Raw genomic sequence first — 57671 nt, 5'->3', positions numbered from 1 at the left:
TGAAACTTTAGAAGAAACCTTACAAATCCAACAAGAAGGTCGTCGTCAACGAAGCTTAGCTGAACAAGAGTTAGCTGAGATGGAAAATCAACTCCGCGACAAATTATTGGAAATTTCGGATGAACAGCGCTATCTCAAACAAGAACACTAATCATAAATAAACCGCCTGCCCCCTTGGCAAACGAGTCAAAGGGACAGGCGGTTTTCTTTTGTAAAAATTTATATCTCTTTCTTACTCAGCGTCTTGTTCGAAATACTGTGAGTAATGTTCTTTCATAATTGAGTAGCACCGACTGCATAGTTCAGGCGCATCAGCATGACTACCTACATCCGCTTTAACGGCACGACAACGTTGACATACTTGGCCTTGTGCGCGACTTACCCGAACTTTAAAGCCCTCAAAATCCATCGCATCTTCAGGAGCTTGAGCTACATCAGCTAATTCAACTTGAGAAACAATCATTAATTGATCCAAGTCCGACGTCAATTCCATTAAGTTCGCTTTAGCTTGGTCATCTAGATAAAGGTCTACATGGGCTTCGAACGATTTCTTAATTGGATCTTGACTGTCGTTTTTCGCTTCTTCTAAGGCTTTTTGAACCCCTTGACGGAGGTCAAAGAATTCTTGCCATTGATCAACAATAGCCTGATTGCTTGCTAGATCATAAGCTGTTGGCATCTCAGCCAATTGAATGAAGCCGTCCACTCCAGGCAATTCTTTCCATGCCTCTTCCATGGTATGAACCAAGATAGGCGTCAACAATGGTAAGAGATCACGTAAAATCCGATAAATAACGGTTTGCATGGCGCGACGTGGATAAGCCGAAGGTGCTTCGATATAGAGAACATCTTTAGCAAAATCTAGATAGAAGGCTGATAGGTCAACCGTGATGAAATTAACCACTTTCTTATAGATGTTAAGGAAGTCATAATTTTCATAGCCGTTCAAGCATTCGGTCACAAAGATGCGTGCCTTAGCTAACATATATTGGTCAACAGGCCGTAAATCTTGGTCAGCAATTAAATCCGTTTCTGGATTTAAGTCAGACACATGAGATAACATGAAACGGATGGTGTTACGGATTTTACGATAGGATTCAGAAATTTGTTTAAGAATTTCTGGTGAAACCCGCACGTCAGATTCATAATCGACAGAAGCTACCCAAAGGCGAATAATATCGGCACCTAATTCTTTCATGACATCATCAGGTAAAATAGTATTGCCTAATGATTTAGACATTTTTTCACCTTTACCGTCCATAACGAAGCCTTGTGACAAGACAGCTTTATAAGGAGCACAACCAAAGGCTGCCACTGAAGTGGTTAAACTTGAGTTGAACCAACCCCGATACTGGTCAGATCCTTCAAGGTATAAATCAGCTGGATACGATAGATTTTCGCGTTCTTGTAAGACACCAGCATAGGAAGTACCTGAATCAAACCATACATCCATGATATCCATTTCTTTAGTAAAATGACCATTTGGACTTCCTGGATGGGTGAATCCTGCTGGTAATAAATCCTTCGCTTCTTTTTCAAACCAAATATTTGAACCATGTTGTTCGAATAATTGAGCTACATGTTCAATCGTTTCTGGTAAAAGAATTTCTTGACCATCTTCCGCATAGAAGATTGGCAGTGGAACGCCCCAAATCCGTTGACGTGAGATAACCCAGTCGCCACGATCACGAATCATGTTATAAATTCGCGTTTGACCAGAAGGATGGTACCATTTCACTTCGTTATCAATAACATTTAGAATATCTTGACGGAATTTATCGATCGAAGCAAACCATTGCGGCGTCGCCCGATAAATAACCGGTTTTTTCGTCCGCCAATCGTGAGGATAACTATGAACGAATTCAGAATAATGCAGTAAAGCACCACTTTCCGTTAACATATCCACAACAAGTTTATTACCTTTTAGATAGAAGATACCTTCCAAACCTGGAGCTTCTTGAGTATAGTGACCTCGATTATCTAATGGAGACAAAATATCTAGACCATACTTCATACCAATATGATAGTCATCTTCCCCATGACCAGGCGCCGTATGGACTAAGCCGGTACCGGCATCCATAGTAACGTGATCGCCCACCATTAATAAAGACTCACGATCGTAGAAAGGATGTTGTGCCGTTAAACGGTCAAAATCTTGGCCAAGGTACTCTTTTTCAACTTGATAATCGGTCCAACCGATGGTTTGAGCGACTGACTCTAACAATTCTTTCGCCACAATAAAGTGACGTTGATCCACTTTAACTTGTACATAAGGAGCAGAAGGATCAACTGAAATACCTAGGTTAGCTGGTAAGGTCCAAGGTGTTGTGGTCCAGATAACAAATTCTGCATTAGCTGGAACAATATCTTTGCCATCGCGAACTTTAAAAGCGACAAAAATAGAAGGTGATGTTACATCGTGGTACTCTACTTCTGCTTCGGCTAAAGAGGATTCACTTGATGGCGACCAATAAATGGGTTTTAACCCTTTATAGATATAGCCTTTTTCAGCCATTTTACCGAAGATACGAATTTGAGCTGCTTCATATTCAGGCTTTAAGGTTAAATAAGGATTATCCCAATCACCATTTACCCCTAATCGACGGAATGAAGCTTTTTGACCTTCTACTTGTTGGTAAGCATATTGTTCACATAAACGACGAAATTCGGCTGGTGCCAACGTTTTGCGGTCTACCCCTTCTTGCTTAATCAAAGCTGTTTCAATCGGTAGACCATGAGTGTCCCAACCAGGAACGAAAGGAGCCCGAAAACCATTCATTGACTTATAGCGGACAATAAAATCTTTCGAAATCTTGTTTAAAGCATGGCCCATATGTAATTTTCCATTGGCATATGGAGGACCATCATGGAGCATAAAGGTTGGTTTAGCTGCATTCTTCTCTTGAATTAAGCGATAAACATCGGCCTCCTCCCACTCCTTTTGCAATTCAACTTCTTTCACTGGTAAGTTTGCACGCATAGCAAAATCAGTTTGACCTAAATTCAAGCTCTCTTTTAATTTCATAATATTGACTCCTTTCTTAAATTTGACAAGTTAAACAATAAAAAAATACGCCCCTTCAAATGAAGGGACGTCTAATTAACGCGGTACCACCCAGTTTAATAGGACAAATTCGTCACTATTCACTCTTTCATGTTATCGCTATTTAAGCGGAAAAACTTACTCGTATTCAGTTCTTCATAGGATGGATGATAATAAATTAATCAGGGAATATCAAGCTCACACCACATCTTGACTCGCTCTAATATAATTAATTTATCGTGTTCCAAACTTAATCTTTAGGTAATTCAATCCGAATCGTTTGACCAAGCACGCTTTCCATTTCTGGTTGGCGTTCTGGTTGATCAACTGGGATAAACGGATCTTCTTCAATAGCTTGAGGTTGATCAATTGACACAGCCGCCAAAGATTCAACTGGCAAGTCTTGATTATCTTCTTCGTATTCAACAACCTGTGTTTGAGGATATTCTACACTAGAATCTGAGCTTTGTACAAGATTATTTTCAGCTTCTTCTACTGCTTCTTGTTCTAATTGATCAATTCGTTGTGATCTTAACTTTTCACTTTCTTCTAAAACTGATTCACTTTGAGCATGGACTGCTTCGTGTTCAGCAAAGATACGATCGAATTCATGGCTTGAAATCATCGCTAATTGTTCTTGGAACATTTGTTGAATCTTATCTCGGAACGATTTAGTCGATTGTCTTAAAGCTTGTGTTTCAGTCACTAGTTGGCTTGAACGATCAGCTGCTTGACTAATAATACGGTTAGCTTCTTGTTCAGCTTCGTAAATAATTAACTCAGCTTCTTTACGCGCATTTTGTTTTAAACGTTCAGCAGCATCTTGAGCAACGACGATTGAGTTATTTAAAGAATCTTGTAATTGTTCAAAGTAACGAACCTTATCTTGGGCATCTTGGAGACGTTGTTCAAGAGCTTGTCTTTCTTGCTCTGCACTTTCCATATCCGCCACAATTACGTCTAAATAATCATTAACCTGATCACTATCATAGCCACGGAATTTAGTATCAAATTCTTTATTTAAAATTTCGATTGGTGTTAATGCCATCCTACTCTTCCTCTCCTATTTGTTAAGAACATTGACTGTTAGGCGATAATTATCTTTTTTAGTTAATCCTTCAACAGCATGAATCCAAAAACGGCCGTGATGACGAACGGAAACAATATCGTTAACGCCGACTTCTACATCAGACCGCACCATGGGAGTAAAATTAACCTTTACTAAGCCCGAATTGACGGAATCTTTAGCACGTTGTCTGGAAAAATTATAGACTTTCGCTATTAAGGTGTCAAGTCTCAGCGAACTTGCAACTAGACTAATTGTCTCCCATGTTTCGCTTGAAGTCAATACTTGATCTAATGGGATATCCTGCAAACGAACCCCTACATTGGCCACTTTGGTCACCTGTTGTTTAAGAAATTCCGTCATATTTTTATCGACCAAAATATGCCAATTCTCACCATCAGTAATAATATCGCCAATGCGCTCCCGATCAATCCCTGTCGAAATAAGGGTTCCTAAAATTCGACCATGAGTCATTTCACCGAACTTAGAAGGAAACTTGAGTTCTAAAGCAGAAACTTGATAATCATCTGTTTCAACTTGATAGTATGAGGGATAAATTAAAGCCCTTTTTCTTTCGCAAGAGGGATATCCTCCTTCAAAAGCTACTTCAACATCCTCATGGCCATTGACAAGTTGTTGGACAATCATAGCTTGACGTGGGGTTAAAAACCCAGACAAATAAGGAGTGAAGCGATTATCCACTTGCTGCAGCCAACCATACACTTGGTCGATAAAAGCTTGTTCCTCTTTACGATAATGTTGGTAGACATTTAGCTCCATGGTTTACTCCTTTAAACTTTATTTAAGTAGTAATGATCCGATTCCGATTTGGGCAAGATATAAGACAAAATAGGCGATCATCACGTTAAATGAAATTCCACCAATTGATGGAATATAACGGTCAAAAATATTTAAGAATGGCTGAACTAATTTGATTAAAAACTGCCCGATTGGGGTCGCATAAGCATCAGGAAACCACGACATGATAGCATAAGCAATCAATAACCATTGATAATAGCCAATCGCTTTTATTAAGATTAGGGCAAAAACGTGCATATAATCATCTCACTTTATTTTCATATTTTTCATTATATCATTGACTAGCAAAAAGAGGAAACCGCTAGGTTCCCTCTTACTAACGAATCAATCGTTTAGTTACGATGTCTTTTGCGGAAGAATGGCGGTGTATCAAGTGTATCATCTTCCGAATTTTCTACTTGGCGCTTAGGCGCTTCACTAGAACGTTGGAATGTTCTTTGTGGGACATCTGTTTCATTCATTGAAACATCACGCGTAATTTGTTCACGTTTAATGTCCCAATTGCTGAATAAATCACGTTCTGGTTCCCGTTGACGAACAGGTGCTTCCATCTCTACATCATTAGGATGTTCTTGATTAGCAAAATTGTTGTTGCTTGGAGCAAAGGCTGAACGTTGTTGACGAGGAGCTACTTTAGTCCGGTCTGCTTTATCGGTATCAATCCCTGTCGCAATAACGGTAACAACCACTTCATCGCCTAAAGACTCGTTGATTGAAGTACCAAAGATGATGTTAACTTCACCAGATGAAGCATTAGCCACAATTTCACTAGCATCTTGCGCTTCGAATAAGGTTAAATCAGATCCACCTGTGATGTTCAATAAGATTTGTTCAGCGCCATCAATTGAAACTTCTAATAATGGTGAAGAAATAGCTTTCTTCGTTGCTTCAGCTGTCCGATTTTCACCAGATGCAACCCCAATACCCATTAAAGCAGTACCTTGGTCTTTCATCACAGTCTTCACATCAGCAAAGTCTAAATTGACATAGCCAGGTGCTGTAATTAAATCAGAGATACCTTGAACCCCTTGACGAAGAACATTATCAGCTTCAGAGAAAGCTTCTAACATTGGCGTCTTACGGTCTACGATTTCTAATAAACGATTGTTAGAAATTACAACTAAGGTATCCACATTTTCTTTAAGGTTTTTCAAGCCTTCCGCTGCGAAACGGCTACGTTTTGGTCCTTCGAAAGTAAATGGACGAGTGACAACCCCAACCGTTAAAGCGCCTAAGTCTTTAGCAATACGAGCCACAACAGGTGCTGCACCTGTACCTGTTCCGCCACCCATACCAGCGGTAACAAAGACCAAATCAGCCCCTTCAAGGACATTACGAATTTGTTCTTCACTTTCTTCTGCTGCTTTCAAACCAATTTCTGGTAATGAACCCGCACCAAGACCTTTGGTTACTTTAGGGCCTAATTGAATTTTAGTTTCAGCTGCTGAGCTCTTTAAGGCTTGAGTATCTGTATTGGCAACAATAAATTCTACGCCTTGAACTTCCTCTGCGATCATGCGGTTGACAGCGTTACCGCCGGCTCCCCCAACACCGATGACTTTAATAACTGCGCCATCACGACTAATGTTTGAATCGAATGCTAATTCCATTAAAATTTCCTCCTGTATGACTTTCTAGTTTAATCAAAGAATGTTGAAAAGAATGATCGCACTTTAGATGTTACATCATTTCCGACTGGTTCACTTGACTGATTATGTGCAACTTCATCCGTGTCTTCATAATACATCGAATCTTCGTATTGGTCTTCATTAAAAGAACGATCCATATAGGACGCTTCAGCACTGTGGTCTCCTCGACTATCGAATCGATCGGCCGTTGATTTAGCCTTTTCTTTGAAGCGGTCAAACATAGATCCTACGCGACTAGCTGGCTTGGCAACTTCCACTTGACTGTCATAACTTTCTTCAGCCACATACTCCGTACGCATGGTACTTGGTCGTTGTTGACTAACACTTGGACGACTTGGCATTGGGCGACTTAATGGTTCTTGTGGAAGAACTGTTCTAAAGGTACCTTGGGCGATGCGATGAACATCGTCAAGTCCAGCCACATACTCTATCATGCCCATACTTGTGGTGAAAACAGGATTACGCATACCCATTTGATCAGGGATATATAAGCGCACTTTAGGGCCAAATAATTGTTGAGCTAATTCAAGCACTCCCGGTAAAGAAGCCGCCCCTCCTGTCAGCACAAAACCACCAGGTAAATCAAGAGCATCAACTTGTTCTAAATCTTCATGAATCGTCTCGAAAATTTGAACCAAACGTGCTTCGATAATTTCGGATAAGTAGCGTTCATCAACTCGAACTGGTTCCTTCTTACCGACTGTTTCTACTGGGAAGTATTCTTCATCAGAAGTTTGACTTGGAACGGCATAACCAAATTCCCGTTTTATTCTTTCAGCACTATCTAGCGACGTGTTCAGAATGATGGAAATGTCTTTGGTAACAAAATCGCCACCTTCTTGATCAACGAATGAATATTTCAATTGATTATCGTAAATAATGGAAGCACTCGTTTGTCCGCCACCCATATCAATAATAACTGTGCCAAATTCCCGTTCATCTGGAGTTAAAGCAACTTGGGCAATGGCTTGTGGTTGAATGACCATTTCGCTAATGGCTAAACCAGCTTTTTCTACACAGCGCTTAATGTTATGAATAATTGTTTTTGGTCCAGATATAAGTGTTGCGAATAATTCTAAACGCACACCAATCATTCCGCGTGGATCGCGAATACCATTAAAACCATCGACAATAAATTCTTCTGGCAAGATGGCAATGATTTCACGTTCAGGCGGAACAGATCGTACCTTGGCAGCTGAAATCACGTTATCGACATCACGTTCAGATATCTCTCGAGTTTCGCTAGCGACTGCGATCATGCCGTGACACGATTCAATGGTTAACTTATTACTTGGTAAGCCAACAACAACTTCGTTGATTTTTACATTGGCTTTCCGTTCGGCTTGAGCAATGGCTTGCTGAATCGAATAGACCGTTTCGTCGATATCAACAATCACACCACGACTAAGTCCACGTGATTTTTCATTTCCCACTCCAATAATGTTGACTTGACCGTTTATATATTCAGCCACGACCACTTTGATTGATGTCGTCCCGATATCTAAACTGACAAATATTTCTTGGTTTCTCATCTTGGGTAGAAACCCCCTTCTAGCTAGTTTGACTTTATCTTGAGTTTATAAACTTCTCTCTACAATATTAGCATAAAGCCTTTATTAAAAGAAGAAAAAACCGTGCTTGTAATCATTTATTAATCATTAGTTATCTAAATTACTATCAAGTTTGACACTATTAGCAGCATTTGCCTTAGGAGTAAAGTACGCCCCCACTTCAAAATTAATTAATCCCTTCTGCTGCCCAATTATTGCTAAAATTTTAGGATAGTATTTAACCTTTTTATCAAAAGTAGGAATGATGGCTTTAATCTGATTTCCATCCTTCATCTGAACCAAAATTGAGCTTGGTTTGTTGGGATCACGTGATAATTCAATCGATTCCATTTGATTTATCAAGGATGGTTCGATTTCTCTTAAAGATTGACAGATGTCCTTGAGCTTATCTTTTTGAGAGAAGTTTTTTAATAAAGGCAATTGTTCCATCGTAGGTTGCTTCATTAATGAATTACTATCTTGTAGAATGACCGCATTTTCTAATAAAGGAAGTTGCTGATGATTTTGTTCAATTCGAGCCACAACTTGATTCTCCTGAACACTTATTTCAGTTGAGTGCCAATCATTTCGTTTAAATACTAAACTATGAACTAATGGATTTTCTTTGATAATCAAACGTTCAATCTCAGGCTTTTCATGCATCACTTGGTTTAAGGAATCCCACGGACGAATTCTTGAGGAATTTAAAATGGCTTGACTACTTACATATTGATTTCCAGACACCCAAAGATAGTTAATCTTGTTAAAGGGCATTAGCTGCCATCCATTGATTAACATAGTCAGATAAATAAGGACAAAAACCAGAAGGATTTTGCTACGTCCGCTAGGTAAAAGGGGTTTACTTACCTTACTATTTGCCGGATTAACTAATTCATGAAAACGATAGTATGCTCGCTGTAGACTAGAATCCTGACTTGAAACTCTTGCTTTTGGACGTCTAGCTTGGTTAGGTAAGTGACGTAAACTACGTGAATTATATTCATCCGTTACCTTATAGTTGCCCTGACGAACAGGAGTAACTTTACTTTCAGGTCTTGGTCGATAGGCCGTTTGACTAAATTGGTTGGGCTGCTCTTTTTTTGTTAGTTCATGTTGGTTTAGTAGTCTAACATTCTTAGAATGGGTTTGGTTCTTAGTTGTTTTACCAGGTCCAATAACAGGAATCGGTCGAATAATTGACTCTTGAGGCTGCCCAAGACTTTGATTTGAATTCACGCGGTAATTACCCACACGCGAAATGGTGGAGTCTGAACTTGTCCGCTGTCTTTCTGAAGTTTTAGGGGTTAGGATAGGCTGCTCTTGATCATCGAGTCGATAATTACCCGTTCGAGTCTTTTGAGGCTGACGCCGCGAATCGATAATCCGCCGACTACGTTCATATTGGCTGTCTGCTAATCCTTTTTGTGGATCTGATAATCGATAGTTGGCCATCCTAACACCCCCTTATTTACAAAAATTGATTTTCGAAACTTATTTAATAATCGATTCGATTGCTGAAATAATCAAATCAGAGGAATTTGTGATTCCTAAGGCTTTGGCATTCTCAGCCATTTGTTGTAACTGATTTGGATTCGTTAAGACCTGATCGATGGCATTAAATAAGTTCTTTCCATCTAATTGATCTTCTTTAATCATTTTAGCTGCGTGATGGTTGACTAACGCTAAAGCATTATGCTCTTGGTGATTATTCGTTACATATGGACTTGGAATTAATATACTTGGCAAACCTAATGCCGTTAATTCCGTTAAAGTTGTTGCACCGGAGCGACATACAACAAGTTGAATCTGGCGGAAAATGGCTGGCATATTTTCGATATAAGCTACCACCCTACAATTAGACGGAAGCTCTCCAAGGTCTTGTTTCAACTGATCCATCACTGTTTGGTAGTGACCTTGGCCTGTCGCCAAAATTAATTGGTACGGCTTGTCTTTCATAAAATCAATAGCTTGAATAGTTGCCTGATTAATACCTGGCGCCCCCCTACTCCCACCAAAGACGAGAACGGTTGGCAAGGTTGGATTCAACTCAAATTGCTTTTGAATAATCAGATCATCTTTTGGTGTAAGAATCACTTCTTGTCCCCGAGGATTACCTGTATAACGAATTTTGGTTTCATTGTTTTTAAAATCTGTGGCCACTTCTTGAAAACAGGTCGCGATAATATCCACATGACGAGCTAAAAATTTATTGGTAATGCCAGCCACACTATTTTGTTCATGAATTAAGGTTGGAATACCTAAGCGTGAGGCTGCCAATAAGACAGGCGCACAAACATAGCCACCGGTCCCGACTACAATATCAGGCTTAAATTCACGTAAAATAGCTTTTGCTTTCTGAGTAGAACTTAACATTAACCAGGCTGCCTTAATATTTTCCAAAGAAAGTGACCGTTTTAGCCCCTGTATTTCCACACTTTTAAAGGGAATTCCCCGTTTAGGAACTAGTTGAGATTCTAAACCCTTTTGCGTACCCACATAGAGATATTCGACATCTGGGTAGCGTTCTTTAATACGATCCAAAAGAGCCAAAGCTGGATAAATATGGCCCCCCGTCCCACCACCGGCTAATACTATTCGTTTAATCGTTCCCATGATGAGCCTCCTTAATTTTGGTATGGATCTTCTTGAATGAAGGTTTGAATGGTTCGAGTAAATTCATCGCCCCGTTCTTCAAAATCTTTAAATTGATCCCAACTTGCACATGCTGGTGAGAATAGAACAACATCACCGGCTTGAGCATAATGATAAGCTAATTGGCAAGCTTGAGGTAACTGATCGACTAATTCAATTCGTTGAACCCCAGCCGCAAGCATCGCTTTTTTCATTTTTTCTTTCGTTTGTCCATAGAGAAAGGCTGCTTTAACTTGACCTAAAAAAGGAACCAATTCATCAAATTCATTGCCTCGATCTAAACCACCACCAATATAGACGACTGGTTGATTTTTGAAACTACTTAAAGCCGTTTGACTCGCAATAATATTAGTTGCTTTCGAATCATTGAAAAAAGTTCGGCCACAAGATTCGGCAATATTTTGATTACGATGAGGCATTCCGTTGTAAGCTCTTAACGTAGCTACGATGTCCTGATTAGACACATCATTTAACTTAGCAATTGCAACTGCGGCTAGTACATTCTCGATATTATGGGTACCTGGCAATTGGATATCGCTAACATTCGCAATCTTCTCAGCCTTAAAACAAATAGCATCGCCGTCGACATAGGCGCCTTGACCTTGCAATTCTGGAGCTAAATCAATCGCAAACGGTATTTTAATGGCGGGATGTTGATCGACTAAGGAAACTAATTCGGGTAACGCGTGATTATAAACTAAAAAGTCTTCCGCAGTTTGGTTCTGAATTAAGCGAAGTTTCGCTTTCACATATTCATCGCGACTTCCATGATAATCTAAATGAGCGGAGTAAATATTACAGATAACGGCCATATGAGGTTTAAAATTTTGGGTTCCCATTAATTGAAAACTTGACATTTCCATGACCAATTTATCGGTAGCTTGCACCTCATCTACAACATTCAAGACTGGGATGCCAATATTTCCTGCCAAATAAGCATGTCCTTTTGGTTGAGCTTGCAATAAACGGTGAATCAATGAAGTTGTTGTTGTTTTACCATTGCTTCCCGTTATCCCAATAATAGTTGCTTGGCAATACCAGTAAGCCAACTCGACATCTGTATAGATAGGAATTCCCTTTTCAATAGCTGCCTGCAAGAAAGGAATATGATAAGGAATCCCTGGATTCTTAACAATGAAATCAAACTTTTGATCCAGTAAGGACAAAGGATGGCCTCCATCAACGACTTGAACGCCCCGATTTAAAAAAGAAGTAACCGACGGGTCTGAAGAAAGATCCCCTCGGTCATTAATTGTCACTTTTGCTCCCTTGGCTAGCAAAAATTCTAAGGCGCTTTTGCCAGTCATAGCATAGCCAAGTACTAATACGTTTTTGCCTGATAAGTCTAGCTTATTATCCATCTGTTCTCTCGCTCCTAATTAAAATATAGTCAATGCTATACATGCTGCAAGTAACCCCGTTGCCCAAAAAACAATGACAACTTTAGTTTCAGACCAACCGCTCATTTCAAAATGATGATGAATAGGACTCATTTTAAAGATACGTTTGCCTCGAGTTTTGAACGACCAGACCTGCAACATAACACTAGCTGTTTCGATAACGAAAACCAAACCGATAATTAACAATGACCACGGATTATTTAGAATAATTGAAATCACCGCTAAACCAGCCCCTAAGGCCAAAGAGCCAACGTCACCCATAAATATTTTAGCCGGCTTTTTATTGTAAATAATAAAACCAATTAAGGCACCCACCACAATTAAACACGCTAGAGCAAGTGAGGTTTTATGGGCTTGCATAGCTAATGTAAAGTAAGCACCGTAAGCAATAATGTTTAACCCTGTTGCTAAGCCATCTAAGCCATCTGTCAAGTTGACTGCATTTGAAAACCCTGTAATCCAAATGAAAGCAAACACAGCTAACAAGACTACATTTTCAATTTGGAAGAAAACTAAAGGTAAGGCGATTGTTAATTTAGATAAATACCCGACCAAAATAATCAAACCAGAAAATACGAGCTGACTCACAAATTTTTGTTTAACTGTAAGGCCTTCGTTACGCTTTTTAAAAATACTAATAAAGTCATCAACGAAACCAATGCCCCCAAATAGTAAAAAGGTCAAAAGTAACATCCAAATCGTTCCATCTAATAAGCCCATGAAACTAGCAGATAAACCTAGAGTAATCAGGATGGCTGCGACAAAAACCGTCCCCCCCATTGTCGGTGTTCCCGTTTTCACTTCGTGCCATTTTGGACCATCTTCCCGCGTTGTTTGTCCAATCTTCTTATAATTAAAATAGCCAATAAAAAATGGCATAATACTGACCGTTATAGCGAAACTAATCGCAAAAGGTAGAATCAATTCCATACCTACACTCCTAATCAAATTGAGGTCTTTATTTTTTGTGACCTAAGATTTTATCTAACACTTCATTTACTGTTTTCACTTCATCATAAGGAAATTTTTGACTACCAATAATTTGATAAGATTCCCCGGCTTTACCAGCCAAAAGAATAATGTCATCCTTTTCTGCCAGATTCAAGGTATAGTCAATAGCTTCCTCACGGTTCGGAATGATCACACATGGTTTTTCGGTGTGATTCCCTTGAATTTCACGACAGATTTTTTCGATTGGCTCATGGCGAGGATTGTCTGAAGTAAGCACAATTGAATCGCCATAGTTAAAGATGATATCGCCAATTTGGGGACGTACAGCCGAATCGCGGTTACCACCTGAGTGAGCAGTCATAATAATTAACCGATTTTTCTTACGTTTAGCCAAATCACTCGCTACCATTTCGACCGCATCTGGTGTATGGGCATAGTCCAAGATCACTTCAAAATTTTGCCCCTTATCAATCGTCTGCATACGGCCTGTTACCCCTTTAAATGCTTGGGTTGCATCAACAACTTGCTCTGGACTAAAACCATAATAAGCGGTTAAACATAAGAAAGCTGCTAAATAATTAGAAACATTATAGCGTCCAACAATTGCAAGTTGAACTCGATAAGCTTTTTCTTGGTAATGAAGATCAAAAGTCAAACCCGATTTATCCGTTTCAATATGATTGGCATAGGCAGTAGCTGATTCATCCTCTAAACTATAGGTTACGACATCAGCTGAACTGGCTTGTACCATCTGTAAACCATAAGGACAATCTAAATTGGTAATGGCCAACCGTGGTCTACCTTGTTTAAAGGCTTGACCTAACTGAGCAAACAACAAGCTTTTAGCATATGCATAATTTTCCATTGTTTGGTGGAAATTTAAGTGTTCACGAGCCAAGTTCGTAAAAATCGCACAATCGACATCGGTATACCATAAGCGGCCTAACGCCAAGGCGTGGGAACTCGCCTCAATAATTGCATCTTGGCAACCAACTTCTACCATTTCGTTGAATAATTCTTGTAAGCGTAAAGCATCCGGAGTGGTATTAACCGGTAAATACGAATGATCATCCACCTTATAACGCAAGGTACCAATTAGGCCTGTTTTATGGCCCAATTTTTCGAGTATATCACTGATCATATTGGAAATGGTTGTTTTACCATTAGTACCTGTAACAGCAACCACGGCTAATTTTTCAGAAGGTTGTTGATAATATTGATTGGCTAAAATTGCCTGTGCCCTAAAAGTTGAACGAACTTTAACGATAGTGATTGGCAACTCTAACCATGCTGGTTGAACTTCTTCAACAATAACTAATTTAGCTCCTTGTTTAGCTACTTGTTCTACAGCTGAATGTCCATCAAACTGCTCGCCTCGAATAGCGATAAAACATGTATTTTCTTTAATTTGTCGTGAATCATTGGTTAAATGTTCGATTTCTTGATTAGTTAAAGGCACTCCTAGCACTTGTGCATCATAAAGAACACGTATCAACGCTTGTGCTTCCACTTTATTTCCTTCTTTCTATTGCTTAATCATCACAAAATCTACTAGTGGATTAAAAATCTCGGCTAAAATTTGCGAACCAGTCTTACCCTGTGTCTGCTTCACCTGCTTAATGGATAAGTAAAGCATATACTTGGGATTTTCGGCAGGAAAGAATCCCACCACCGAATTGTAATAATCATTAGGCCCGCTTAAATATCCCCCGCCATTAGGGTTGGCAATCTCCGCCGTCCCTGTCTTAGCCGCTATATTGACCTGCGAATTTTTAAAAGCTTGGGCAGTTCCATAGGGTTGATCAACGGCCTGTCTCATTAGTTGAAGAACTTGTTGAGCTGCATCAGCCGATACAACTTGCCCTAGTTCTTTGGGTTGGTAGACTTGACTGGATTCGATATGGTCGACATATTGTATCTTCATCATTTTACCATTATTTCCGATAGAGGTAAAAGCCTGGAGTAGTTGGATAGGCGTCGTGGCAATACCTTGACCAAAACTAGTTGTAATTTGACTAAATTTATTTTCTTGCTCGATCCGACCAGCTACTTCATTAGGTAAGCCTGATTGAGTCGAATGGCCAAAGCCAAATTGATCTAATTTTTTTAACCATTTTTCTAGACCAATGCGCTGAGCTAAAAGCACCATACCCACATTACTAGAACGAGGAAGAGCCTGTTCAAAGGGGATTTTTCCCCAGCCATATTGGTTATAATCGCGAATCGTTTGGTCATATATTTTTATTTGCCCGGACTGAAAGCTTTCTTTTGCAGTATAGACATGTTGGTCGTAAGCTTCAGCCATTAACAAAATTTTCAATGTTGAACCTGGTTCATACGCTTCTTCAACCAATAAATTCTTCCATTGTTTATCAATCCCTTGGCGAGTATTGAGATTAAATGTCGGTCTTTGTGTGGCCGCTACCAATTTACCTGTCTTTACCTCAACCAAATAGGCATTGATGGCTTGCGGTTGATAAGTTTTATCAACCTGATTGGTTAAATCTTCTAAGATATTTTGCACCCGACTATTGAGCGTTAAATATAGGTCCTGACCTGAAATATAGTCTTGTTTTATCCCTTGTTCACTTAATTCACGATATTTTTTACGACCGCTTAGACGGTCATCATACGTTTTTTCAATACCGCTTTGTCCTTGCAAAATATTGGCTGTTAGATCACTTTTTTCTTGAGTTGGTCGACTGTAACCAATCAAATGCGAAGCGAAATAGTCATTGATATAAATACGGCTTGTTTGACTTACAAAGACGATTCCTGGAAGCTTTTCTTTCTCTATCGCTTCTTTGGTGGCCGCTGAAAGATTCGTTCCTGCCGGTCCAAATTCAATTTGTTCAGCTTTACTGGTCACAATTTGATTTAATAAGCTATCTTGGCTAACTTTTAAATATTTCGCTAAAACTTTTGCTGTTCGATCCGGATCCTGAATGACATTATCTGATCCAGGCGCAGCTAAAATACCATAGACAGAATAAGAAGTAGTATCCATCGCAATGGGTTGTCCATTTTGATCAAAAATGGTTCCCCTTCTTGCTTCAGTAATACTACTTCTCATTTCTTGTGTTTGACCATAGTTTACTAAGTCAACATTATTTACCTGTTTCACTAAAATAATTTGCGCTAACCGTGTTAGAAGGACCAAACAAGAAGCAAAAGCTACCAAAGCCAGCATTAAAATATTTAGCCGTTTATTTGTTTTAGCTTTCCTTGCACTCATTCTGCAACTTCCTTTACTTGGTCTTTATTGATCGTCATATTTTGCTTTTGGGCCGCGTCTTTAATCACCTGATAATCAAACTGTTGCGCCAGTTGATTCATCATAATGTCTGTTTCCTTTTTTAATTGAGCCGTCTGACCCTCATAATTCTGAATGGTCGCCTGCGTCGTAGCTACTTGATATTGTATCACCAAATTTGCTGCTACAAAACCTAAACACACTAAAACAAAGAAAATGACTAAAGCCTGATTGAGAGGGTTAAGTGGTAACTTTTTAGGTGCTGTAGGAAGTTGGACGTCAGGCTGATCAGGATATTCAGGAGCCACTTGTTCAGCTGAAATAGTATCAAATGAGTCTACAGCAGATAAACTTGTACGTTGAAAATAACTCGTTTCATATTGTTTAGCTAATTCAGACACTGACGTCCCTCCTCTCTAAAATTTGGTTTCTTATTCTTTGATAGTTGTACGTTCAATAATGCGTAATTTAGCCGACCGCGATCGATTATTCATATCCAGTTCTTCCTGGCTAGCTAAAATTGGTTTCCGATTAACTAATGAATATTCTGCCATCATTTGCTCAGGCAATAATGGTAAGTGTCGTGGTGTTTCTTCTGGTGTAGAAACTTGTTTAAATAATTGCTTAACCAACCGATCTTCTAAAGAGTGGAAGGAAATAACCGACATGCGTCCTCCTACTTTCAAGAGTTTCAAGCCTTGTTCCAAAGATTCTTCCACTGCACCAAGTTCATCATTCACAGCAATTCGAATAGCTTGGAAGGATTTCTTAGCGGGATGACCGCCCGTGCGCCGTGTGGCAGCCGGTATGGCTTGTTTAATAATTTCTGCTAACTCAGTCGTTGTTTCGATGGGAGATTTAGCTCGTATTTGTTCAATAGAACGGGCAATTCTTTTGGCGAATTTTTCTTCTCCGTAACGATAAAGGAGGCGAACTAATTCCTCATATGGCCATTCATTAACTACTTGATAGGCAGTTAATGGTTTAGTTTGATCCATCCGCATATCCAAGGGAGCTTCAAGATGATATGAGAAACCTCGCTCAGCCACATCTAATTGTGGTGACGAAACCCCTAAATCATAATAAATACCATCAACATAGCGAACACCCCGCTGAGCTAATTCTTCTTGTATATGGCGGAAATTAGCATGAATAAAGGTGACTTTCCCCTTAGCAATCTGATCTTTTAGCGCTTCTTGCGCATGATCAATGGCAATCTGATCTTGATCAAATGCATAGAGATGCCCACGATCAGAAAGTTGTTCTAATAGATAACGAGCGTGTCCACCGCCACCTAAGGTGCAGTCAACATATACACCATTCGGATTAATTTCTAGACCGTCAATGGTTTCTCTTAGTAGAACGGTAATATGTTCAAATTCCAAATCTTCACCCCTCTACAAACCAAAATCAATCATCGTTTCAGCAATATCTTCAAAATTCTCTTCGGCCTGCTCAGCAAACTGATCCCATTTTTCGCTGCTCCAAATCTCGATACGGTCTGCTACGCCGATCACACGACATTCCTTATCGATCTTAGCGAATTCAATGAGATTCTGTGGTAAATTTATCCGCCCTTGCTTATCAACTTCAACTTCAGTGGCAGCTGAATAGAAGAAGCGTGAAAAAGCACGAGCATCTTTTTTTGCTAACGGTAGTTGTTTCAATTTCTCTTGAATGCCATCCCAACTTTCCATTGGGAATCCAAATAGACAGCCGTCAAGACCCCGAGTAACAATAAAATGATGCCCAAGATCATTACGAAACTTAGCCGGCATAATCAATCGGCCTTTTGTATCGATATTATGTTGAAATTCACCAATAAGCACGATTGAATACACCTCCCCATCTAAGTTACTTATAGTCTACCACATCTCTCCACTTTCTACCACATAATAACACAAAATAGGCAAAAAAATTCCCTCTAGTATAACTAGAGGGTTTTAAAGCTTGATATGGTAGGGTTTTATAGTATAGAAAAAAGTGGGGACATTTCCCAAAAATTATTTAAAAAACATAAGTAATCAGACGTAGAAGCATCATTGAAAACAAGAAACAAGATAAAATTGTAAAAAATAACTCACTAGCTGGTTTATAGTAATGACGAAAACTAAAATGATCAATCCTTCGGATATAGTCATACAATTGCAAACCTAACAAAAAAGCTGTATAGAAAAAAACAAAAGGCAAAACATTCAGATCGTACAACAACCAACCCAACTCATAAATTAAAACTAGCCAAAAAGGAATCAATACCTGAGCAAGTGAAAGCGGCCAGTCCGGGAAAAATTTTAAATAGTCACGAAAATAACGTTGAATCAGCCAAACAAGCAAAATTGGCAAAAAATAAATCATCAATTCAAACCAAACAAAGGGATGCATTCACTCGCCCTCCTTACTTTAATAATTCGCTTATGGGAAAAAAGCGCGCTGAATAGTTCAGCCCGCTTCAAATTATTTTATAAAATCTATAATATGCTTCCATGTATCAATATTAAGCACTTCCCAAAAAGGGCCTTTACCAATCAAGACATAACCGATAAAAAGTCCGACAATGAAGCACAAAAACAGAATCAAGATAAAGATAATCGTCCTAAGCAAAAAATTATTTATCTTTTGCGTAAACGATTCACGATAAACTGAATCTGACATTTGTCCACCTCCATCACTAACCAATCAAACGGCGTTTTAATATTCTAAAATAACGATTGATTTTTTCACCAGTAGACAGATTGCTTCGTTGCAACTTGCCACTTTGAATCATGTCAAGAAGTAATCCCGTCCCCATAGCAACACAAGACATAGGATGATCTGCTTTAAGGACAGAAACGTTAAGAAATTCTGTCAAAAAGCTATCCATATTTGGAATAAGGGCTCCTCCACCAGTCAAAATAATGCCTTTTTCCATTATATCTGCCGCCACTTCTGGTTCAACATCTTCTAATAGTTTCTTAGCTGAGCGACCGATTATGGTCAATTGATCTTCTAATGCCTCATAAATATGGTTTGAATTTACATTGATTGACTTTGGTAACCCAGTCACTAAGTCACGTCCTTTAAGATAATGGGTCACCATTTCTTCTTTTGGTAAGGGCTTAGCCGTCGCTAACTGCATCTTAATCAATTCCGCTGACCGTTCACCAATTAAAAGTTGATACTTATCTTTAAAGTATTGAATAATTGCTGCATCAAATTCGTCGCCAGCAATTCGAATAGATTCGCTTACAATCACTTGACCAGAGGATAAAATAGCAATGTCCGATGTTCCGCCACCGATATCAATCACCATATTAGCCGATGGATCCATTGCATCAATTCCCGATCCTATCCCTGCCACTTTGGGCTCTTCTTCAATAAATATTTGGCCGCCACCCGCTCGTTCTGCTGCTTCCACTAAGGATATTCGCTCAATCTCACTCACATTCGAGGGGCAACATATCAAGATATTGGGTTTCAAAAACCAATTTTTAGAATTGATTTTTTGCAGAAAAAGGGTAAGCATGGCCTCAGTGATATCAAAATCATCAATCACTCCCCCTTTTAGGGGACGAACAACTTCAATAGATGACGGTGCGCGGCCAATCATCTCATAAGCTTCCTGTCCAATTGCAATGACCTCTTGGCTCTGTTTATCCACTGCAACCACGGATGGTTCATTCAAGACAATCCCTCTACCTTTTAAATGAATCAGCACATTGGCCGTTCCTAAGTCAATTCCAATATCTCTGCTCATTGTTCAATCCCGCCTTTCGCTGCTTAAGCTAAGACAGTAGAAACCATGGCCGTTGGCACTTCACTGGTCATGTGGAAAACTTGTCCTTTAGATGTATCGATTCGTTGGACATTTGCACCTAAGTTGGCTAATTTTTCATGGAATTTGTAATAGCCACGGTCTAAATATTTCAATTCAGATACACGGGTAATGCCTTTCGCTGTTAAACCAGCAATAATTAAAGCAGCTGCTGCCCGTAAATCAGTCGCTTTGACACTAGCGCCAGTAAATTGGTTTGGACCATACATAATCACCGTTTGACGATCCACAGTAAATTTACCGCTCATCCGTCTTAATTCTTCAAAATGCATAAAGCGATTCTCAAAGACTGTTTCAGTAAGAGCACAAGAACCCGCTGCTAACATTTGCGCAATACTCATTTGAGCTTGCATATCAGTTGGAAAACCAGGATATGGTAATGTCTTCACATCTGTTGCCTGTAATGTTTGAGGGCCTTTAACGCGAATACCGTTGGCAAATTCTTCGAACTCAACGCCCATTTCTCTAAGTTTACTAATTAAAGGTTTATTATGGTCGGCAATCGCACCTTCCACTAACACATCCCCTTGAGTCACAGCCGCAGCAACCATAAAGGTTCCAGCTTCAATGCGGTCAGGAATAATAGAGTGACGTGTACCATGTAAGTTTTCCACGCCTGTAATCCGAATTGTTTCAGTCCCTGCACCGACAATTTGAGCACCCATTTTATTTAAAAAGTTTGCTAAATCAACGATTTCGGGTTCACGAGCAACGTTTTCTAAGATGGTTACACCCTTAGCATGCACGGCTGCCATCATAATATTTTCAGTGGCACCCACGCTTGGAAAGTCTAGATAAATACGCGCTCCCACTAATTGATCAGCTGACGCTTCAACATAGCCAGCCGCACGTTTAATCTTCGCTCCTAAAGCTTCAAAGCCTTTCAAATGCAAATCAATTGGTCGAGTACCGATGGCACAACCACCTGGCATAGCTACTTTAGCATGACCATAACGGGCCAATAGAGGTCCCATTACTACCACTGACGCCCGCATTTTACTTACAAAATCATAATCAGCCGTGGTCACAACTTGTCCACTGGCATCTAAAATCATTTCATTATTTTCTTCATCAAATGTATTCAACACATTAATATTGTTTAATAACTCATTTAGCGTATGAACATCTGAAAGAACTGGAACATTCTCTAGATGGACTTTGCCCGTCTCTGCCAAGATTGAAGCGGCTAAAATCGGAAGCACAGCATTTTTGGCTCCTTCTACTTTGACCACGCCTTCTAGACGGTTGCCACCTTGTACAATGATTTCTTCCATATTCAATTATTCCCCTTTTATCACACGCTATCGTTTTGGAGCGAACGATAGGTCCTATCTTTTAATAAAGAACTTGGGCCAAAATCGATTGGCAAAGTTCAATGATCGTAATCGCAAACGAACCTACGAGATGCCCGACTGCCAAACTCATAAAGACACACAAATAAGGTGCTACATAAGTGTTGGATGAAGAAAAAAATCGTTTCCAGTCAATTTTTAGCATAATTTGAAAGCTTAAAATAATAAAAACCATGCGTACAAATAGTACTGCCATACTATTAAAAAATGTAGACATCGTTTTTCACCTCTCAGTTCCTCGTTTATCATAGCACAAAAACCAAATAAGATAAAACATAAAATAGTTAAGTTTGTGTACTTTGGATTAATTGATGAGACAATGTTGAGTCAAAAGTTGCGTATTTTTTACAAAACATGTTTATAAGTCAATGATTGTTGCTGATAAAACAAAAAAGTTAGAATCGAAAATATTCGATTCTAACTTCACAAATTTTTATCTAAATTAATTTCGACGATGACTACTTACACTAATCATATTTACCGCACGTGCCAAAGCAATTTTAGCTCGTTTGAATGCTTGTGTATCATTATTAGATAAGGCCGTCGCTAAATCAGCTTCTGCTTGAGCTTTATCGACTCTTGCTTGAGCTTCATCAATATCACGCGCTCGAAAAGCCGAATTTGAGGTGATTTCGCAAATATTATTACGCATTTCCAAGACACCACCGTTTACCGCAATATAATCTTCACGATCATCATCAGTTGCCCTTCTTACTTTCACGGCACTAATATCTAGAGCAACAAGAATAGGGGCATGATTAGGAAGGATGGTTAAACCACCATCAACTGAATGAACACTGCAGGCATAGGCATGATGGGAATAAACTTGTCCTCGTGGCGAATAGATATTGACTTGCATCTTGTTTTTTTCTTGTTCAGCCATTGGAGCCCTTCTTTCTCTTAATCAAGCCCAGCGGGAACTTCAGTACCTAATTTTTTAGCTTTTTCAATCGCTTGGCCAATATTACCTACGTTACGGAAAGCTTCTTCAGGTAACATGTCATATTTACCTTCAATAATTCCTTCAAACCCGTGTAAGGTTTCTTCAATAGTAACGAATGAACCTGGAATACCCGTAAAGGCCTCAGCTACGTGGAAGTTTTGTGACAAGAAGAATTGTATACGTCGTGCACGACTTACAATGGTTTTCTCTTCATCACTAAGTTCTTCAATCCCTAAAATAGCAATAATATCTTGCAATTCACGGTAACGTTGAAGAATGGTTTGTACACGACGGGCTACGTTATAATGGCGAATACCCACAATTTCTTCAGATAACGCACTTGAAGACGAAGCTAAAGGATCCACCGCTGGATAAATCCCTTGCTCAGTCAAACGACGCTCTAAGTTGGTCGTTGCATCTAAGTGAGCAAAAGTTGTAGCCGGCGCGGGGTCTGTGTAATCGTCGGCTGGTACATACACAGCTTGGATTGACGTAATTGAACCATTCTTAGTGGACGTAATCCGCTCTTGCATGGCACCCATTTCACTGGCTAGCGTTGGTTGATATCCCACTGCCGAAGGCATCCGACCTAAGAGAGCAGAAACTTCAGAACCTGCTTGCGTAAACCGGAAAATATTGTCAATGAAAAGCAATACATCTTGATTTAATTCATCACGGAAATATTCTGCCATCGTTAAACCTGTCAAAACAACCCGCATTCTGGCACCAGGCGGTTCATTCATCTGCCCAAAGACCATGGCTGTTTTCTTATTTACACCAGATTCACGCATTTCAAAGACCAGATCATTCCCTTCACGAGTCCGTTCTCCGACACCAGTGAAGACAGAAATTCCGCCTAATTGTTCAGCAATATTATGAATCAACTCTTGAATTAAAACGGTTTTACCAACCCCTGCACCACCAAAGAGACCAATCTTACCCCCTTTGATATACGGAGCCAATAAATCAATAACCTTTATACCCGTTTCTAAAATTTCGTAATTAGCACTTAATTCATCATATTTAGGTGCTTCACGGTGAATACTTTTCTTTTCCATTTCAGCGCTAACAGGACCTAAGCCATCAATAGGGGTTCCCAAAACGTTAAATACTCGTCCCAGGGTTTCTTCACCTACAGGTACACGAATAGGTAATTCGGTATCAATAACAGTCATTCCACGTTGCAAACCATCGGTTGATTCCATAGCGATGGTCCGAACACTCCCCTCACCTAATTCTAAGGCAACCTCAAGAGTAATAACTGCTTCAATTTCAATATCTTCTAATTCGGCTTTTGGATCAATGACTTGTTTGGTAACAATTAAGGCATGATGGATATCAGGAACGCCCTTTTCGATTGGGAAGGTAACGTCTACCACGGGTCCAATGACTTGTTCTACTTGACCTATTCTCATCTAATAATCACCCTCCTCTTACTTTAGCGCGTTAGCGCCACTAATAATTTCAATAATCTCATTTGTAACTTTTAATTGACGCTGTTGATTATACGTTTGTTTTAATTGAGCAATCATTTCGTTCGCATTTTCAGTCGCACTGCTCATCGCATTCATCCGACTTCCATGTTCGGCCGTTTTAGCATCGATAATAGCACCATAAATTTGACTTTCAGCATATTGAGGTAGCAAAACATCAAGTAGTTCTTCTTCAGAGGGCTCCACTAAATAATCATAAGTTAAATGCCGTGAATCTGTTTCTTCATCTTCTTCGATATCAAGTTCCGTTAACGGCAAGACTTGATCTGCCCGGAACTGTAAGGTTGCTGCGTTCACATGGTGATTGTAGCAAACATATAAGGCATCAAATACTTGGCGTTTGAACAAATCCACTGCCTTTTTAACAATCGATTGGACTTCCATAAATTCTGGACGATCAGATACACCGTGTAATTCATAGGCTACTTCATAGCCTTCATCACGACAATATTTGGCAATCGGCTCACCAATTGCTAAGACAACTACTTCATCTTTTGATTTATGATCCTGGGTTAACATTTGGTGCGTTGATTTAATTACCGATGAGTTATATGAACCCGCCAATCCTTTATCCGATGAAATAATTAAGTAACCCGTCTTCTTAATTGGTCTGGTCACTAACATATCGTGAAAGTCTACATAGTTGGTTTCACTTTCTTGAATCGGCTCACCTTCACTTAAAAGGTCCAATTGCGACTTCGCAACATGGGCTACCATTTTACGGACTCGTTCGGCATATAAAAAATATGTCTTGGCATCTTGAGCCATGCGATTGTATTTAGCGGCAGAGACCATGCGCATCGCATTGGTAATTTGGGCCGTCTTGGATGTAGAATCGATCCGTTTTTTTAATTCATTTAATGACATAACGTGCCCTCATTTCTCTCCTTAAAATTCCATTTTGGCGGCCGCATTAGACGCCGGACGGAATTGACTGGTGTATTCTTCTAAAATGTTATCCATCAATTCTTCTTCAGGAAGTGCTTGATGACGAACAATATCATGTAATACAACATCATAATGTGTTTCTAAAAATTCATATAAGCCGTCCTCATAGTCAGAAACAGACTCTATAGGAATCGAATCTAAGAAACCATGAGTTAAAGCATATAAAACGACAATTTGTTTTTCAACATCTAAGGTCTTATGCAAACGTTGTTTTAATACTTCGATGGTGCGTCGACCACGGTTTAATTTCTGTTGAGTAGCCGCATCTAAATCTGAACCAAATTGAGTAAAGGCTTCGAGTTCCCGGAAACTTGCTAAATCAATCCGCAAGGTACCAGATACTTGTTTCATTGGTTTTAATTGAGCTGAACCACCTACCCGTGATACAGATAGACCCGCATTAATTGCCGGGCGAACGCCTGAGAAGAATAAATCACTCTCTAGGAAGATTTGTCCGTCAGTAATCGAAATAACATTGGTTGGAATATAAGCTGAAATATCACCAGCTTGTGTTTCAACAATCGGTAAGGACGTCAATGATCCGCCACCCAATTCTTCCGATAATTTTGCTGAACGTTCTAGCAAACGTGAATGGAGATAGAAAACATCCCCTGGATAAGCTTCCCGACCCGGCGGACGACGAAGTAGCAAACTCATTTCCCGGTAAGCTGCTGCTTGTTTTGATAAATCATCATAAACAACCAAAACATGTTTACCCTCATACATAAACTCTTCTCCAATAGCAGTTGCTGCATAAGGAGCTAAGTAAAGTAATGGAGCTGGGTGGGAAGCTGATGCTGTCACCACTACAGAATATTCTAAGGCCCCATATCGTTCTAACGTTGATACAATATTTTTAACAGTTGATTCTTTTTGCCCGATAGCAACATAAATACAGATGACATCTTTGCCTTTTTGATTCAGGATTGTATCAATAGCTAAAGTTGTCTTACCTGTCTTACGGTCACCAATAATTAATTCCCGTTGGCCACGACCAATTGGAACTAAAGCATCGATGGCTTTAATACCCGTTTGTAAAGGTTGCTTTACACTTTGACGATCCATAATTCCAGGTGCTTCAGCCTCTACTGGGCGAGTTTTACGCGCGCCTAATTCACCTAACCCGTCTAATGGGCGACCAAGTGGATCGACGACTCGTCCTAATAATTCTTTACCTACCGGAACTTCCATAATACGCCCTAATCGGCGTACTAAATCACCTTCATGGATATTAACATATTCCCCAAAGACAATAATACCAACATCATTGGACTCAAGGTTTTGCACCATTCCAATCGAACCATTGGCAAATTCCACCATTTCAGAAACCATGACATTTTCTAACCCTACGGCTCGGGCAATACCATCCCCGATATAAGTCACCGTTCCAATTTCTTCAATATGTTCTTTTGATTGAAAGTAGCGAATTTGATGGCGCAATCTTTCTTCTAACATTTCGGAACTCACTATTTCTCATCTCCCTGCATCCAACTTTTACTCATAAACTGATGCAATTCTCGTAAGGTTTTTTGACCCGTTAATTCATAATAAAATGAATCACTCTGTAAACGCACCCCTGTTAACAATGAGGGATCGGTTACAGTAGTAATACGCCGAATTGGGCGTTGACATTTCTCCATAAATTTACGCACGATTCGTTCCTTTTGCTCATCAGTTAAAGGAACAGCGCTAGTAATCATCAAACTTTCAGTTTTGTCTTCGTCAATAATAGAACTATGACCTTTTTGACGGTCAGTAATATCCTCCATCAATTTAGCCACTAAATCATTCTCATAATTTGTTCGATTAATATCACGAACAACTTCTTTATTAACTGAATTTTGAAGATGTTGACTCATCTTTTTAACCGCTTTTGATAAGCGTTCAGTCTGAATTTTTTGAAGTAATTCATCTTCAACTTGTTTTGGTCGAGTTACGGCATCTTGCATATTTTGCATTTCTTCCGGCATCATAATTCATCCATCCCTTTAATGAAATCTTCAACAAGACGGGCATAGTCATCATTGTTGATCTCTCTTTGGACAATTTTTTCTGCAATCTCGATAGAAATATCGGTTAATTCGTTCTTCATATCATTCAACATGCGTCGACGTTCCATTTCGATATCTTTTTGGGCGGCCTCTTGCATGCGAACGACTTCATCCTTAGCTTCTTTCAGCATATTATCTTGAATTTGTAAGGCTTGTTTTTTTGCTTGCAAGATAATTTGAGTCGCTTCAGCCCGAGCATCTTTTAACTTAATTTGAGCTTCTTTATTCATTTCAAAGCTATCTTTCTTAGCTTTGGCCGCTGACTCCAAATCATTTTTAACGATTGTTTCGCGCTTAATGAGAATTTCCATTAAAGGACCCCATGCATACTTTTTAACGATTAATAACAATAAAATAAACGCTATTAGGGTCACTAAAGTATGGCCCAATGAAGTATTCTCGCTAGCCAATATTAGATAGTTCATATTAAACTTCCTCCGTCCCTAAGCTACTTGGGTTGCTTATCTGAAAACTAACAAGAAGGCAATAACGACTGCCATAATTGGGATTGCTTCAATCAATCCAACACCAAGAAACATTGTCATTCTTAATTTTCCATCTAATTCTGGTTGGCGAGCAATTGATTCAATTGTTTTTGAAATAACCATACCATTCCCAATAGAGGCACCTAAAGCGGCGATAGATACTGCGATAGCAGCTGCGATTCCATTCATAATTAATAAACTCCTTTAAATATTTATTGAGCCTTATTCATGCTCTGCTTCAACTTTATGCGATAAGTAAACCATGGTTAGTGTTACAAAGATATAGGCTTGAATGCCGCCAATAAATACCGAAAATCCTTGCCAGATAATCTGCATCGGTAGACCGACCAGCCAAGTAACTACCCCGACTTGATTAGCCATCGTAGCAATGAGCTTTAATAAGACTTCCCCAGCGAAAATATTTCCGTAAAGGCGTAAAGCCAACGTTAGTGTATTCGTAAACTCTTCCACTAACTTTATCGGAAGCAACATCTTAGAAGGCATTAAATAACTATTAACAATATAGTTTTTAAAGCCCATTTTTTCTACTCCAAGATAATGTGATAAAAGAATCATTAACAGAGCTAATGATAAACACACTACCGGATCGGCTGTCGGGCTTCGCCAGTAAGAGAAATCACTGATATCTAATAGTAAAGGTAAACCCAACATATTAGATACAAAAACAAACAACAATAGTGTCAGTCCTAATAACTGATACATTTGTGAATGTTTATCGGTTATGGCCCCACCAACAACACCACGGATAAAATCAACCAACCACTCCAAAAACAACTGTGGTTTAGAAGGATTTTCCACGGAAAGATGGCGAGTACAATACACACATACAGCCCAAATTACTAGGACTGTCACAATCAAAGCAAACAAAGTGTTCAGACTAATAGGCAAGCCCAACACATTGATTATGCGTGATTTTTCCACTTTTCTTAACCTTCCTTCTTCGTTTAGTTCAGTTTATCTAATTGAATCGAGCACCAATTAATCCCATGGATACACTATAACGTATCCGTAGCCTTAAAAAGTGCTCAAAATTCCATTATTAAACTATCAGAGACATTCTAGCACTTTCAAAATAATAAAACAAACCAATAAACCGTTTTCAAACAAACCTCGATTTCTAATTAAAAATATAGTATAAAATTGAAACGTAATATAATAATACGTAACAACAAACTCTTGGTTTTTCTAACATTGACCGAATTAAAATATTATTATTTTTTGAAAGTTATATTTCTATTAAAATAATATTTAATCAAATATTTGGTTTCAAAACAAAAATAGTCCGGATCAGATTCCGGACTAAATTTATTATTAATGACGGTCGACGAATTGATATTGGCGACGATGATGATCAACATGAGTTAAATAAAAACCGGATCTTTTAGGGAAATCACTAATTTCAAAAACATCATCTGTTTGAGGTACTTTTTCCATAAAGATGCGTTCATAATCTTCAATCGACAAGGCTTGCCGCGTTTCTAACTGATTCAAAATAGTTTCTTGATCGATGACTTCTTTAGCGCCAGGAACCCACTCACCAAAGACAAGTTCGCCTACAGCACCTGAACCATACGAAAACAATGCAACTTTACCCGTTAACTCTGCTTCTTGTGCATAAACAAGATAGGATATTAAACTTAAAAACATTGAACCCGTGTATATATTACCCACTTGTTTATTCAGGGTAATACTTGCTGGATAAGCTTGTCGCCATTTTTCTAGTAACTGACTTTTCTCCTGAACGGTTAGGACCGATGATTCATCAATTTCAAAAGCATCTAAAGCTTTTTTACCCATTTTGGTAAAAGGTAAATGAAAAATAATAGCCTTTAATTCTTTTACGGATTCTGGCATTTTCACTTCAGCTTGGTGCATAATTGCATTGAATACAGACTGATAGATTCCAATCGAGTATTTTCCATCAACCAATGCCACATCCGAATAATGAGGCCGCCAAAAATCAAATTGATTAGTTGTATAGCTAATCGATGACATATCAAGGGCTAAAATACGTGGATTTGCAGAAATCAAGAGGGCCACAGCCCCAGCTCCTTGAGTAGCTTCGCCTGAAGTTGACAAGCCATAACGAGCTATATCCGCCGCAATGACTAAAACCTTACGGTCTGGACGCAAACGAACATAATCGCAAGCCATCTGTAAAGCTGCCGTAGCACCATAACATGCCTGTTTTATTTCAAAAGACTTCGCAAACGGTTGAATCCCTAGTAATTCATGTAGATAGGTTGAACTAGATTTAGAAAAATCCAACCCAGATTCGGTACCAAAAATAATTTGATCAATTTGTTCGCGATCTTCTTTGGTTAGAATATGGTTCGCGGCATTAGCAGCCATCGAAACAACATCTTCACAGACCATGGGCACTGCCATCTTTTCTTGACCAATACCAATAATTAGTTTGTTAGGGTCGATTCCACGAGCTTGAGCCAAGTCTTTCATATCTAAATAATTATATGGAACATGTAACCCTATTTTATCAATACCAACTGTCTTATTCACGATACCCTCCATTTTGCTACTAATTTCTCGTCAAAATTAAATCTTTATTAGAATGATTATTGAGACTTTAATTTATCACGTTGCCTGCAGTAGCGCAAGATTAATCCAGTTTTTTCAAAGAAAAGACTCAATTATTTCGCTCTAATTTTGATTAATAATTCTTTAGCTAAACTACTGTTTATCGCTTTATGTTGACTTAGTTCTTGAACTAAAAGAGGAACTTCATCAATTTCAGCACCAACTTGTAGAGCAAGACTACGCGCTTGCATGGTCATATGACCTTTTTGAATTCCTTCAGTAACTAAGGCTCGAATGGCTGCAAAATTCTGAGCCAAGCCTAAAGCCGCAACAATGCGTGACAAGGTCTTCGCATCAGGTTGTTTCAACAAGCTTAATGACCAACGGGCAATGGGATGAATTGAAATCGTTCCTCCCACACTGCCAAGCATTAATGGTAATTCAATTTTTCCTAATAATTGCTTCGTTTTTTCGTCATAAGTCCATTGAGTCAAGGCTTGATAACGTCCACTCCGCGATGCATGAGCATGCACACCCGCTTCAACTGCTCGCGTATCATTGCCTGTCGCTAATACTAAAGCATCAATACCGTTCATAATTCCCTTGTTATGAGTAACAGCTCGATAAGGATCAATCATGGCATAACGACTAGCCTGCTCGATTTGATTAGCAATTGCCAAGGCTAATTGTGGATCAGCATTTAAACGGTCTAATGGAATTTGGCATTCAGCTGCGAACAAAGCATGGGTTCCATGATTAGATAAAATCGACATCAAAGCTGGATAACCGGTCACGTGTTCAATCGTTGGGGTAATATTTTCCAAAACGGTATTCATAACATTAGCCCCCATCGCATCGCACGGATCCAAGGCGATATAGATCGTTACAAAATAATCCGTTTGATCGCGGAATTTTTTAAACCAAATCTTCCGCAAACCTCCACCGCGAGCGACCATATTGGGACAATTACGGGCTGCGATATCTAATAGAAAGTCGGCAATTGCTTCTAATTTCTCAATAATCGCATCCGGATTAGTGACCTGAGGAATCACGACTTGACCAACTAATTCGCGTGAAATGATCCTAGTCTGAATATCACCCAGGATTTTACCAGCTAAACTAGCTGCCGCAATGACTGATGGTTCTTCAGTCACCATAGGCAAAACATATTCTTGACTATCAATGACAAAATTGGGCGCTAGGCCCAAAGGTAATTGATAATTAAAAACATAATTTTCAATCATTTGATTGGCAATGGTTGAATCTAGTTGCGGTACCTCCACTGGTATCCAGTCATTTTCTTGTAATAGATTAAGTCGTTCTTGTGGCGTTTTCAAATAAAACTTACTAAATTTTGCCATCTATTTTTCTCCTCTAAAATCAAAAGCGAACACGTCTCAACTAGTGGAAACGGTTCGCAGGATGATTGGTCTTATTTAGTTCCGAAAATTCGGTCGCCAGCGTCCCCTAAACCAGGTAAGATATAGCCGTTTTCGTTTAAACGTTCATCAAGAGCGGCTGCATAAATGTCAACATCAGGATGCGCAGCTTGTAACGCTTTGATTCCTTCCGGTGCCGCTACTAAGCAAGCAAAAGTAATATTATTTGGATCAACGCCATATTTTTGAGTTAATAAATCCAAAGCGCAGATAGCTGAACCGCCGGTAGCTAACATAGGGTCCACTACAAAAAGACGACGTTCTTTAATATCCTGAGGGAATTTGGCAAAGTATTCAACTGGTTCTAAGGTATCGTGATCGCGATACATCCCAATGTGACCAACACGAGCGGCTGGAACCAAATCTAGAATGCCATCAACCATGCCTAAACCAGCTCGTAAAATTGGAATAATAGCTAATTTTTTACCTGATAAGCGTTTTTGGGTACATTTAACAAGAGGTGTCTCAATGACGACATCTTCTAAAGGCAAGTCCCGTGTAATTTCATAAGCCATAAGCATGCCAATCTCGTTAGTGACTTCACGGAAAATCTTAGTATTAGTATTTTTATCCCGAATAATTGTTAATTTGTGTTGGATTAATGGATGATCCATAATTACCATTTTTGCCATGTATATTCCCCCTATAATTCTTTAACATTTGCTTAAAAACAAAATTTTTTTCATTATAACATAGATTCGGCCGCTTTGCTTAACCGATTCATATAGGCATGCGCGGCTTCATTTTCCAAATCATCAAAAGTCTGGACAAGGATGACGCTTGCCTCACTCGCTTCCAAAGCGCGTAAACCAGCAAATAAATTGGCTGTAGCAGCAGCGATATCTCCTACCGGACCCAAATTATAATGAGCTACTAGATTAGCTGATGATAAAGTCTGCAAAATCGCTTGATCAGCCAAAATAGCCACGTGTTCAAATTTATTTACAAAGATATGCCATTGGCTAATACTAGCGTTAGCCGGAATCATATATACAGGTTGCTTTGGACTGTAGTGTCGATATTTTACGCCAGGAGAAAGGACTTCCGGTCGAGCTAATTGTTCTCGAGCTGATACCTCTTCTACAGGATAACCCAAGCTGGCTAACATTGACTGAGTAATAGCCCCCGGACGCAAAATTAAAATACGATCCTCTTGCGGCAAGACCACTGTCGATTCAACCCCAATCTCAACCGGCTTACTGGGCTGAATAACGCCTGCAATTTGACCATCAAAGTCATGTATGACGTGTTCAATAAGTGTTGGACTTGGCTTACCGGACCGATTGGCACTAGGACCTACCATAGGAAAACCTACCATTTCAATCATCAACAGAGTCTCTAAGCTTTTAGGCATACGGACGGCTACGCTATTTTTCCCTCCCGTTACGTTGCTAGGCAAGATATTAGCTTTAAGTGGGAAAATAATCGTTAAAGGCCCGGGCCAAAAACGTTCCATTAGGGCTTGTGCTAAAGGCGAGATAGATTCGGCCACTAATTCTACATCCTTCGGCTTAGCCACATGGACAATTAATGGGTTGTCAGACGGGCGCCCTTTAGCTTCAAAGACTTTTGCCACTGCTTCTTGATTATTAGCTATAGCACCTAAACCAAAGACCGTTTCAGTTGGAAAAGCAACAAGCTCACCCGAACGAACCCAAGCTGCGGCTTCTTTAAGGGTTTGATAATCAAATACGTGTGTTTTCATCGCTTTTCCTCCTTCTTATATTCCATAAATACATAACGATCATGCCCAGCCAAATCTTCTTGTTTCCAAATTTTTTGACCAGGAAAGTGTTGATTTAACAAAGCCATAACTGCTTGAGCTTGACGGAAGCCAATTTCGAGGCCCAGAAAAGCTTGATCATTTAAAAAATCCTTAGCCTGACTGATTATGGCTTGATAGATAGCTAAACCATCCTGTTCAGCGAATAAAGCTTGGTGGGGTTCAAATTTTATTACAGATTCATCCATCAATTTGATTTCATCTTGGGCGATATAGGGTGGATTTGATAGTATCACATCAAATGTATGACCCTTTATTTCATCAAAGAGATCACTTAAATACCAATCAATTTGAACGCAGTGAGTCTGCCCATTTTCTTTAGCAACCGCTAGAGCTGTTGAAGAAATATCGCTTGCTATCACCTTTAAATGCGGGAAACGTTTCGCCATACTGATGGCAATGATCCCTGAACCAGTCCCTATATCGAGCAAGCACCCATTATATTTATCATTATCGCTAATATATGCACTTGCTTGTTGAACTAAGCCAAAAGTATCCTCACGTGGAATCAATGTTGCTGGACTTACCTTAAAACGCAGACCATCAAAATCTTCGTATCCCAAAATATATTGTAGAGGTTCATCCTTTGCAATTCGTTCAATGACCTTTTGAAAATAAAGGAGATCCTGGTCTGAAACAGGCTCTGACAAGGATCGAACCAATTGCGTCAAATCCCAATCAAACGCTCGTAGCCAATATTGGCGAACCAAACCAGGGTCCTTATCGTTTTCTGCCAAAAAAATTGAAGCTCGATTAAGAGCTTCAACCAGGGTCCGACTAGATTTGAGGTCCATTAAGTTCCTCCAATTTTTGCGTTTGATCATATAAGACCAAGGCATCGACAATTTCATCTAATTTCCCTGAAAGAATATTATCCAATTGTTGGATAGTCAAACCAATCCGATGGTCTGTCACCCGGTTCTGAGGAAAATTATATGTACGAATTCGTTCCGAACGGTCACCCGTACCGACAGCTAATTTACGGTTAGCATCATATTCGGATTGAGCTTCATTTTTAATGATGTCGTAGACCCGCGCTCGTAAAACCTTCATAGCTTTTTCACGGTTCTTTAATTGAGACCGTTCATCTTGCATCGCCACGACAGTATTAGTTGGGATGTGGGTCAAACGGACAGCTGATGCCGTCTTGTTGACGTGTTGTCCACCGGCTCCGGAAGCATGGTAGATGTCCACACGGATGTCTTCATCTCGTAAATCTAATTCGACTTCTTCCGCTTCAGGCATCACCACAACGGTCGCTGTAGAAGTGTGAACGCGACCTTGCGATTCGGTTTCTGGTACCCGTTGCACCCGGTGAGCTCCGTTTTCGAATTTCAATTTGCTGTAGACTTTATTCCCGGTAATCATCAGAGTAACTTCTTTATATCCACCGATTCCAGTAATATTGGCATCTAATATCTCTGTTTTCCAACCTTGACTATCCGCATACCGGGTATACATATTTAGAAGATCACCTGCAAATAACTGGGCCTCATCGCCACCCGCTGCTCCGCGAATTTCCATAATGATATTCTTCCCATCATTTTCATCTTCTGGCAGCATCATGAATTTAATTTCTTCTTCAAGACGGGTTTTTTCGTCCTTTAATTCGGATAATTCCATCTTAACCATATCAGCCATGTCAGCTTCTAACGTTTCACCTAACATATCCTCGGCATCAGAAATTTCTTGGTTCACCTGTTTATAGCGCTTAATTTTGGTTACTTTTGGACTGAGATCCGCTTCTTCAATTGTCAATTGACGTAAGCGGTCAGAATCAGCAATCACAGATGGATCGCTAAGTAATTCGTGTAGTTCCTCAAAACGAAAGATTAAGGAATCCAATTGTTCAAACATAACATTCTCCTTTAACTATTCCATTATTAGTTAGATTTGGCGAATTTCGCCAGGATTAAAGTAGCACTTGCGACAAACCGGATAATAGGATTCATTGCCCCCAATTTGAATTTGTTCCCCTTCATAAACAGGTTTGCCATCGGCAATCCGCAAATTCATCGTTGCTTTCTTATGACAGAACCAACAAATGGTTTTAATTTCTTCAATCTTATCGGCATATAACAAGAGATACTTGGAGCCTTCAAAAAGTTCATTTAAGAAATCGTTCTTTAAGCCAAAAGCCATGACAGGGATATTTAATTCATCAACTACGCGTGCGAGTTGCAAAACATGAGCTTTACTTAAAAACTGAGCTTCATCAATCAAGATACAATAACGTTTAGGCGTTAAAGCTTCAATAGTAGTAAATAAATCCATCTCAGGACTAATTGGTATCGCATCCCGTTGAAAACCAATACGACTAGCCACTTTTCCTACTTCTACTCGATCGTCGAGAATACTGGTGAAAATTTGGACGGGCTTATTTTGCTCTTCATAGTTATGGGCCACTTTAATGATTTCAATTGATTTACCACTATTCATTGCGCCATATTTAAAATAAAATTGGGCCATTCCGTTTCCATCACCTTTCTCGGTTGATCTTTTTATTTATTTTCTCAGCTATTCATATTAAAATAATAAAAGCCACTAGTCAATTAGATATCCTGAAACTTGCTGAGTCATAATCAGGAAAGACTTTTCATTCTAGTTAAAGATTGCTAAAATAATTACACTCTTTAAAAATCAAGACTAAAAATTAAATATAAAGGAGCTGTCTTATGTCTATTAAAGGCAAGTTAGCCATCAATGTCGGTCGACTGACACGTTGGGGGTTAACGCGTTTTACTAGGGGAGGATCCAGTTTACCTGGAAAAATAGCGACAATAATTGATGCCAACGTCTTGGCTGAACTCGCTAAAGATTACGATGTAGCCATTGTCACCGGAACCAACGGGAAAACACTTACTACGGCTTTGGCTGTCGAAGCCTTAAAACAGAAGTACGATACAATTGTCACGAACCCGACAGGGTCAAATATGAAACAAGGAATTGTATCAACTTTTCTTGCTGCCCCTAAAGTGGTTGCTGGCCAGCGTGGCCTAGCCATTCTAGAAGTTGATGAAGGGTCGCTCAAACATGTCGTGTCTCACTTAAAGCCTAAGGCCTTTGTTCATACTAATGTTTTTCGCGACCAAATGGACCGTTATGGGGAAATTTATTCGATTTATCGTTTAATGGCCGATGCTGCAAAACAAGCGCCCGAGGCTACCGTTATTGCCAACGGAGATTCGCCTATTTTTAACAGCATTGAACTTCCAAATCCATGCCAATACTTCGGCTTTGATCACCAAGCAGATCAAGAAGTTATTCCCCACTATAATACGGATGGCATCTTATGTTCAAAATGCCAAGCTCAACTGCACTATAAATCAATAACTTACGCAAACTTAGGTAAGTATTACTGTCCAAAATGCGGACATCATCGACCTCAACTAAATTATCGGGTGACGAAGTTAGAGGAACTTGCTCTTACTCATTCCCGGTTCCAAATTGACGGTTTAACTTTCGAGATCCCAGTAGCAGGTCTCTATAATATCTATAATGCCTTGGCTGCCTATAGCCTTGCTCGTTTCTTTGATCTAGAGCCTGAGCAAATTCAAAAGGGGTTCCAAAAAGCTGAACGCGTCTTTGGTCGCCAAGAATTCTTCGAGGTCAACGGCAAGAAGGTCCTACTCAACTTAGTGAAAAACCCTGTTGGCCTAAATCAAGTTCTAGAATTAATTGGATTAGATCAGCATCCTTTCACATTGGTCGCCCTCTTGAATAATCGGTATGCCGATGGAACCGATGTATCTTGGATTTGGGACGGTCACTATGAACAAATTGTAGATTTTCCAATCCAATCCGTGATTACCGGTGGCATGAAAAAAGAAGAAATGACCTTACGCTTAAAAGTAGCTGGTATTTCTCCTGATATAATCCAACAAAAAGAATCCCTCGACGAAATTATAAAAGCTGTTGAAAGTGCCGAAACCGACTATGTCCATATTTTAGCTACCTATACAGCCATGCTTGAATTAAGAAAACTATTATTAGACAAAGGATATTTAACGAAAGTCCCTCGTTAATCTCCCCAAAAAAGGAGTGACCCTCATGCAAAAAACCATTCGTATTTGCCATCTTTATGGTAATTTATTAAACACATACGGAGATAATGGTAACCTCTTGATGATTCAATATTACGCTCGACAAAGTGGCTATCAAGTGGAGACCACTATCGTCAGCCTTGAAGATCACTTCTCTGCTAACGACTATGATATTGTCTTCTTTGGCGGTGGCCAAGACTATGAACAAAAGATCGTCTCTCAAGATATTCAACGTCATCGCGAGGCTTTAAAGACTTATATTGAAAACAATGGCGTCTTATTAGCCATTTGTGGTGGCTTCCAATTATTGGGCCAATATTATGTAGCAGCAGATGGTCAACAAATTAAGGGCCTTAACTTGCTGGATTTTTATACCGAAAGTCAAGATAATCACCGCTTCATTGGTGATATTGAAATCTTTGATGAAATCAACCAAAAAACCTATTATGGATTTGAAAATCATAATGGCATGACGTATCTACAAGGAGATTTACAGGCCCTAGGCAAGGTCATCACTGGCAACGGTAATAACGGTCAAGATAAAACCGAAGGCTTACATTATAAGAATGTCTACGCTTCCTATTTCCACGGACCGCTATTAGTACGAAATGAAGATTTAGCTCAACATCTTGTCCAACTGGCCATCGATCAAATAAATGGCCGTCTTGCAAACAAAACAGAAATTCAATAACAAACTCAACGTAAATTAATTAATAACAAAAAGTCTGAATCCTTTCTGACTAGTATAGACTGTTCTATTTTCTTAACAGTCGCTAGTAAGATTGAATTCAGACTTTATTTTTTTAAAAGAAAAGCATTAATAAAATTGGAAAAAACATAGCTGGAGTAAAATTCAAGATTTTTAATTCAGTAATCTTAAGCATATTCAAACTCAAGCCAATCAGTAAAATTGAACCCACACAAATCATTTCAGCAATGACTTGATCCGTCAAATATGGAGCCATATAGCCGGCTAAAATGATTAAAGAACCTTCAATCACTAAAACGGGAATAGCTGAAAGGACAACTCCTGCCCCTAAAGATGAGGCAAAAAGAACAGTAATAATGCCATCAATAACTGTTTTTGTATACAAGGTCGTATTATCACCTGTCAAGCCACTCTGGAGCGAACCAAGTATGGTTAGCGAACCAATACATAGAAACATAGATGATGCAATCAAACCTTGACCAATATTTTCAAAGCCAGGAATTTGACTAAATCGTTGTTCCAAACGGGCAGCTGAGGTTACAATAAAATGATCGATATCAAGCATTTCACCAACTATGGCCCCAAGAACCATTGATAAAATCATTACTAATGGCTTATCTCCTTGAATGGCTCCTTCAATTCCCAGTGCCATGACACACAAAGCTAAGCCTTGCATTAAGCGCTCATGTAACTTCAAAGGAATCCCTTTTTTTAATAATAAGCCTAAACAAGCCGCTACAGCGACTGTAATAGCATTTACAACTGCACCCACATAGTTACCTCCTTAACACGATATTTCCAGTTTATACGACAAGAAAGTTTGATACAATATTTATGAGTAAATTCTAATATGTTCTCATCAAAGCAAACGAATAAGAAGGCCGAAAATCAGAATGATTTTTGACCTTCTTATTTATTAACTTTCTTCTATTTATTAACAACATACTGAAAATAACCGTCTAAAATATATACTTAATCCGTTTCGGTAGTGGTTGTGTCCGAATTATTTTCTTGGCTTGTTGTTTCCAATTCATCCACGCGATTCAATTGATCGTCAATGAATAATTTTAATGTTGGTATCCATTCAAATTCAACAAAATAAGAATTTTCTGAGACAGCCGCTTGGTCACTGGTTACATTTTGAGTATCATCAGTGCTTTCACTTTGACTAGCTTGATTCTCAATTTGATCAGATTGGACAGGTAAATCTATTTGTAAGGACATTTTTTTATCTTGCCAAACCGTTTGATAATGTTTCTTATCAAGAGCAAATACTTTGATAAAGCGCATACTTTCGCCTGGTTTAACTGCTTGTCCATAAGATTCATTAATCAATACATAATCACTATTAATTGGTTCCCCTTCAATTTCTAAGGTCGCCATGCCATCAACTGGTAAAATAGTCTCTTGGCTTTCATTAATCAATTCAAGCTCGGCTGTGACGATAATCTGACCATAGACAAAGTTTTGGAAAGAGTCTTTATAGGCATCATGGGGTTCAAAATCAGCGATTTCCATCCGTTTTAGTTTTACTTTGAGTCCTTCTTGATTCACTTCTTGATTTAATTCTTCTTGAGCCAAGAGTGTTTTATTCCCCCACCACTCACTAACTAGACGATCTTGAATTAACTTGTCATTTGCTAATATCTGCTGGGACTGTGACTCATTAATCGGTAGGAATAATTTCTGTTCCATTCCAAATTCCGATTGACTGGTTCCAACCAAATCATTTTGATTGGCTTTGGGTGGTACCACAGTCAAATAAAAATACCCGTTTTTATTAATAGTTTGTAGTGAATCTTGGCCTAAACCATAAACCAGATAACCTTCCACTACATCACCGGCTTTTAATAAGCCTTTATTAGCTAAAAGAATCTCGGTAAGATTGCCTGACGATTCTGGGTACAAGGCGCTTGATGGATAAACTTTGGCCGCCGCTTCTTCATAACTTAGGCGCAACTCTTCAATTGGAAAATAAAAATCTTCTTTGGCATTATTTTTGATAGTTGTATGCATTACCACGACTGCTCCGGCTTTAGTCTCATGGTTAAACTCATTTGCTAAACTTTGATCAGCATTATCAGCTTTATAAACGCGTAAATCGTCTACTATTACTTCAAAAGCATTTTGACTCATGTGAAATGCATCTTGTGACTGAAAAAGTGTCGAAGAAACATCTACTTTATCTGCTTTTTTCAAATCGGCTTCTAGTTGATTAAATTCGGGGACAAGTTTTAATTTAGCTTGAGACTTGGTTTCAGAACTCGTGAGTGGCTGATCTTGAGATCCAGTTTCAACCTTTGGTCCACAAGCTGCTAACAGAGTCACACTAGCAAGAGCGACAAGTTTATATATCACTTGTTTGATTTGTTTTTTCATTTATTATCCAACTTTCCAGAGTTTTGCGAGTCATGTTTGGTTTCCTCGATAGTTAGTTGAGGATCTAGGGTCACTTTAGGTGACAGAATGACAGGTGACGTTTCTTCGCTATCATATAAATCCGAATTTTCACGATACCATGAATAAAACTCGGTAACAATTACTTTAATGATTGCATATCCTGGTACACCTAGGATAACTCCCATTAAGCCAAATAATTTCCCCGCTGTAAGGAGCACTAATAAGATTGTCACTGGATGAATCTTCATATTATTTCCTAATACTTGGGGTGCAATGATACGCCCTTCTAAGGTTTGTTCAATCATTAAGGCAATAAGGACTTTTACAACCATCGCTGGAGAGGTTAGTAGCGCTATAATTAAGGCCGGAATAAAGGCAACAAACGACCCCACATAAGGAATGACATTCAACAAACCTGCCATTACGGCCAGAGTCGTAGCATAATCTAGATCAATCACCGAATATTCAATGGCAAAGATCATGCCAACACAAATTCCAACTAAAATTTGCCCCCGAATATATTGCGAAATTTGATAATTACCACGATACATCATTCGCTTAGTTACAGGCCGATATTTAGTCGGTACATGGTACAAAATCGCATCAGGGATTTTATTACTATTTAGAAGTAAATAATATAAAATAATTGGAATGGTAAATAAACCTGTTAGTACTTGTGTAATTGTACCAACGAAAGAACCCAAACCACCAAAGGTAGAGGTTACAAGGTCATTCACCCGCTGGGTTAAACTATTAAAATCAAAATTTTCAATAATTGGTTTGATACTAGCCATTAATTTAGGATTATCCGCAATATAAGGATTCTTTGTAATGGATTTGACCATTATTTCGTAATACGAAGGTAAATTCAAAATAAAACTAGCTGTTTGCTTCTGCAAAACAGGATACAAGGATAAAAGTCCCCAGGTAATCAACAGAATCAAAATAATGAAGATGGCCAAAATAGTCCATGGCCGGCTGATGCCTTCCCGTTCAAAGTGATCGACCAAGGGAACAAACAAATAATAAAGAATTCCAGATGTAATGATTGGAAAGGCCATTAAATTAATAAACTGTCCCACTGGAGAAAATAAATAGGTCAGTTTAGTGAAAATAAATAAATTTACTAGAATTAATAACACAATTAATAAGGAAACCACTACTTGGTTATTTAAAAATAAGGATTGGAACCAACTTTGTCGGGTCGGTATTGGTTTCTTATTCGGATCCATCCTAATCACCTCGCATACTTAGTCACTCTATTTTAGCATACATTTATAAAAAATAAATGAAGCTTTTGGTATTGTTTTCTCACTTCATCCTCAATATTTGTTATAATTAATCTGAAATAAAAAGGAGCGAGTATACCTATGCAAAACTTTATTCTTGGCGGCTATACCAAACGCCTAAATGATGGCCTTTATGAGATTGAATTTGATGAGAGCAAAGCTAAATTTGGTAGCAAACACTTGATTAGCCCTCTTAAACAATCGACTTTCATGACCCTGTCATCAGATAAACGTTATCTGTTTGCTATCCACAAAGGGGATGAAAATAGCGGTATTGTCGCTTTTGAAAAAAAAGACGGACATTGGCATGAAATCGATCGTCTGCTAAATAGCACCATTCCTGGTTGCCATCTTTCATACCGATCCCTCAGTCGCACCATCTATGTATCAAACTATCATTTGGGCCAAATTCAATGCTACCAACTCAAAGAAGACAACAAACTGACCGAACTTACGACTATTCAACATCATGGCTCTAGTATCCATCCTAATCAAAAAAGTCCACATGTGCACTACACTTGTTTGAGCGACGATGAATCCTTGCTCTACGTTTGTGACTTGGGTACGGACCATGTATTAACTTACCAAGTCAATGCTGAAGGTGAATTAAGCCTAAGAGATCAACTGAAATTCCCAGCAGGTACTGGTCCCCGTCATTTAGTCAAACATCCTCACAAAAAATATTATTATGCAATCGGCGAACTAGGGAATACAACGAGCCTACTCAAACCGGATAAACAAGGACGCCTAACCATCGAACAAACTATTCTAAATATCCCAAGTGATCAAGTCCAAGCAAGCGCTGGTTCTGCAATCCGTACGAGTCAGGATGGACGATTCCTTTATGTATCCACTCGCTTCCATAATTCACTTTCTGTTTTTGAAATAAACCAAGAGAACGGTCAATTAAACTTCATTCAATGTATTGAAACGATGGGACAAATCCCTCGGGATTTCTGTCTCGATGCTAGCGACTCATTTGTTTTAGTTCCGCATCAAGACAGCGACTTCATATCAATATTTGAACGAAATCCTGAGACCGGCTTGCTAAAATTTATTCAAAATGATACAAAAGCACCTGAATGTGTATGCATTCTTCCAGTGTAATGCCTCATAATTTAAAAGCTCTATCAGGCTACCTTAAGGCAGCTTGATAGAGCTTTTTTATCAACAATAGTTTAATGAGTGGTTCCACCAATAACTTTTAAGTCCTCTTGATCGTGGTATTCCACAATGGCTTCAATAGCTACTTCAATACCGCGGACAATATCATCCAACGACATTGAAGGTTGATTTGCTTTATCTACAACTTGCTGAGTCATGTATGGGATATGCATGAAACCTGCTTTTGTCCCTTCTAACTCTGTTGCAGCTAAATATAAGCTTTGGTACATAATATGATTGCAAACAAAGGTTCCGGCTGAATTCGACACGGCTGCTGGCAAACCTGCTTGGCGAATGGCTTCTACCATAGCTTTAATAGGTAATGTCGAAAAATATGCGGATTCTCCATCTGCCTGAATGGCCACATCAATCGGTTGATTCCCTTCATTATCAGGGATACGTGCGTCATCCTGATTAATAGCTACTCGTTCTGGAGTTAATTCGGCTCTGCCTCCGGCTTGACCAATATTCAAAATGACATCAGGTCTAACTTCCAAGGCTTTTTCGCGCATAACACGAGCCGATTGATGAAAAACAGTTGGTATTTCTAACTTGATAATTTCAGCGCCTTTAATTGTATTTGGTAATTGTTTAACAGCTTCAATGGCTGGATTGATCGCTTCACCGCCAAATGGGTCAAAACCAGTAACTAAAATTTTCATGTTAATTCCTCCTATTGATTAAAATGCCAAGAAATACATCAAAGCAACATGGACCACAATCATTACAATGGCAACCGGAGCTTGGTCACGAATAACCCTATATTCACTCTTCATCTCTAAAAGAGCAGCCGGTAAGGCGTTAAAATTCCCCGCCATCGGCGTTAACAAAGTTCCACAAAAACCTGCTGTCATTGCAATTGCTCCAGCAACAAATGGATTACCGCCTAGAGCAAAAACAAACGGCACGCCGATACCCGCTGTAATCACGGTGAAAGCTGCAAAAGCATTCCCCATTATCATTGTGAATATAACCATACCTAAAACATAGGCTAAGACACCGAAGAAACGACTGTCTGCAGGAACAACACCGCCAATTAAATCAGCAATAACTTCACCTACACCCGCAGCTGTAAATACCGCTCCCAACGCTGCTAATAGTTGAGGTAAGATGCCGGTTGTCGATACTTGTTGCACCATCCGATTATTTTCATCAAGAAATTCAGAACCTTTAGCTTTCGTCATTATCAGAATTAGAAGACTGCCGACCAAAGCGCCTAAACCGACCGATACAACACTAAAACTAGATAAAGCTAGGCCAACAATCATAGCAACAATTCCTAATGTTAACACGGGAACAAAAATTTTAGGTCCAATTTGACGAGCTCTTTGTTCTGCTTTAGCTTGATCAACTTGCGGCAACTGCCCAATTTTTACCTGTTTAAATAGGGTTAATAAACCAATTACGCAGATGATCATACCTGTTACGTTTGCTGGAAGATAAGAACCCCCAATAAAGGTAAGTCCACTTAAAAACCAAAATAAAGCTGTTCCAATTCGTCGGTCGTTAGTTTGATCTTGATAGGTGCACCATGCTACATGAAGAAGTTGCAAACCGATTACCCAATAAATTACTTCCAAAATAGATGGCACAAAAGGCTCTAACTGTGAATTTAATTGGCTTAAATTTTGTCCTAACGATCCCATTACCATAGAATATAAAATTGTGTTCATCGTTTATCCTCCTTTTTAGCCTGATGCTTTAATTTGACATCCAGCGTTAGATTATAAATAACCACCACAATCAAAGATATAACGGCAACCGGCATCGAAGCCTGTGCGATTTGGGCTGGTGTTCCTTTGAAACCTAACTCCGTTAGAGTACCTACTATTAAAAGTACACCCGCTGATCCAAGGAAGGTATTTTGACCAAAGAAATTACCGAAGTTTTCATTTGCCGCTGCTCGAGCCTTAATGACTTCGACCTCCTCGTCGCTTAAACCATTAGATTTCGTCAACTTAGCAGCCGCTTCACCCATTGGATAGATTAACGGGCGGACAAATTGGGGATGTCCTCCCAAACGAATTGAAAATAGACCCGCCACTAATCTTATTAGCATATAAAGTGAGTATAACCAACCCGTTGTGAGCCCTTTAAGTTTGCCAATTAATCTTATAGCTTCTTGTTTCAAGCCATATGATTCGGCTAAGCCAATCATGGGCAATGCTAAGAAAAAGAGCGAAACCAAACGCTGATTACTATAAGCTTCTCCTAACGTAGTTAAAAAATCATTGATTGATAAACCTGATACTAACGCCGTGGCTAATCCCGCTAGAATAACCGTTGCCAAAGTATCGAATTTAAGAACAAAACCTAATACGATAATCAAAATTCCGATTAATTTTATCCATTCCATAACAACAATTCCTTTCATATAGAGTTTTCATTATTTAACTTTAAATAAATAATTTAACAATATACTACCATAGTTAAACTCTTCTTAGAAACAAAATCCCTTATTTTTTTGGCCTAATATTCCTTGAAAAACTCACCAACAAGTGTTTAAAATTAAAAAGCTATTAACCAAGAAGGTTAATAGCTCAAAAAATTAGACTATTTTTTATTTTAAGACGATTGTCCCGATTTCTTGTCCCTTAGTTACATTTCCGCTAGCCGTGATGTTCATCGATTCTACCACTTCATTACCATTCGTAAAAATAACAATCATAGCCGAATCTTTTTCTTGGGCTGCTAACTGATCTAAATCTACTTGTGAGACTTGTGTATCAGCTTGAACAGTTTGTCCTTCGTCAACTAAACTAGTAAATGGTTCGCCATTTAATGATACTGTATCAATTCCCATATGGAGCAATACTTCTAATTCACCTGCTTTAAAACCAACAGCATGTTTAGTAGGGAAAATGTTTGTTACTTGACCAGAAACTGGCGCTGAAATTGATCCATTGTCTGGAATAATAGCATACCCATCACCCATCATTTTTTGAGCAAACACTAAATCGTTGACTTCTTCAATATTAATAATTTGCCCATCTGCTACCGCATAAAGAGTAACCTGGCTCGGTTTAATCTCAGTGGCTTCTTTCTTCTTAAAAAAATTAAACATAGGGTCCACCTCTATTTTTTATTTTTCGCTCTTTAATCATACCATATTAATAAATAGATGGACAATCAAATGCCGACAAGCAATCTATCAAAAAGTAGTGTATAATAGATTCAAAGTAGCTGCCTACTTTAATTAATTGTGTAGAAATTGAGGTTAATATATGTTTGATTTACTAGAATTGTTAAAAGTTATTTTACAAGGGATCGTTGAAGGTATTACAGAGTGGTTACCGATCAGCTCTACGGGCCATATGCTCCTATTAGATGAACTATTACCGATGAATGTCACACCTGAATTCAAAAATATGTTTATTGTTGTCATTCAGTTAGGAGCTATTTTAGCTGTCTGCTTACTTTATTTTAATAAGTTGAATCCCTTAAGTCCTTCTAAGTCATCTAGCGAAAAAAAAGCAACTTGGCTCCTTTGGTCAAAAGTCATCGTTGCTAGCATTCCTGCTGTTCTTTTTGGAGCAGCCTTAAATGATATCATGGATAAATACTTCTACAATCCCACTGTTATTGCGATTGCGCTCATTTTCTACGGTCTAGCTTTTATTTGGATTGAAGATAAAAATGAAGGCAAACACTCACACAAGATTCACACGTTTGAAGCTTTAACTTATCGTGATGCCTTTATGATTGGTCTATTCCAAACCTTAGCTCTAGTCCCTGGAACCTCTCGTTCAGGTTCAACTATTTTAGGAGCCTTATTACTTGGTACAAGCCGTTATATCGCTACCGAATTCTCTTTCTTTATGAGTATTCCTATAATGTTTGGAGCAAGCTTCAAGAAACTCTTAGACTTTGGTTTCCATTTTACTTCCGCTGAAGCCATCTATTTAGCGACTGGTATGGGCGTTGCCTTCATAGTCTCTATCATTGCTATTAAATTCTTGTTATCTTACTTAAAACGGCATGATTTTAAAGCCTTTGGCTATTACCGTATTGCCTTAGGTGCTTTAGTCTTACTTTACTTCCTGGTTGTTAAATAGAATCATTCTAAATAAATGTTAAATTTTTATTACCAAAATGGATTTATAATACCAATAACGTTGACAATATAGGCCCAATCTCTTTTTAGTAACGCTTACTCTTATTAAGAATAATTCTAAATAACTTGCTATTCTATTTCCTTTGCGTAAAATGGAGTTAGCAAGTTATTTTTTATTTATTAAAAGGAGGAAGCCCATGCCTACAATTAGCCAATGGATCCGTACCCATATCGAAATGACTCTTACCATTATTAGTGGTCTATTAATTTTAATTGGTTTTTATTTTCTCTCTATTCACCAAACAAGCATCTCAACAGCCATCTTCATACTCGCCTTCGCGCTAGGTGGCTATCATTCAGTAAAAAGTGGCTATCAAGAACTCATCCATGAGCATCATTTAAGTGTCGACATTTTAATGCTGTTGGCTGCCATTGGGGCTTGCTTAATTGGCTACTGGCTTGAAGGCGCTCTTCTTATCTTTATCTTTTCTTTATCTGAATCACTAGAAACGATGGCCATGGAAAAATCAAAAAATGCCATTGCCGAACTCATGAATTTAACCCCAGATTTAGCTCGGGTTTACCAAGCGGATGGAACAATCCAAGAAATTGCCACCCAAGAATTAAAAATCGGCGATCGTTTACAAGTTCGTAAAGGGGAAGCAATTCCTATTGATGGATCACTACTCAGCCCTGAAGCTCTCATCAATGAAGCAGCTATTACCGGCGAACCTTTACCTGTTAATAAAAAAACAGGCGAAGCCGTCATTGGTGGAACAATCAATCAAGGCAACAGTTTTGACATGACCGTCACGGTTGAAAACGATGCTACTTTATTCGCGAAGATTATTAAGCTCGTTGAAGAAGCCCAATCTAGTCCCTCAAAAACAGCTTCATTCATTGAGAAAATTGAAGATTCTTATGTTAAAGGTGTCTTAATTGGCGTGCCGGTCTTTATTTTATTGACTCATTATGCTTTTGCCTGGTCTTGGTCTGATGCCTTCTATCGAGGTATGGTTCTGTTAACAGTGGCCTCCCCTTGTGCTCTGGTAGCGAGTGCGACACCTGCCACCTTAGCAGCGATTAGTCGTGCTGCCAAAAAAGGTATGATCTTTAAAGGTGGCGACTCCATTGATACGGCCAATCGTCTACAAGCTATTGTCTTTGATAAAACAGGCACCCTAACCCAAGGGGTTCCTGAGGTTGTTGAAGCTTATTATCATGACCCGAGCCAGAAAGAATTAATTGACCAATTAGTTAAAACAAGCGAATCCTTATCAACTCACCCAATTGCTGGCGCTTTACTCCGCTATTTGACTGATTATTCCCCTATTAAATTAGACTCAGTTGAAGACCACACCGGTCAAGGCTTTGAACTCGTTTACCAAGGACAAACTTGGTTAATTGGAAAGAAAAGTTTTGCTTTAGCCAATGAGATTCATTCAACCATGACTCAAGCCGATATAGAAAAAGCTGAAGAATTAGAATCCCAAGGTAATACGGTTATCTTTGTTAGCCAAGATCATCAATTTAAAGCCTTTTACGCTTTACAAGATCAAGCTAAACCTGAAAGTAAAGAAACGATTGCTATTTTAAATCAAATGGGTATTCACACAATAATGTTAACCGGTGATAACCAATTAACAGCCGAATTTATTGCTCGTCAATTAGGTATAGAACAAGTTAGAGCAAACTGTATGCCTGATCAAAAAGCATCTATTATTAAAGAACTTCAAGAAACCTATCCAAGCCTAGCCATGGTTGGGGATGGTATCAACGATGCTCCTGCTTTAGCTACTGCTAATTTGGGTATTGCAATGGGGAGCGGAACCGATATTGCTATGGAAACCGCTGACGTTGTCCTCATGCAGGACGATTTACGACAATTACCATTTGCTATTGGCTTATCAAAGAAAATGACGCAAATTATTAAGCAAAACATTATCTTCTCACTTTCTGTTATTGCCCTTCTCATCCTATCTAACATCTTCAAAATGATTAACCTTCCACTTGGTGTAGTTGGCCACGAAGGATCTACCATTCTGGTCATCCTCAATGGCTTAAGACTCCTTGGCTATAGCACACCCAAATTAAAATAGTTTCAGTATCTCAGAAGTTAGCACTTGGCTAACTTCTTTTTTATGCTTGAAATCCATTGATTAGCTGAAGCATTCTTCTTTATTCTTCAAGCCAAATAAGCTATGCTAAAACCACTAACAAATGGTTATTTGAATAAAATCGTATTTTTGTTTTGCAATTTGGTCCAAATAAGTTACTATATAAAGTACCTATTTGCTCCCACGCTAACGTACCTACAAGGAGGTTCATAATATGTTATACGAAAATATTTTAGAAACGATTGGGCGTACACCCCTCATTCATCTCGGCGCATTAGATGAACAAGCCGCTGACATTTATGTCAAGCTTGAAAGCAAAAACCCAAGTGGTTCAATAAAAGACCGAGCAGTCCTTTATATTGTCAACGATCTTTTTGCCAAAGGTATCTTAAAAGAAGGAGATACTATAATTGAACCGACTAGTGGCAATACAGGTGTCGGTTTGGCCATGGTCGGTGCAGCTAAACAGTTAAAAGTTATCTTAGTAATGCCAGATTCCATGTCTGTTGAAAGACGAAATTTGATGACAGCCTATGGAGCGAAATTAGTCTTGACCCCTGCTGCTAAAGGGATGCAAGGAGCCGTTGATCAAGCTCAAGAATTAGCCGAGGAACTTAATGCTCCTATTTTTGGTCAATTTACTAATCCGGCCAATGTATCGGCTCACGTTGAAACGACCGGTCCTGAAATCATTGAGGATCTACCTGATCTGGATGGCTTTGTAGCGGGAGTCGGCACGGGAGGCACTGTATCTGGGGTAGGAAAAAGCTTAAAAACTCATCGCCCTGAAATAACCGTTTGGGCTGTTGAACCAAGCGCTTCACCTTTGTTATCTCAAGGACAAGCAGGACCACACAAAATTCAAGGAATTGGGGCTAACTTTGTTCCAGCCAATTATCATGCTGATGTTATTGATCATGTTTTCACTGTCGAAAATGATCAAGCAATTCAAACTACCTTAGAACTAGCAAAAACGAAAGGAATATTGAGTGGTATCTCAGCGGGCGCCAATTTATTTGCAGCTCGTGAACTTGCCAAAAAACTTGGCAGCGGTAAAAAAGTTGTCACAGTCCTCCCAGATACCGGCGAACGCTACCTCTCATCTGGTATTTTTAATGATTAAATGGTTTCAACATTGGCTTGATGAAGCAAAATTTATTTATGAAATGGATCCGTCTTGCCATAGTCTGGCCGAGGCATTCTTCCTATTTCCGAGCATTCGTGCTATGCGAGCCCATGCTCATGCCAAAAAGCACTATTTAAAAAAACGTTATTTTCTCTCCCGTTGGTTGTCTGAACGAGCTAAACACAGGACAGGAATTGAAATTCATCCCGGTGCTACCATTGGTCGTCATGTCTTCATCGACCATGGGGCGGGCGTTGTTATTGGCGAAACAGCCATTATCGGCGACCGAGTGATGATGTATCATGGTGTCACTCTAGGAGGAACCGGTAAAGAAAAAGGTATAAAACGCCACCCAACGGTTGAACATGATGTTATTATCGGTTCAAGGGCTACCATTTTGGGTAACGTCACCATTGGTCATCACAGCAAAATAGGTGCGGGTGCAGTCGTTCTCCATGATATTCCACCTTACTCAACAGCGGTGGGTGTACCTGCTCGCATCATCCCTCATCAACCTGATCAAGTACACATTTTCTAAAATCAAAACCCATTCCCTGCGGAATGGGTTTTAATGTGTGAATTTTTGAGGGCCTTTTTCGTAAATAAAAAATTAAGCTTTACAAGTTAAGATTAAATTTCTATACTATATTAATAAAAACACTATTATATCAAGCTTTCATGAAGGAGCCCCTCTATGTTAAAAAAACCAATCATCGCTGTTTTAATTCCTTGTTATAACGAAGAAAAAACAATTGAAACAGTCATTAATGACTTTAAACAGCATTTGCCACAAGCCGATATCTATGTTTATGACAACAATTCCACTGACCGGACAGCAGAATTGGCAGAACAAGCTGGGGCAATCGTTCGCTTGGCACCTCAACAAGGAAAAGGCTTTGTCATTCGTAAAATGTTTCGGGAAATTAATGCTGATTGCTATCTAATGATCGACGGCGATAACACTTATCCAGCTGATATGGCTGCTCAAATGGTTGAGCCTATTTTAGCGGGTCGTGCTGATATGGTCATCGGAGACCGTCTCAGTTCAACCTATTTTGAAGAAAATAAACGTCCTTTCCATAATACCGGTAACCGAATGGTTCGGGCTCTAATTAATCATATATTCAAAAACAATATTCGCGATATCATGACAGGGTATCGGGCCTTCTCATTTGAATTCGTTAAAACATTCCCAATCTTATCTAAAGGATTTGAAATCGAAACTGAAATGACCATCCATGCTTTAGATAAACAATTACCACTTGAAAATGTCATTATTGAATATCGCGACCGTCCTCAAGGAAGTGAATCTAAACTTAACACTTATTCTGATGGATTCAAAGTGATTATGACTATCTTACGTTTATTCAAGAACTATCAGCCTTTCCGCTTTATGAGTCTTATTTCCTTAATTTTAGCTACTATTTCATTATGTCTCTTTATTCCGCTATTTCATAATTTTCTTATTACAGGACTTGTACCACGCTTCCCAAGTCTTATTATGGCAGGCTTTATCATGATGGCGGCTCTCGCCTTCTTCTTAGCAGGTATAATTCTAGATGTCATTGTTCACCAAGAAAAGCAAAACTTTGAACTAGAACTTATCAAAGCCCATAATTTTAAGGAGCTACTCGATCATGAACAGCAAGCTTAATATTATAAAATTTCTAAGTTGTATGATTTTAACTTTTGCTCTGCTTTTAGGAATATATATAACAAGTCTTTGGGGAGCCTATCAAGTTAGTGATGAACAAATTATGGAAAAATGGGAACAATCTACCCATACCATTCGGGATGAACCCAAACGGTGGGTCGTGATGCAACACTACGATGGCAGTAAACTTGATACCTTTACCGACAATCTTATTTTCCAAAAATTACGCAATAAAGATCAACTCCCTCCTCTACAAGCTGGGATGTCGAATTCAGGCTATGTTCGCTATTGGTTTGGCACGATCGCTATTGTTCGACCTATGCTAGCCTACGTTGACTATACGAGCATACGCTACTTTGCCATCAGCTTAGTCTTCCTATTATTAATTCTAACTACCATCCAACTTTATCGCTATCTTGGTTTAGCCTATTGTTTAGTCTATGGACTCTGTTTAGGAATGATTCATTTTTGGATTTTTCCTCTTTCTTTACAATACCTGCCAATCTTTGTGATTTTTAGTTTGGGACAATTACTTATCATCTTTTTAGATCGGCATCAAAAAGCAAATCTATACCATTGGTTTTGGGCATTCTTCATCATTGCCAGTTTAACAAATTTCTTTGACTTACTTACTGCCCCTCTTTTAACCTATGCTATCCCTTATGCCCTTGCCCTGTGCCTTAAAAATCGATCAGAAGTTCGTTTATTCTGGGATAATTTGAAACTAACTTTAGTTTCGGGCCTAGCTTGGATTTGTGGATATAGCTTAACATGGATCAGTAAATGGCTTATTGGGTCGAACATTCTTCACCAAAACATTATTAAAAATGCTCAACATCAAGCTGCCATCCGAACAGGTGGACGAGCTGGCGAAGTCTTAAACTACATAGATATCCTACGCAAACTCGGTATAACGCTCTTACCAAAGGAAGCCCGAGTTATACTGGTTATTGCATTAGTGGTCTCTATTATTTTTCTAGCTTGCCATTGGCGAAATCTTCGTTGGTCTACTCTCATTTCCCTATCACCCATGATTTTAGTTGGAATGCTTCCGTTTATTTGGTTGGCCATCATGAAAAATCATTGTAATACTCATTATTATTTCACTTATCGGATTTTTATCATACCAATCTTGTGCGGATTTTATTATCTACTAGCATTAGTAAAACCGCATTCAAATCACTCAAAAAATTAATCTTTAGCAACAAAACAAGCCTCCTAGACCCTACTCGGCCTAGGAGGCTTATTTGTGCTTATTTTGCTTTAATTTCGGTAACTCCGCCCATATATGGGACTAAGACGTCAGGAATTTTAACTGAGCCATCAGCTTGTTGATAATTTTCCAAAATGGCTACAAAGGTACGACCTACTGCTAAACCAGAGCCATTTAAAGTATGGACATATTCTAATTTTCCATCGCCATTGCGGAAACGAATTTTTGCTCGGCGCGCTTGGAAATCTTGGCAATTAGAGCAAGATGAAATTTCCCGATATGTATCTTGTCCTGGTAGCCAAACTTCAATATCATACGTTTTAGCAGCTGAGAAGCCCATATCTCCCGTACATAAGGTAATGACACGATATGGTAAATTTAACGCTTGAAGAATTTCTTCAGCATTTTGTGTCATTGATTCAAGTTCTTGATAAGAGTGATCCGGATGAGCATATTTAACCATTTCAACTTTATGGAATTGGTGTAATCGAATGAGTCCACGCGTATCTCGCCCTGCTGATCCTGCTTCAGAGCGGAAAGAAGGTGACATAGCGGTAAATTTGATTGGTAAATTAGCCTCATCTAGAATTTCATCGGCATAGTAATTGGTTAATGGCACCTCAGCCGTAGGAATTAAAGTAAATCCACGTTCATCGGTTAATTGGAAGGTATCTTCAATGAATTTTGGATATTGGCCAGTTCCAAACATAGATTTATTGTTGACCATGTAGGGTGGGATAATTTCTGTATAACCATTTTTCCCAGTATGGGTATCTAACATAAAATTATAAATAGCCCGTTCGAGGCGTGCCCCTAAACCTTTATAGAAAACAAAACGGCTACCTGTCACTTTCGCTCCCCGCTCAAAATCTAGAATATCTAATTTTTCTGCAATATCCCAGTGATTTAGCGGTTCAAAGTCGAAACGTGGTGCCTGGCTCCAACGACGTACTTCAACATTATCCTCTTCATCTTTACCAATTGGAACAGACTCATGAGGAATATTAGGTAAGCGAAATTCGATGGTTTCCATATCTGCTTGAATTTGTGCTAGTTCAATATCCATGGCTTTAATTTCGTCACCGACTTGTTTCATTTCAGCTACTTGTTGATCAGCCTCTTCTTTATTACGTTTCAACTGTGCAATCGTTTGGCTCATTTGATTGCGATATTGCTTTGCTTGTTCGACTTTAGCCAAAAGTTGTCGGCGTTGTTCATCCAATTGGCGATAAGTTTCCAAAGTTGAACGTTCCACACCACGGTCACTTAATTTATTCACTACTTCTTCGAATTGATCTCTTAATAACTTACGATCTAACATTTTTCTTCCTCCTTTATTATTTTGCTTAAAAAACACAAAGACCCTCCGTCACATCTGGGACGAAGGGCCTCAATTCGCGGTACCACCCGATTTTAAATCAATTCAATGGTCGAATTGATTTACTCTCTCATTCGATAACGGTGAATACCGGCACTATTTAATCATTTAATGTGTGGTTAAATGTTTTCACAGGCAATAACAGGTGGGGATTGGGTAATTAGCTTGGATGATTCTCACCAACCATCATCTCTCTGAACAAACACCTTACTTACTAGTCACCTGACTTTAATCTCATTATAAAAGATTGTTTTTGTTTGTCAAGTTGTATCCAGACTTACCAATTAAGGCTTTGAGCTTTGCTGGTATCTCGATAATGGTGAACTATTTCCAAGCCATCAAATTCTTGTTGCCGCAAAGCTTCATAAATCACTATATTGGCTGCATTAGACAGATTTAAGGATCGAACATGTTCATCATTCATTGGAATTCTTAAACAGTCTTCTTTGCGTTCTTCCATCAGTTCAATTGGTAATCCAGTTGTTTCTTTACCGAACAAGAAATACTGTTCGCCAGTCTCACTTTGCGTTAAATCAACTTGCGCATAGTGATGTGGCGCAAACTTCGTTATTAGATAGACTGGACTAGCGCCGACATAACTAAAGAAAGCATCTAAGTTATCATGATAGACAATCTCAACATGTTCCCAATAATCAAGCCCTGCGCGTTTTAACATTTTATCATCGGTTGAAAAACCAAGCGGGCGAATTAAATGTAAAGTGCTATTGGTGGCTGCACATGTCCGTGAAATATTTCCAGTATTAGCCGGAATTTGTGGTTCAAATAAAGCAATATGATTTTTCAATACAGTGGACTCCATTCTATAGTTGGTCTTTTGGTAAGCGTTTGGCTTTTAAGCTAGCTAGCGCTGCCGACATTTCATCAATTGTTTCAGGATCGGTTTCTTTGGCTAAATGTTTGGCGACGCATTCAATAATGCTCGGTTGATAATAGCGTTCTATCTGACTAATAGCCCAAGCTGCTGTCCCCCGAATCATGGGCCGAGTATCCATTTCTAACACTTCTAATAATTTAGGTATGGCCGTTTGATCGCGATAATTGGCTAAGGCAATGATGGCATTTCTTTGGAGGGGTTTTTTCCCTCTCCACGCGCAGGCCATATGGCCAAACTGATTTTTAAAGTCTTTATTACTTATAGTCAATAAAGGCTTTAATTCCGGTTGAACTTCAGCGGCGCTAACTTCCATTTCTGGATGAATATGGCTATCAATTCCTTTGTTATAAGGACAAACTAGTTGACAAATATCGCAACCATAAATAGTGTGGGATATTTTACGGCGAAACTCCAAAGGCATGTAACCTTTAGTTTGCGTTTGGTAAGAAAGACACCTACGCCCATTCAAACGTCCATCGCCTAAAAGGGCTTGGGGAGGACAAGCATTGACACAGCGATAGCAATCGCCACAGCCAAATTCACCCGGTTGATCAGGCTCAAATTCAATGTTGGTGATAATTTCACCCAAATAGACATAAGAACCAAATTCTGATGTTATCAATAAGCCGTTACGGCCAATAAAACCAAGGCCCGCTCTTTGAGCTGTCACTACATCAATTAATTCTCCCGTATCCACCATTGGTTTAAACGTGGCGTCTTGCGTCTCCGCTTTGATAAAATCAATTAATTGTGCCATGCGGTCGCGTAGGATATGATGGTAATCTATCCCCCAAGAGGCACGTGCTAAAGCGCCTCGTCGATTATTTTTATCTTGCGCAATCGAGTCCTTGACCGAAGATGGATAGGCCAAAGCAATAGAAATGATGCTTTTGGGTTGATCAAAAATACGATCAGGATATAAGCGATCAGCCATAATGGGATGTTCAAAACCTGTGGAATGACCAGCAGCTTGTTGGGTTTCTAATGATTCTTTCAAATAATCAAAGGGAGTCGCATCGGTAAAGCCGATTTTATCAATTCCGACTTCTTTGGCTTTAGCAATAATTTTAGTTTTTAAACTTGCGGTTTCCATCGACTCCCCCCATTCTTCATTTATTATAGGCAAGAATATCCTGAAGGTCAAAATAATATTGAACTGGGTTGGGGAAGCAAGGAATCTTCTTTAAATAACGCAAAAATACCGAATCAATGTTGAGATAAATTTCAGCCATTCATTTACACCAAAAAATGGAGTGAATTAAGCTTACTTTTATGCAAACATCATTGATTCGGCATTTATTCTCTGATCTAATGGATAGGCTAGTAAGTCTATTTAAGTATCCTAAATCATTCCTGATTCAAGAAAGGTTAATCTAACCCGTTTCCTTTACTCATAATCTTGTCCTATCCAATTTTTTAATTAGTTCTCTTTGCTGTCTTCATCAGCTTTGTCTTCTTCACCAATAACTTCAGGCTCTGCCTCTTCTTCACCTGTTTCTGGAGCTGGTTCTTCTGTAGGAACGCCAATCGTTACAATGGTCTTCTCAGGATCTTCTAGGACAGACACTTCTTGCGGAACTTCAATGTCAGAAACTAGCTTGTTTGATCCAATTTCTAGACCAGTCACATCCACTTCGATCGAACCCGGAATATTATCAGGTGTCGTCTCGACAAGCAAGCTATTCAATACTTGTTCAACAACCCCTTCTTTGATTGTTTCCGTATTGACAAGGATTAATGGAACTTCAACTTGAAGTTTTTGATTAGCTGTAATAGCTTGTAAATCAACGTTGTAGAATTCATTCTTAATCGCGCCTTTAGTAAAATCTTTAATTAATACTTTTTGCTTTTTGCCATCGTATTCAATGTCAAAAACCGCATTCGCACCGTCTTCTTTAAGAATCGCTTCGAAATCGCGACGATTAATAAATAAAGGCGTATTTTCTACCTTTCCTCCATATAAAATGGCTGGAATCTTTCCTTCAGCACGTGCTTGGCGGGAAACGGCGGTACCTGTCTTTTCTCTTAATTCTGCTTTTAATACCATGATATCTTCTCCTTTAAAGTAAATTTCAGAAAATCTAAGTATTGATACAAATTAGATATTTCTAAGGTACATAAATATCGTAACATTACCCACATTAAAATGCGAACAATATGCATTATCGTATGTATGCCATTAAAAAAGCCATCTTAACGTGTAGTGCACCCCTAAAGTTGAACCTTAAAATTCAACTTTAGGGGTGTTTATTTTGAAGAAAAAACATGAATTAGCCTTTAAATTAAAACTTATCAATGAATACAGGGAAGAAAAACTCGGGTATAAATTAATATGCAAAAAGTATAATGTTAATACAAGTTTATTAAAAACATGGATTTACCAAT

Annotated in this window: 56 protein-coding genes and 1 other annotated feature (1 of these 57 running past the window's edge); of the genes, 10 read left to right on the top strand and 46 right to left on the bottom strand. The window is 38.9% G+C overall.

The genetic code is table 11. The features are described 5' to 3' along the window. Window positions 1-151, top strand: partial view of a toxic anion resistance protein gene (locus tag EIH20_RS01300; RefSeq protein ID WP_124057555.1) — the final stretch only. It extends 1103 nt beyond the left edge of the window; 151 of the gene's 1254 nt are visible here — the last part of the coding sequence; its start codon lies beyond the left edge, outside the window; it ends in the stop codon at window positions 149-151. Window positions 152-232: 81 nt separating this feature from the next. Here the strand turns inward: EIH20_RS01300 and ileS are convergent, their stop codons facing one another. The 35 genes from ileS to EIH20_RS01125 all read right to left on the bottom strand — a co-directional run bounded on the left by ileS (window position 233) and on the right by EIH20_RS01125 (window position 35713). After that, window positions 233-3025 carry an isoleucine--tRNA ligase gene (gene ileS, locus EIH20_RS01295; protein WP_124057554.1) on the bottom strand — a complete coding sequence of 931 codons (2793 nt, stop codon included), beginning with the start codon at window positions 3023-3025 and terminating at the stop codon, window positions 233-235. 268 nt (window positions 3026-3293) lie between these two features. Further along, on the bottom strand, window positions 3294-4091 hold the full coding sequence (locus tag EIH20_RS01290) for a DivIVA domain-containing protein (RefSeq protein ID WP_124057553.1): 798 nt from the start codon (window positions 4089-4091) through the stop codon (window positions 3294-3296). A gap of 15 nt (window positions 4092-4106) precedes the next feature. Next, the gene (locus tag EIH20_RS01285; RefSeq protein ID WP_124057552.1) at window positions 4107-4889 is read right to left on the bottom strand and encodes a YlmH family RNA-binding protein; all 783 of its coding nucleotides are present in this window, start codon (window positions 4887-4889) and stop codon (window positions 4107-4109) included. 18 nt (window positions 4890-4907) lie between these two features. Further along, the gene (locus EIH20_RS01280; protein WP_124057551.1) at window positions 4908-5165 is read right to left on the bottom strand and encodes a YggT family protein; all 258 of its coding nucleotides are present in this window, start codon (window positions 5163-5165) and stop codon (window positions 4908-4910) included. Between the two features lie 95 nt (window positions 5166-5260). Beyond that, window positions 5261-6538 carry a cell division protein FtsZ gene (ftsZ, locus tag EIH20_RS01275; protein ID WP_124057550.1) on the bottom strand — a complete coding sequence of 426 codons (1278 nt, stop codon included), beginning with the start codon at window positions 6536-6538 and terminating at the stop codon, window positions 5261-5263. A 29-nt stretch (window positions 6539-6567) separates the two neighbouring features. Next, on the bottom strand, window positions 6568-8109 hold the full coding sequence (gene ftsA / locus EIH20_RS01270) for a cell division protein FtsA (RefSeq protein WP_124057549.1): 1542 nt from the start codon (window positions 8107-8109) through the stop codon (window positions 6568-6570). 126 nt (window positions 8110-8235) lie between these two features. Beyond that, entirely contained in the window at window positions 8236-9579 is a 1344-nt protein-coding gene (locus tag EIH20_RS01265; protein WP_124057548.1) for a cell division protein FtsQ/DivIB, read from the bottom strand. A gap of 39 nt (window positions 9580-9618) precedes the next feature. Next, window positions 9619-10740 (bottom strand): undecaprenyldiphospho-muramoylpentapeptide beta-N-acetylglucosaminyltransferase, encoded by a 1122-nt coding sequence (gene murG, locus EIH20_RS01260; RefSeq protein WP_124057547.1) that lies wholly within the window; start codon window positions 10738-10740, stop codon window positions 9619-9621. 11 nt (window positions 10741-10751) lie between these two features. Then, a complete protein-coding gene (gene murD, locus EIH20_RS01255) occupies window positions 10752-12140 on the bottom strand; it encodes a UDP-N-acetylmuramoyl-L-alanine--D-glutamate ligase (protein WP_124057546.1) in 1389 nt (462 codons plus the stop codon). Window positions 12141-12158: 18 nt separating this feature from the next. Next, window positions 12159-13109 carry a phospho-N-acetylmuramoyl-pentapeptide-transferase gene (gene mraY / locus EIH20_RS01250; protein ID WP_124057545.1) on the bottom strand — a complete coding sequence of 317 codons (951 nt, stop codon included), beginning with the start codon at window positions 13107-13109 and terminating at the stop codon, window positions 12159-12161. Window positions 13110-13137: 28 nt separating this feature from the next. Next, the gene (locus tag EIH20_RS01245) at window positions 13138-14640 is read right to left on the bottom strand and encodes a UDP-N-acetylmuramoyl-L-alanyl-D-glutamate--2,6-diaminopimelate ligase (protein ID WP_124057544.1); all 1503 of its coding nucleotides are present in this window, start codon (window positions 14638-14640) and stop codon (window positions 13138-13140) included. Between the two features lie 15 nt (window positions 14641-14655). Beyond that, entirely contained in the window at window positions 14656-16365 is a 1710-nt protein-coding gene (locus tag EIH20_RS01240) for a peptidoglycan D,D-transpeptidase FtsI family protein (RefSeq protein ID WP_124057543.1), read from the bottom strand. Continuing rightward, on the bottom strand, window positions 16362-16784 hold the full coding sequence (locus EIH20_RS01235; RefSeq protein ID WP_124057542.1) for a hypothetical protein: 423 nt from the start codon (window positions 16782-16784) through the stop codon (window positions 16362-16364). Before EIH20_RS01235 ends, EIH20_RS01240 begins: the two co-directional genes overlap by 4 nt. A gap of 30 nt (window positions 16785-16814) precedes the next feature. Further along, a complete protein-coding gene (rsmH, locus tag EIH20_RS01230) occupies window positions 16815-17768 on the bottom strand; it encodes a 16S rRNA (cytosine(1402)-N(4))-methyltransferase RsmH (protein WP_124057541.1) in 954 nt (317 codons plus the stop codon). A gap of 12 nt (window positions 17769-17780) precedes the next feature. Then, on the bottom strand, window positions 17781-18212 hold the full coding sequence (gene mraZ / locus EIH20_RS01225) for a division/cell wall cluster transcriptional repressor MraZ (protein ID WP_124057540.1): 432 nt from the start codon (window positions 18210-18212) through the stop codon (window positions 17781-17783). Between the two features lie 178 nt (window positions 18213-18390). Then, the gene (locus EIH20_RS01220) at window positions 18391-18765 is read right to left on the bottom strand and encodes a hypothetical protein (RefSeq protein ID WP_124057539.1); all 375 of its coding nucleotides are present in this window, start codon (window positions 18763-18765) and stop codon (window positions 18391-18393) included. Between the two features lie 72 nt (window positions 18766-18837). Beyond that, window positions 18838-19035, bottom strand: a complete 198-nt coding sequence (locus tag EIH20_RS01215; protein ID WP_124057538.1) for a DNA-directed RNA polymerase subunit beta — start codon at window positions 19033-19035, stop codon at window positions 18838-18840. Window positions 19036-19051: 16 nt separating this feature from the next. Then, a complete protein-coding gene (gene mreB, locus EIH20_RS01210; protein WP_124057537.1) occupies window positions 19052-20116 on the bottom strand; it encodes a rod shape-determining protein in 1065 nt (354 codons plus the stop codon). Between the two features lie 23 nt (window positions 20117-20139). After that, window positions 20140-21468 (bottom strand): UDP-N-acetylglucosamine 1-carboxyvinyltransferase, encoded by a 1329-nt coding sequence (gene murA, locus EIH20_RS01205; RefSeq protein ID WP_124057536.1) that lies wholly within the window; start codon window positions 21466-21468, stop codon window positions 20140-20142. Window positions 21469-21529: 61 nt separating this feature from the next. Continuing rightward, on the bottom strand, window positions 21530-21742 hold the full coding sequence (locus tag EIH20_RS01200) for a DUF1146 family protein (RefSeq protein WP_164470833.1): 213 nt from the start codon (window positions 21740-21742) through the stop codon (window positions 21530-21532). A 246-nt stretch (window positions 21743-21988) separates the two neighbouring features. Next, window positions 21989-22429 carry an ATP synthase F1 subunit epsilon gene (atpC, locus tag EIH20_RS01195; RefSeq protein ID WP_124057534.1) on the bottom strand — a complete coding sequence of 147 codons (441 nt, stop codon included), beginning with the start codon at window positions 22427-22429 and terminating at the stop codon, window positions 21989-21991. Window positions 22430-22446: 17 nt separating this feature from the next. Next, window positions 22447-23904 (bottom strand): F0F1 ATP synthase subunit beta, encoded by a 1458-nt coding sequence (atpD, locus tag EIH20_RS01190; RefSeq protein WP_124057533.1) that lies wholly within the window; start codon window positions 23902-23904, stop codon window positions 22447-22449. A gap of 18 nt (window positions 23905-23922) precedes the next feature. Continuing rightward, window positions 23923-24849 carry an ATP synthase F1 subunit gamma gene (atpG, locus tag EIH20_RS01185; protein WP_124057532.1) on the bottom strand — a complete coding sequence of 309 codons (927 nt, stop codon included), beginning with the start codon at window positions 24847-24849 and terminating at the stop codon, window positions 23923-23925. 21 nt (window positions 24850-24870) lie between these two features. Then, a complete protein-coding gene (gene atpA, locus EIH20_RS01180; RefSeq protein WP_124057531.1) occupies window positions 24871-26385 on the bottom strand; it encodes a F0F1 ATP synthase subunit alpha in 1515 nt (504 codons plus the stop codon). Between the two features lie 11 nt (window positions 26386-26396). Further along, a complete protein-coding gene (locus tag EIH20_RS01175; RefSeq protein ID WP_124057530.1) occupies window positions 26397-26903 on the bottom strand; it encodes a F0F1 ATP synthase subunit delta in 507 nt (168 codons plus the stop codon). Next, window positions 26900-27406 carry a F0F1 ATP synthase subunit B gene (gene atpF / locus EIH20_RS01170; protein WP_124057529.1) on the bottom strand — a complete coding sequence of 169 codons (507 nt, stop codon included), beginning with the start codon at window positions 27404-27406 and terminating at the stop codon, window positions 26900-26902. Before atpF ends, EIH20_RS01175 begins: the two co-directional genes overlap by 4 nt. Window positions 27407-27442: 36 nt before the next feature. Then, on the bottom strand, window positions 27443-27655 hold the full coding sequence (atpE, locus tag EIH20_RS01165) for a F0F1 ATP synthase subunit C (RefSeq protein WP_124057528.1): 213 nt from the start codon (window positions 27653-27655) through the stop codon (window positions 27443-27445). Window positions 27656-27688: 33 nt separating this feature from the next. Continuing rightward, window positions 27689-28408 (bottom strand): F0F1 ATP synthase subunit A, encoded by a 720-nt coding sequence (gene atpB / locus EIH20_RS01160; RefSeq protein ID WP_124057527.1) that lies wholly within the window; start codon window positions 28406-28408, stop codon window positions 27689-27691. A 390-nt stretch (window positions 28409-28798) separates the two neighbouring features. After that, entirely contained in the window at window positions 28799-30004 is a 1206-nt protein-coding gene (locus tag EIH20_RS01155) for a hydroxymethylglutaryl-CoA synthase (protein ID WP_124057526.1), read from the bottom strand. Window positions 30005-30135: 131 nt separating this feature from the next. Further along, window positions 30136-31383, bottom strand: a complete 1248-nt coding sequence (locus EIH20_RS01150) for a hydroxymethylglutaryl-CoA reductase, degradative (RefSeq protein ID WP_124057525.1) — start codon at window positions 31381-31383, stop codon at window positions 30136-30138. Between the two features lie 71 nt (window positions 31384-31454). Next, window positions 31455-32093 carry a uracil phosphoribosyltransferase gene (upp, locus tag EIH20_RS01145; RefSeq protein ID WP_124057524.1) on the bottom strand — a complete coding sequence of 213 codons (639 nt, stop codon included), beginning with the start codon at window positions 32091-32093 and terminating at the stop codon, window positions 31455-31457. A 53-nt stretch (window positions 32094-32146) separates the two neighbouring features. Further along, a complete protein-coding gene (locus EIH20_RS01140) occupies window positions 32147-33166 on the bottom strand; it encodes an L-threonylcarbamoyladenylate synthase (protein WP_124057523.1) in 1020 nt (339 codons plus the stop codon). After that, window positions 33163-34038 carry a peptide chain release factor N(5)-glutamine methyltransferase gene (prmC, locus tag EIH20_RS01135; protein WP_164470832.1) on the bottom strand — a complete coding sequence of 292 codons (876 nt, stop codon included), beginning with the start codon at window positions 34036-34038 and terminating at the stop codon, window positions 33163-33165. The genes EIH20_RS01140 and prmC overlap by 4 nt, the downstream gene beginning before the upstream one ends. Further along, window positions 34022-35101 (bottom strand): peptide chain release factor 1, encoded by a 1080-nt coding sequence (gene prfA / locus EIH20_RS01130; RefSeq protein ID WP_124057521.1) that lies wholly within the window; start codon window positions 35099-35101, stop codon window positions 34022-34024. The genes prmC and prfA overlap by 17 nt, the downstream gene beginning before the upstream one ends. A gap of 30 nt (window positions 35102-35131) precedes the next feature. Then, the gene (locus tag EIH20_RS01125; protein WP_124057520.1) at window positions 35132-35713 is read right to left on the bottom strand and encodes a thymidine kinase; all 582 of its coding nucleotides are present in this window, start codon (window positions 35711-35713) and stop codon (window positions 35132-35134) included. 206 nt (window positions 35714-35919) lie between these two features. Between EIH20_RS01125 and EIH20_RS01120 the strand changes: the two genes are divergently transcribed. Further along, window positions 35920-37269, top strand: coding sequence for a Mur ligase family protein (locus EIH20_RS01120; protein ID WP_124057519.1), 1350 nt, complete (start codon window positions 35920-35922; stop codon window positions 37267-37269). 25 nt (window positions 37270-37294) lie between these two features. Then, window positions 37295-37978: a type 1 glutamine amidotransferase gene (locus EIH20_RS01115; RefSeq protein ID WP_124057518.1), complete on the top strand. Its 684-nt coding sequence runs from the start codon at window positions 37295-37297 to the stop codon at window positions 37976-37978. A gap of 112 nt (window positions 37979-38090) precedes the next feature. Here EIH20_RS01115 and EIH20_RS01110 read toward each other — a convergent pair whose 3' ends face one another. From EIH20_RS01110 to EIH20_RS01100, 3 genes are all read right to left on the bottom strand, one after another. Continuing rightward, on the bottom strand, window positions 38091-38768 hold the full coding sequence (locus EIH20_RS01110) for a DUF554 domain-containing protein (protein ID WP_124057517.1): 678 nt from the start codon (window positions 38766-38768) through the stop codon (window positions 38091-38093). Between the two features lie 200 nt (window positions 38769-38968). Further along, window positions 38969-40375, bottom strand: a complete 1407-nt coding sequence (locus EIH20_RS01105) for a DUF5068 domain-containing protein (RefSeq protein WP_124057516.1) — start codon at window positions 40373-40375, stop codon at window positions 38969-38971. Then, a complete protein-coding gene (locus tag EIH20_RS01100; protein WP_124057515.1) occupies window positions 40372-41628 on the bottom strand; it encodes an AI-2E family transporter in 1257 nt (418 codons plus the stop codon). The genes EIH20_RS01105 and EIH20_RS01100 overlap by 4 nt, the downstream gene beginning before the upstream one ends. A 138-nt stretch (window positions 41629-41766) precedes the next feature. On the opposite strand from EIH20_RS01100, the gene EIH20_RS01095 reads away from it, so the two are divergent. Further along, window positions 41767-42792 (top strand): lactonase family protein, encoded by a 1026-nt coding sequence (locus EIH20_RS01095; protein WP_124057514.1) that lies wholly within the window; start codon window positions 41767-41769, stop codon window positions 42790-42792. Between the two features lie 71 nt (window positions 42793-42863). Here EIH20_RS01095 and pcp read toward each other — a convergent pair whose 3' ends face one another. The 4 genes from pcp to EIH20_RS01075 all read right to left on the bottom strand — a co-directional run bounded on the left by pcp (window position 42864) and on the right by EIH20_RS01075 (window position 45913). Beyond that, window positions 42864-43511 (bottom strand): pyroglutamyl-peptidase I, encoded by a 648-nt coding sequence (gene pcp, locus EIH20_RS01090; protein WP_124057513.1) that lies wholly within the window; start codon window positions 43509-43511, stop codon window positions 42864-42866. Between the two features lie 18 nt (window positions 43512-43529). Further along, window positions 43530-44522 carry a DUF979 domain-containing protein gene (locus tag EIH20_RS01085; protein WP_241152358.1) on the bottom strand — a complete coding sequence of 331 codons (993 nt, stop codon included), beginning with the start codon at window positions 44520-44522 and terminating at the stop codon, window positions 43530-43532. Continuing rightward, on the bottom strand, window positions 44519-45205 hold the full coding sequence (locus EIH20_RS01080) for a DUF969 domain-containing protein (RefSeq protein ID WP_124057512.1): 687 nt from the start codon (window positions 45203-45205) through the stop codon (window positions 44519-44521). Before EIH20_RS01080 ends, EIH20_RS01085 begins: the two co-directional genes overlap by 4 nt. Window positions 45206-45409: 204 nt before the next feature. Beyond that, a complete protein-coding gene (locus EIH20_RS01075) occupies window positions 45410-45913 on the bottom strand; it encodes a PTS sugar transporter subunit IIA (protein WP_124057511.1) in 504 nt (167 codons plus the stop codon). A 160-nt stretch (window positions 45914-46073) separates the two neighbouring features. On the opposite strand from EIH20_RS01075, the gene EIH20_RS01070 reads away from it, so the two are divergent. The 6 genes from EIH20_RS01070 (at window position 46074) to EIH20_RS01045 (ending at window position 52995) form a co-directional block, all read left to right on the top strand. After that, window positions 46074-46904: an undecaprenyl-diphosphate phosphatase gene (locus EIH20_RS01070; RefSeq protein ID WP_124057510.1), complete on the top strand. Its 831-nt coding sequence runs from the start codon at window positions 46074-46076 to the stop codon at window positions 46902-46904. 196 nt (window positions 46905-47100) lie between these two features. Beyond that, window positions 47101-49002, top strand: coding sequence for a heavy metal translocating P-type ATPase (locus EIH20_RS01065; protein WP_124057509.1), 1902 nt, complete (start codon window positions 47101-47103; stop codon window positions 49000-49002). A gap of 232 nt (window positions 49003-49234) precedes the next feature. Then, on the top strand, window positions 49235-50143 hold the full coding sequence (gene cysK / locus EIH20_RS01060; RefSeq protein ID WP_124057508.1) for a cysteine synthase A: 909 nt from the start codon (window positions 49235-49237) through the stop codon (window positions 50141-50143). After that, entirely contained in the window at window positions 50136-50684 is a 549-nt protein-coding gene (epsC, locus tag EIH20_RS01055) for a serine O-acetyltransferase EpsC (protein ID WP_124057507.1), read from the top strand. Before cysK ends, epsC begins: the two co-directional genes overlap by 8 nt. A 156-nt stretch (window positions 50685-50840) precedes the next feature. Then, window positions 50841-51800 carry a glycosyltransferase family 2 protein gene (locus EIH20_RS01050; RefSeq protein WP_124057506.1) on the top strand — a complete coding sequence of 320 codons (960 nt, stop codon included), beginning with the start codon at window positions 50841-50843 and terminating at the stop codon, window positions 51798-51800. Between the two features lie 22 nt (window positions 51801-51822). Beyond that, complete coding sequence (locus tag EIH20_RS01045; RefSeq protein ID WP_124057505.1) at window positions 51823-52995, top strand: hypothetical protein; 1173 nt, start codon at window positions 51823-51825, stop codon at window positions 52993-52995. A 58-nt stretch (window positions 52996-53053) separates the two neighbouring features. Here the strand turns inward: EIH20_RS01045 and serS are convergent, their stop codons facing one another. The 4 genes from serS to EIH20_RS01025 form a co-directional block, all read right to left on the bottom strand. Beyond that, window positions 53054-54334: a serine--tRNA ligase gene (gene serS / locus EIH20_RS01040; RefSeq protein ID WP_124057504.1), complete on the bottom strand. Its 1281-nt coding sequence runs from the start codon at window positions 54332-54334 to the stop codon at window positions 53054-53056. A 52-nt stretch (window positions 54335-54386) separates the two neighbouring features. Beyond that, window positions 54387-54628, bottom strand: a binding site (T-box leader). Between the two features lie 40 nt (window positions 54629-54668). Then, window positions 54669-55196, bottom strand: a complete 528-nt coding sequence (trmL, locus tag EIH20_RS01035; RefSeq protein ID WP_124057503.1) for a tRNA (uridine(34)/cytosine(34)/5-carboxymethylaminomethyluridine(34)-2'-O)-methyltransferase TrmL — start codon at window positions 55194-55196, stop codon at window positions 54669-54671. A 16-nt stretch (window positions 55197-55212) separates the two neighbouring features. Next, the gene (gene queG / locus EIH20_RS01030; protein WP_124057502.1) at window positions 55213-56379 is read right to left on the bottom strand and encodes a tRNA epoxyqueuosine(34) reductase QueG; all 1167 of its coding nucleotides are present in this window, start codon (window positions 56377-56379) and stop codon (window positions 55213-55215) included. A gap of 327 nt (window positions 56380-56706) precedes the next feature. Further along, the gene (locus EIH20_RS01025) at window positions 56707-57333 is read right to left on the bottom strand and encodes a 50S ribosomal protein L25 (protein WP_124057501.1); all 627 of its coding nucleotides are present in this window, start codon (window positions 57331-57333) and stop codon (window positions 56707-56709) included. Between the last annotated feature and the right edge of the window lie 338 nt (window positions 57334-57671).

The sequence above is a fragment of the Vaginisenegalia massiliensis genome (assembly GCF_900604935.1).
In the GTDB taxonomy this organism is placed as follows: domain Bacteria; phylum Bacillota; class Bacilli; order Lactobacillales; family Aerococcaceae; genus Vaginisenegalia; species Vaginisenegalia massiliensis.
The sequence above is the reverse complement of the archived record's forward strand: the minus strand, read 5'-3'. Positions and strand labels throughout refer to the sequence as shown.

Excerpts from the sequence above, each read along its gene's own strand:
- ileS (WP_124057554.1), bottom strand. The coding sequence starts at position 3,025 with ATGAAATTAAAAGAGAGCTTGAATTTAGGTCAAACTGATTTTGCTATG.
- EIH20_RS01290 (WP_124057553.1), bottom strand. The coding sequence starts at position 4,091 with ATGGCATTAACACCAATCGAAATTTTAAATAAAGAATTTGATACTAAA.
- EIH20_RS01285 (WP_124057552.1), bottom strand. The coding sequence starts at position 4,889 with ATGGAGCTAAATGTCTACCAACATTATCGTAAAGAGGAACAAGCTTTT.
- EIH20_RS01280 (WP_124057551.1), bottom strand. The coding sequence starts at position 5,165 with ATGCACGTTTTTGCCCTAATCTTAATAAAAGCGATTGGCTATTATCAA.
- ftsZ (WP_124057550.1), bottom strand. The coding sequence starts at position 6,538 with ATGGAATTAGCATTCGATTCAAACATTAGTCGTGATGGCGCAGTTATT.
- ftsA (WP_124057549.1), bottom strand. The coding sequence starts at position 8,109 with ATGAGAAACCAAGAAATATTTGTCAGTTTAGATATCGGGACGACATCA.
- EIH20_RS01265 (WP_124057548.1), bottom strand. The coding sequence starts at position 9,579 with ATGGCCAACTATCGATTATCAGATCCACAAAAAGGATTAGCAGACAGC.
- murG (WP_124057547.1), bottom strand. The coding sequence starts at position 10,740 with ATGGGAACGATTAAACGAATAGTATTAGCCGGTGGTGGGACGGGGGGC.
- murD (WP_124057546.1), bottom strand. The coding sequence starts at position 12,140 with ATGGATAATAAGCTAGACTTATCAGGCAAAAACGTATTAGTACTTGGC.
- mraY (WP_124057545.1), bottom strand. The coding sequence starts at position 13,109 with ATGGAATTGATTCTACCTTTTGCGATTAGTTTCGCTATAACGGTCAGT.
- EIH20_RS01240 (WP_124057543.1), bottom strand. The coding sequence starts at position 16,365 with ATGAGTGCAAGGAAAGCTAAAACAAATAAACGGCTAAATATTTTAATG.
- EIH20_RS01220 (WP_124057539.1), bottom strand. The coding sequence starts at position 18,765 with ATGCATCCCTTTGTTTGGTTTGAATTGATGATTTATTTTTTGCCAATT.
- EIH20_RS01215 (WP_124057538.1), bottom strand. The coding sequence starts at position 19,035 with ATGTCAGATTCAGTTTATCGTGAATCGTTTACGCAAAAGATAAATAAT.
- mreB (WP_124057537.1), bottom strand. The coding sequence starts at position 20,116 with ATGAGCAGAGATATTGGAATTGACTTAGGAACGGCCAATGTGCTGATT.
- murA (WP_124057536.1), bottom strand. The coding sequence starts at position 21,468 with ATGGAAGAAATCATTGTACAAGGTGGCAACCGTCTAGAAGGCGTGGTC.
- EIH20_RS01200 (WP_164470833.1), bottom strand. The coding sequence starts at position 21,742 with ATGGCAGTACTATTTGTACGCATGGTTTTTATTATTTTAAGCTTTCAA.
- atpC (WP_124057534.1), bottom strand. The coding sequence starts at position 22,429 with ATGGCTGAACAAGAAAAAAACAAGATGCAAGTCAATATCTATTCGCCA.
- atpD (WP_124057533.1), bottom strand. The coding sequence starts at position 23,904 with ATGAGAATAGGTCAAGTAGAACAAGTCATTGGACCCGTGGTAGACGTT.
- atpG (WP_124057532.1), bottom strand. The coding sequence starts at position 24,849 with ATGTCATTAAATGAATTAAAAAAACGGATCGATTCTACATCCAAGACG.
- atpA (WP_124057531.1), bottom strand. The coding sequence starts at position 26,385 with ATGTTAGAAGAAAGATTGCGCCATCAAATTCGCTACTTTCAATCAAAA.
- EIH20_RS01175 (WP_124057530.1), bottom strand. The coding sequence starts at position 26,903 with ATGATGCCGGAAGAAATGCAAAATATGCAAGATGCCGTAACTCGACCA.
- atpF (WP_124057529.1), bottom strand. The coding sequence starts at position 27,406 with ATGAACTATCTAATATTGGCTAGCGAGAATACTTCATTGGGCCATACT.
- atpE (WP_124057528.1), bottom strand. The coding sequence starts at position 27,655 with ATGAATGGAATCGCAGCTGCTATCGCAGTATCTATCGCCGCTTTAGGT.
- EIH20_RS01150 (WP_124057525.1), bottom strand. The coding sequence starts at position 31,383 with ATGGCAAAATTTAGTAAGTTTTATTTGAAAACGCCACAAGAACGACTT.
- upp (WP_124057524.1), bottom strand. The coding sequence starts at position 32,093 with ATGGCAAAAATGGTAATTATGGATCATCCATTAATCCAACACAAATTA.
- EIH20_RS01140 (WP_124057523.1), bottom strand. The coding sequence starts at position 33,166 with ATGAAAACACACGTATTTGATTATCAAACCCTTAAAGAAGCCGCAGCT.
- prmC (WP_164470832.1), bottom strand. The coding sequence starts at position 34,038 with ATGGACCTCAAATCTAGTCGGACCCTGGTTGAAGCTCTTAATCGAGCT.
- prfA (WP_124057521.1), bottom strand. The coding sequence starts at position 35,101 with ATGTTTGAACAATTGGATTCCTTAATCTTTCGTTTTGAGGAACTACAC.
- EIH20_RS01125 (WP_124057520.1), bottom strand. The coding sequence starts at position 35,713 with ATGGCCCAATTTTATTTTAAATATGGCGCAATGAATAGTGGTAAATCA.
- EIH20_RS01120 (WP_124057519.1), top strand. The coding sequence starts at position 35,920 with ATGTCTATTAAAGGCAAGTTAGCCATCAATGTCGGTCGACTGACACGT.
- EIH20_RS01115 (WP_124057518.1), top strand. The coding sequence starts at position 37,295 with ATGCAAAAAACCATTCGTATTTGCCATCTTTATGGTAATTTATTAAAC.
- EIH20_RS01105 (WP_124057516.1), bottom strand. The coding sequence starts at position 40,375 with ATGAAAAAACAAATCAAACAAGTGATATATAAACTTGTCGCTCTTGCT.
- EIH20_RS01100 (WP_124057515.1), bottom strand. The coding sequence starts at position 41,628 with ATGGATCCGAATAAGAAACCAATACCGACCCGACAAAGTTGGTTCCAA.
- EIH20_RS01095 (WP_124057514.1), top strand. The coding sequence starts at position 41,767 with ATGCAAAACTTTATTCTTGGCGGCTATACCAAACGCCTAAATGATGGC.
- pcp (WP_124057513.1), bottom strand. The coding sequence starts at position 43,511 with ATGAAAATTTTAGTTACTGGTTTTGACCCATTTGGCGGTGAAGCGATC.
- EIH20_RS01085 (WP_241152358.1), bottom strand. The coding sequence starts at position 44,522 with ATGAACACAATTTTATATTCTATGGTAATGGGATCGTTAGGACAAAAT.
- EIH20_RS01080 (WP_124057512.1), bottom strand. The coding sequence starts at position 45,205 with ATGGAATGGATAAAATTAATCGGAATTTTGATTATCGTATTAGGTTTT.
- EIH20_RS01075 (WP_124057511.1), bottom strand. The coding sequence starts at position 45,913 with ATGTTTAATTTTTTTAAGAAGAAAGAAGCCACTGAGATTAAACCGAGC.
- EIH20_RS01070 (WP_124057510.1), top strand. The coding sequence starts at position 46,074 with ATGTTTGATTTACTAGAATTGTTAAAAGTTATTTTACAAGGGATCGTT.
- EIH20_RS01065 (WP_124057509.1), top strand. The coding sequence starts at position 47,101 with ATGCCTACAATTAGCCAATGGATCCGTACCCATATCGAAATGACTCTT.
- cysK (WP_124057508.1), top strand. The coding sequence starts at position 49,235 with ATGTTATACGAAAATATTTTAGAAACGATTGGGCGTACACCCCTCATT.
- epsC (WP_124057507.1), top strand. The coding sequence starts at position 50,136 with ATGATTAAATGGTTTCAACATTGGCTTGATGAAGCAAAATTTATTTAT.
- EIH20_RS01050 (WP_124057506.1), top strand. The coding sequence starts at position 50,841 with ATGTTAAAAAAACCAATCATCGCTGTTTTAATTCCTTGTTATAACGAA.
- EIH20_RS01045 (WP_124057505.1), top strand. The coding sequence starts at position 51,823 with ATGATTTTAACTTTTGCTCTGCTTTTAGGAATATATATAACAAGTCTT.
- serS (WP_124057504.1), bottom strand. The coding sequence starts at position 54,334 with ATGTTAGATCGTAAGTTATTAAGAGATCAATTCGAAGAAGTAGTGAAT.
- queG (WP_124057502.1), bottom strand. The coding sequence starts at position 56,379 with ATGGAAACCGCAAGTTTAAAAACTAAAATTATTGCTAAAGCCAAAGAA.
- EIH20_RS01025 (WP_124057501.1), bottom strand. The coding sequence starts at position 57,333 with ATGGTATTAAAAGCAGAATTAAGAGAAAAGACAGGTACCGCCGTTTCC.